General features: G+C 70.7%; 50 protein-coding genes (2 of these 50 only partly in view). 11 read left to right on the forward strand and 39 right to left on the reverse strand.

Features of this window, described 5'->3' with window-relative positions:
• A protein-coding gene (locus ACZ4VK_RS26625) for a hypothetical protein (RefSeq protein WP_468356901.1) crosses the window boundary here: on the forward strand, positions 1-134 show its 3' portion. Its footprint begins 376 nt before the window's first position; 134 of the gene's 510 nt are visible here — the last part of the coding sequence; the start codon falls outside the window, past its left edge; it ends in the stop codon at positions 132-134.
• Positions 135-218: 84 nt separating this feature from the next.
• Here ACZ4VK_RS26625 and ACZ4VK_RS26630 read toward each other — a convergent pair whose 3' ends face one another.
• Positions 219-1,568 (reverse strand): hypothetical protein, encoded by a 1,350-nt coding sequence (locus tag ACZ4VK_RS26630; RefSeq protein WP_468356904.1) that lies wholly within the window; start codon positions 1,566-1,568, stop codon positions 219-221.
• 556 nt (positions 1,569-2,124) lie between these two features.
• Between ACZ4VK_RS26630 and ACZ4VK_RS26635 the strand changes: the two genes are divergently transcribed.
• Entirely contained in the window at positions 2,125-2,814 is a 690-nt protein-coding gene (locus ACZ4VK_RS26635; RefSeq protein WP_468356907.1) for a hypothetical protein, read from the forward strand.
• Between the two features lie 302 nt (positions 2,815-3,116).
• On the opposite strand, the gene ACZ4VK_RS26640 is transcribed toward ACZ4VK_RS26635, so the two are convergent.
• The 3 genes from ACZ4VK_RS26640 to ACZ4VK_RS26650 form a co-directional block, all read right to left on the reverse strand.
• On the reverse strand, positions 3,117-3,737 hold the full coding sequence (locus ACZ4VK_RS26640; RefSeq protein WP_468356910.1) for a hypothetical protein: 621 nt from the start codon (positions 3,735-3,737) through the stop codon (positions 3,117-3,119).
• A gap of 11 nt (positions 3,738-3,748) precedes the next feature.
• Complete coding sequence (locus ACZ4VK_RS26645) at positions 3,749-5,968, reverse strand: type II toxin-antitoxin system prevent-host-death family antitoxin (RefSeq protein ID WP_468356913.1); 2,220 nt, start codon at positions 5,966-5,968, stop codon at positions 3,749-3,751.
• A 545-nt stretch (positions 5,969-6,513) separates the two neighbouring features.
• Positions 6,514-9,840: a hypothetical protein gene (locus tag ACZ4VK_RS26650; protein ID WP_468356916.1), complete on the reverse strand. Its 3,327-nt coding sequence runs from the start codon at positions 9,838-9,840 to the stop codon at positions 6,514-6,516.
• Positions 9,841-10,285: 445 nt separating this feature from the next.
• Between ACZ4VK_RS26650 and ACZ4VK_RS26655 the strand changes: the two genes are divergently transcribed.
• From ACZ4VK_RS26655 to ACZ4VK_RS26670, 4 genes are all read left to right on the forward strand, one after another.
• Positions 10,286-10,564 (forward strand): hypothetical protein, encoded by a 279-nt coding sequence (locus ACZ4VK_RS26655; protein ID WP_468356919.1) that lies wholly within the window; start codon positions 10,286-10,288, stop codon positions 10,562-10,564.
• Positions 10,561-12,234 carry a DnaB-like helicase N-terminal domain-containing protein gene (locus ACZ4VK_RS26660; protein ID WP_468356922.1) on the forward strand — a complete coding sequence of 558 codons (1,674 nt, stop codon included), beginning with the start codon at positions 10,561-10,563 and terminating at the stop codon, positions 12,232-12,234. Before ACZ4VK_RS26655 ends, ACZ4VK_RS26660 begins: the two co-directional genes overlap by 4 nt.
• 255 nt (positions 12,235-12,489) lie before the next feature.
• On the forward strand, positions 12,490-13,326 hold the full coding sequence (locus ACZ4VK_RS26665; RefSeq protein WP_468356924.1) for an SDR family oxidoreductase: 837 nt from the start codon (positions 12,490-12,492) through the stop codon (positions 13,324-13,326).
• Positions 13,327-14,335: 1,009 nt separating this feature from the next.
• Positions 14,336-14,905, forward strand: coding sequence for a hypothetical protein (locus tag ACZ4VK_RS26670; RefSeq protein WP_468356927.1), 570 nt, complete (start codon positions 14,336-14,338; stop codon positions 14,903-14,905).
• An 85-nt stretch (positions 14,906-14,990) separates the two neighbouring features.
• On the opposite strand, the gene ACZ4VK_RS26675 is transcribed toward ACZ4VK_RS26670, so the two are convergent.
• The 18 genes from ACZ4VK_RS26675 to ACZ4VK_RS26760 form a co-directional block, all read right to left on the reverse strand.
• A complete protein-coding gene (locus ACZ4VK_RS26675) occupies positions 14,991-15,734 on the reverse strand; it encodes a phosphotransferase family protein (protein ID WP_468356930.1) in 744 nt (247 codons plus the stop codon).
• A 23-nt stretch (positions 15,735-15,757) separates the two neighbouring features.
• Entirely contained in the window at positions 15,758-16,333 is a 576-nt protein-coding gene (locus ACZ4VK_RS26680) for a phosphotransferase family protein (protein WP_468356933.1), read from the reverse strand.
• A 28-nt stretch (positions 16,334-16,361) separates the two neighbouring features.
• Positions 16,362-16,946, reverse strand: coding sequence for a GNAT family N-acetyltransferase (locus ACZ4VK_RS26685; RefSeq protein ID WP_468357272.1), 585 nt, complete (start codon positions 16,944-16,946; stop codon positions 16,362-16,364).
• Positions 16,947-17,249: 303 nt separating this feature from the next.
• Positions 17,250-17,789: a D-glycero-alpha-D-manno-heptose-1,7-bisphosphate 7-phosphatase gene (locus ACZ4VK_RS26690; RefSeq protein ID WP_468356936.1), complete on the reverse strand. Its 540-nt coding sequence runs from the start codon at positions 17,787-17,789 to the stop codon at positions 17,250-17,252.
• A 52-nt stretch (positions 17,790-17,841) separates the two neighbouring features.
• Positions 17,842-18,822 carry an NAD-dependent epimerase/dehydratase family protein gene (locus ACZ4VK_RS26695; protein WP_468356938.1) on the reverse strand — a complete coding sequence of 327 codons (981 nt, stop codon included), beginning with the start codon at positions 18,820-18,822 and terminating at the stop codon, positions 17,842-17,844.
• On the reverse strand, positions 18,819-20,792 hold the full coding sequence (rfaE2, locus tag ACZ4VK_RS26700; RefSeq protein WP_468356941.1) for a D-glycero-beta-D-manno-heptose 1-phosphate adenylyltransferase: 1,974 nt from the start codon (positions 20,790-20,792) through the stop codon (positions 18,819-18,821). The genes ACZ4VK_RS26695 and rfaE2 overlap by 4 nt, the downstream gene beginning before the upstream one ends.
• A gap of 100 nt (positions 20,793-20,892) precedes the next feature.
• The gene (locus ACZ4VK_RS26705; RefSeq protein ID WP_468356944.1) at positions 20,893-22,263 is read right to left on the reverse strand and encodes a GDSL-type esterase/lipase family protein; all 1,371 of its coding nucleotides are present in this window, start codon (positions 22,261-22,263) and stop codon (positions 20,893-20,895) included.
• 91 nt (positions 22,264-22,354) lie between these two features.
• Positions 22,355-24,085, reverse strand: a complete 1,731-nt coding sequence (locus ACZ4VK_RS26710) for a carbamoyltransferase family protein (RefSeq protein ID WP_468356947.1) — start codon at positions 24,083-24,085, stop codon at positions 22,355-22,357.
• A 56-nt stretch (positions 24,086-24,141) separates the two neighbouring features.
• Positions 24,142-25,311 carry a glycosyltransferase family 9 protein gene (locus ACZ4VK_RS26715; RefSeq protein WP_468356950.1) on the reverse strand — a complete coding sequence of 390 codons (1,170 nt, stop codon included), beginning with the start codon at positions 25,309-25,311 and terminating at the stop codon, positions 24,142-24,144.
• Positions 25,308-26,594, reverse strand: a complete 1,287-nt coding sequence (locus tag ACZ4VK_RS26720; RefSeq protein ID WP_468356954.1) for a PLP-dependent aminotransferase family protein — start codon at positions 26,592-26,594, stop codon at positions 25,308-25,310. Before ACZ4VK_RS26720 ends, ACZ4VK_RS26715 begins: the two co-directional genes overlap by 4 nt.
• Positions 26,591-27,781 (reverse strand): cytochrome P450, encoded by a 1,191-nt coding sequence (locus ACZ4VK_RS26725; RefSeq protein ID WP_468356957.1) that lies wholly within the window; start codon positions 27,779-27,781, stop codon positions 26,591-26,593. The genes ACZ4VK_RS26720 and ACZ4VK_RS26725 overlap by 4 nt, the downstream gene beginning before the upstream one ends.
• Positions 27,782-27,899: 118 nt before the next feature.
• The gene (locus ACZ4VK_RS26730) at positions 27,900-29,015 is read right to left on the reverse strand and encodes an archaeosine biosynthesis radical SAM protein RaSEA (protein ID WP_468356960.1); all 1,116 of its coding nucleotides are present in this window, start codon (positions 29,013-29,015) and stop codon (positions 27,900-27,902) included.
• A 228-nt stretch (positions 29,016-29,243) separates the two neighbouring features.
• Positions 29,244-30,497, reverse strand: coding sequence for a helix-turn-helix domain-containing protein (locus ACZ4VK_RS26735; protein WP_468356963.1), 1,254 nt, complete (start codon positions 30,495-30,497; stop codon positions 29,244-29,246).
• Between the two features lie 83 nt (positions 30,498-30,580).
• Positions 30,581-31,741, reverse strand: a complete 1,161-nt coding sequence (locus ACZ4VK_RS26740; protein WP_468356966.1) for a helix-turn-helix domain-containing protein — start codon at positions 31,739-31,741, stop codon at positions 30,581-30,583.
• Positions 31,742-32,324: 583 nt separating this feature from the next.
• Positions 32,325-32,996, reverse strand: a complete 672-nt coding sequence (locus ACZ4VK_RS26745) for a dTMP kinase (protein ID WP_468356969.1) — start codon at positions 32,994-32,996, stop codon at positions 32,325-32,327.
• Between the two features lie 3 nt (positions 32,997-32,999).
• A complete protein-coding gene (locus ACZ4VK_RS26750) occupies positions 33,000-33,749 on the reverse strand; it encodes a hypothetical protein (RefSeq protein ID WP_468356972.1) in 750 nt (249 codons plus the stop codon).
• 125 nt (positions 33,750-33,874) lie between these two features.
• The gene (locus tag ACZ4VK_RS26755; RefSeq protein ID WP_468356975.1) at positions 33,875-34,318 is read right to left on the reverse strand and encodes a GFA family protein; all 444 of its coding nucleotides are present in this window, start codon (positions 34,316-34,318) and stop codon (positions 33,875-33,877) included.
• A gap of 150 nt (positions 34,319-34,468) precedes the next feature.
• Positions 34,469-34,591, reverse strand: a complete 123-nt coding sequence (locus tag ACZ4VK_RS26760) for a hypothetical protein (protein ID WP_468356978.1) — start codon at positions 34,589-34,591, stop codon at positions 34,469-34,471.
• Positions 34,592-34,880: 289 nt separating this feature from the next.
• Between ACZ4VK_RS26760 and hisH the strand changes: the two genes are divergently transcribed.
• Together hisH and hisF are read left to right on the forward strand one after the other, a co-directional pair.
• Complete coding sequence (hisH, locus tag ACZ4VK_RS26765; RefSeq protein WP_468356981.1) at positions 34,881-35,525, forward strand: imidazole glycerol phosphate synthase subunit HisH; 645 nt, start codon at positions 34,881-34,883, stop codon at positions 35,523-35,525.
• Positions 35,513-36,328 carry an imidazole glycerol phosphate synthase subunit HisF gene (gene hisF, locus ACZ4VK_RS26770; RefSeq protein ID WP_468356984.1) on the forward strand — a complete coding sequence of 272 codons (816 nt, stop codon included), beginning with the start codon at positions 35,513-35,515 and terminating at the stop codon, positions 36,326-36,328. The genes hisH and hisF overlap by 13 nt, the downstream gene beginning before the upstream one ends.
• 100 nt (positions 36,329-36,428) lie before the next feature.
• Here the strand turns inward: hisF and ACZ4VK_RS26775 are convergent, their stop codons facing one another.
• Genes ACZ4VK_RS26775 through ACZ4VK_RS26810 form a run of 8 tightly spaced genes read right to left on the reverse strand, consistent with a single transcriptional unit; the run spans position 36,429 to position 46,375 of the window.
• A complete protein-coding gene (locus ACZ4VK_RS26775; protein WP_468356987.1) occupies positions 36,429-37,202 on the reverse strand; it encodes a class I SAM-dependent methyltransferase in 774 nt (257 codons plus the stop codon).
• Positions 37,199-37,990: a HisA/HisF-related TIM barrel protein gene (locus ACZ4VK_RS26780; protein ID WP_468356990.1), complete on the reverse strand. Its 792-nt coding sequence runs from the start codon at positions 37,988-37,990 to the stop codon at positions 37,199-37,201. Before ACZ4VK_RS26780 ends, ACZ4VK_RS26775 begins: the two co-directional genes overlap by 4 nt.
• A 16-nt stretch (positions 37,991-38,006) precedes the next feature.
• The gene (locus tag ACZ4VK_RS26785) at positions 38,007-39,335 is read right to left on the reverse strand and encodes a phosphoribosyltransferase (protein WP_468356993.1); all 1,329 of its coding nucleotides are present in this window, start codon (positions 39,333-39,335) and stop codon (positions 38,007-38,009) included.
• Positions 39,332-40,114 carry an HAD family hydrolase gene (locus tag ACZ4VK_RS26790; RefSeq protein WP_468356996.1) on the reverse strand — a complete coding sequence of 261 codons (783 nt, stop codon included), beginning with the start codon at positions 40,112-40,114 and terminating at the stop codon, positions 39,332-39,334. The genes ACZ4VK_RS26785 and ACZ4VK_RS26790 overlap by 4 nt, the downstream gene beginning before the upstream one ends.
• Positions 40,111-43,083 carry a methyltransferase domain-containing protein gene (locus ACZ4VK_RS26795; protein WP_468356999.1) on the reverse strand — a complete coding sequence of 991 codons (2,973 nt, stop codon included), beginning with the start codon at positions 43,081-43,083 and terminating at the stop codon, positions 40,111-40,113. The genes ACZ4VK_RS26790 and ACZ4VK_RS26795 overlap by 4 nt, the downstream gene beginning before the upstream one ends.
• Positions 42,992-43,720: a phosphoribosyltransferase family protein gene (locus tag ACZ4VK_RS26800; protein ID WP_468357002.1), complete on the reverse strand. Its 729-nt coding sequence runs from the start codon at positions 43,718-43,720 to the stop codon at positions 42,992-42,994. Before ACZ4VK_RS26800 ends, ACZ4VK_RS26795 begins: the two co-directional genes overlap by 92 nt.
• Entirely contained in the window at positions 43,713-45,170 is a 1,458-nt protein-coding gene (locus ACZ4VK_RS26805; protein WP_468357005.1) for a hypothetical protein, read from the reverse strand. Before ACZ4VK_RS26805 ends, ACZ4VK_RS26800 begins: the two co-directional genes overlap by 8 nt.
• Positions 45,167-46,375, reverse strand: coding sequence for a DegT/DnrJ/EryC1/StrS family aminotransferase (locus ACZ4VK_RS26810; protein ID WP_468357008.1), 1,209 nt, complete (start codon positions 46,373-46,375; stop codon positions 45,167-45,169). Before ACZ4VK_RS26810 ends, ACZ4VK_RS26805 begins: the two co-directional genes overlap by 4 nt.
• 252 nt (positions 46,376-46,627) lie before the next feature.
• On the opposite strand from ACZ4VK_RS26810, the gene ACZ4VK_RS26815 reads away from it, so the two are divergent.
• On the forward strand, positions 46,628-48,067 hold the full coding sequence (locus ACZ4VK_RS26815) for a hypothetical protein (RefSeq protein ID WP_468357275.1): 1,440 nt from the start codon (positions 46,628-46,630) through the stop codon (positions 48,065-48,067).
• Positions 48,064-48,585: a GNAT family N-acetyltransferase gene (locus tag ACZ4VK_RS26820; protein WP_468357011.1), complete on the forward strand. Its 522-nt coding sequence runs from the start codon at positions 48,064-48,066 to the stop codon at positions 48,583-48,585. The genes ACZ4VK_RS26815 and ACZ4VK_RS26820 overlap by 4 nt, the downstream gene beginning before the upstream one ends.
• Here ACZ4VK_RS26820 and ACZ4VK_RS26825 read toward each other — a convergent pair.
• The 8 genes from ACZ4VK_RS26825 to ACZ4VK_RS26860 all read right to left on the reverse strand — a co-directional run bounded on the left by ACZ4VK_RS26825 (position 48,574) and on the right by ACZ4VK_RS26860 (position 56,710).
• On the reverse strand, positions 48,574-49,350 hold the full coding sequence (locus ACZ4VK_RS26825) for a PIG-L deacetylase family protein (protein ID WP_468357014.1): 777 nt from the start codon (positions 49,348-49,350) through the stop codon (positions 48,574-48,576). The two genes, ACZ4VK_RS26820 and ACZ4VK_RS26825, sit on opposite strands and share 12 nt — an antisense overlap.
• Positions 49,351-49,558: 208 nt before the next feature.
• Positions 49,559-50,224, reverse strand: coding sequence for a 3'-5' exonuclease (locus ACZ4VK_RS26830; RefSeq protein ID WP_468357017.1), 666 nt, complete (start codon positions 50,222-50,224; stop codon positions 49,559-49,561).
• Positions 50,221-50,781 (reverse strand): HIT family protein, encoded by a 561-nt coding sequence (locus ACZ4VK_RS26835; RefSeq protein ID WP_468357020.1) that lies wholly within the window; start codon positions 50,779-50,781, stop codon positions 50,221-50,223. Before ACZ4VK_RS26835 ends, ACZ4VK_RS26830 begins: the two co-directional genes overlap by 4 nt.
• 328 nt (positions 50,782-51,109) lie before the next feature.
• A complete protein-coding gene (locus tag ACZ4VK_RS26840) occupies positions 51,110-52,366 on the reverse strand; it encodes a methyltransferase domain-containing protein (protein WP_468357023.1) in 1,257 nt (418 codons plus the stop codon).
• A gap of 62 nt (positions 52,367-52,428) precedes the next feature.
• Entirely contained in the window at positions 52,429-53,802 is a 1,374-nt protein-coding gene (locus ACZ4VK_RS26845) for an MFS transporter (RefSeq protein WP_468357026.1), read from the reverse strand.
• A gap of 102 nt (positions 53,803-53,904) precedes the next feature.
• Positions 53,905-54,534: an NUDIX domain-containing protein gene (locus ACZ4VK_RS26850; protein ID WP_468357029.1), complete on the reverse strand. Its 630-nt coding sequence runs from the start codon at positions 54,532-54,534 to the stop codon at positions 53,905-53,907.
• A gap of 227 nt (positions 54,535-54,761) precedes the next feature.
• Positions 54,762-55,613 carry an endonuclease/exonuclease/phosphatase family protein gene (locus ACZ4VK_RS26855; protein ID WP_468357032.1) on the reverse strand — a complete coding sequence of 284 codons (852 nt, stop codon included), beginning with the start codon at positions 55,611-55,613 and terminating at the stop codon, positions 54,762-54,764.
• Positions 55,610-56,710: an aldo/keto reductase gene (locus tag ACZ4VK_RS26860; RefSeq protein ID WP_468357035.1), complete on the reverse strand. Its 1,101-nt coding sequence runs from the start codon at positions 56,708-56,710 to the stop codon at positions 55,610-55,612. Before ACZ4VK_RS26860 ends, ACZ4VK_RS26855 begins: the two co-directional genes overlap by 4 nt.
• 74 nt (positions 56,711-56,784) lie before the next feature.
• Between ACZ4VK_RS26860 and ACZ4VK_RS26865 the strand changes: the two genes are divergently transcribed.
• Positions 56,785-57,408 (forward strand): hypothetical protein, encoded by a 624-nt coding sequence (locus ACZ4VK_RS26865; RefSeq protein WP_468357038.1) that lies wholly within the window; start codon positions 56,785-56,787, stop codon positions 57,406-57,408.
• A gap of 62 nt (positions 57,409-57,470) precedes the next feature.
• On the opposite strand, the gene ACZ4VK_RS26870 is transcribed toward ACZ4VK_RS26865, so the two are convergent.
• Positions 57,471-57,671: the end of a B12-binding domain-containing radical SAM protein gene (locus tag ACZ4VK_RS26870; protein ID WP_468357041.1), read on the reverse strand. 1,965 nt of this gene lie beyond the right edge of the window; the window shows 201 of its 2,166 coding nt (coding positions 1,966-2,166); the start codon falls outside the window, past its right edge; its stop codon occupies positions 57,471-57,473.

Raw genomic sequence — 57,671 nt, forward strand, 5'->3', positions numbered from 1 at the left:
AGGAGCTCCTCGACAGGCACTGGCCGCTGCTGCTGGTCTGCGCGGATCTTCTCGACCGGCGCGGCCATCTCTACGGTTCCCACCTTCGCAGAGCACTCCGCGAAGGGGCGGAGGGAGCCGTTAAGCCAACGTGAACACACCGGTCCTCGGGCATCACGGGCTCACGGCCCCTCGACCGACTCCGATGACTCCACGTGGTCGACGAGACCTGAAGCGAACTACCGCATGCGGCGAAGGCAGACCTGCACCTGGCCCGCCTCATCACGACGGACGAGCAACCCGCTGTCTCCTGCGTGGGAGATCGGAACCTCGGTGCCCGCCTTGAGCACAGAGGAGGCACCGGTCTTCAGTACGACCTCGGCGACAACAGGTCCAGACGAACCCGAAGCATCCGCTGCCTCGACGGCGCCGTAGGCCACGCCGGCGTCACTGATCGTAGCCACATTGATCGTCTTTCGGTTGCCGTCGCCCTGTAGGCACACGCCCTCCTTCGACTCCAAGTCGAAGGCGACCGGACCGGCCGCCAGATAGCGCCCGTTGGGAGACGACACCACTGCGTAGGAGTTCCCAGCAGAACCCGATGACTCCTTCGCCGCGCATGCCATCTGCGCCTCGATCCGTCCGCTCTCCGTGTCATGCACCGCCCATACCGGGGTCCCGTCCCCGTACTCGCCGGTGCGCCATGAGGCAAGGAGGTTGGTACCGGAAACACCGTATGCCCGGCCATTCAAAGCTCCCAGGAAGCCCGACTTGGCGGAGACTCCATCCGGCTTCACACTGCTGCTCAGCCATCCGCCAGGGACCCCGAACCCCCCGCTGCCCATCGAGACCACCGGACCCTGCGAGGTCGCCGACATGACCATGCTGCCGGAGCAGCCGGTGGTGTCAGCGCACTGCGGGAGCAGCGCGTCGGCCTTCCCGAAGGCCGTAACCGTCCCAGTGGAGAGGTTCACTGTGGCAGCCGAGGTCCCGTAGAGGCCGTCGCCTCCCCAGGAGACGAGGAGAGACCCATCCGCTCCGCTCACATGCACCTGCCCAGGATCGGCGCTGACGGGAACGAAAATCTCGCGCGCCGGCGCAACCTCCTGGCCCCTGCTGTCTGCCGGGTACGCCACCAAGGCGACGACCTCACGGCCGTTATGCAGCTGGTCCTTGCCCTGCATACCGTGCGCCCACGCCACGAGGTACTCGCGGCCTCCAGCCGTCACGGCGATCACATCCGGGATCTCGGCAGGCTCACTGCCGTCCCCTTCCGCCCCAGAGACCTCGGCAGGCGGAGTCCAGGGCTTGCCGGACCAGCGGACGGCGCCGGTGGCAACCTCGTGCACGCGGACCGAGTACCCACCGGAGGCCGCCTGCAGAAGTCCCACGCCACCAGACTTGACGGGAGTGACCGGAATCGAGCCCACCTTCGGCGGAAGCCAGGCGAGTTCTGCGTCCCATCCGCGGCTGGCGTCGTAGCCCGACGGAAGAGCCAGCTTGGCCAAAGCGGACTGCTTGGACCGTTCCGGCGGCTCCGGATGCCCGCTCGACTTCCCGGCATCACTGCACGCGGACAGCAGGCTCACGGCCAGCACCGATCCGATCGCGGCCTCCGTCAGGCCATGCCTACGCCCTATCATCTGCTCCCCCTGTCGACCCGCACGTCCCTGTGATCTCCAGCGCCCTGGAGACTAACAGCAGCCCCTGTCGTGCCCATGCCCCGCCAGCACCAACGTCGGCCGCACTGCTGCAATTTGACCGCCGTCGCGACGTATTTCAGACGTCGGGATGAGTTCGGCTGCCGCCTCCGCGCTCAACGGCCTGCCGCAGGCGGGCTGGCTGCCAAGAGGGGCCCGGCTGTCGGCATGAACTCCTCTGGGGACGTCGCCGAGCGGGGGGCGGCGGAGCGCCTGGGTCGTCATGTAGGTGCGTGATCCAATTTGGCTGGTCGAGACCGTTGCTGGGGGCTGTGAGGGCGCCAGGGTGGTGCGCCAGAACCTGCGACGAGGAGTTCCCATCGCCATGTCGGGGGCAAGGCTTCCTGGTCCTCGTGCGTGTTGGATTGTCGCAGTCCGCGATGCGCGGGTGACTGCGGTGAGTAGCATCCCGGATCAACACCACTCGGACGAACGGAGACAACAGGTGTCTGATCCCGCGGAGAGCGCCACCCTCTTCACCCAGTACACGTCCAAGGTCGACGAAGACCTAGCGGCTCGCGAGAAGGAGCGCGCGGATCTGGTGGCGCGCCTGGCGGTGGTGGAGCGCGACCTCGAACTGCTGAAGAAGGTGAAGGCCGCGATCTCTTCGGACGAGGAGGAGGCGTCGTCTCATTCCGGTGAGGTCACGGCGGTCATGGCCAGTGAGCCTGGAGATGAGTCCACTGCCCCTGTTGGCGAGCAAGGCGCTCTCCGAGCGCCCGCCCAGGAGTCCACGGCCAGGAAGACGTCAGCGAAGAAGACGGCGGCCAAGAAGACGGCGGCCAAGAAGACGGCGGCCAAGAAGTCCACGGCGAAGAAGACGGCGGCCAAGAAGGCCACTGCGAAGCGAGCCGAGCCGGCCGAGGCGGGGACGAGCCGGCGACAGCTGATCCTGGGCTACATCGAGGAGGTCGGCCAGCCGCGCTCCAGCGCAGAGGTCGCGAAGGAACTCACCCATCGTCACGCCGAGTTCACCTCAAGTCCGGCGGCCACCCGCGAAGCGCTCGAAGCGCTCGTCGCGCGGGGCAAGCTGGAGCGCACGACTCAGGGGCGAAGCGTCTACTACGGCCCTGTCACTCCGACCAGGGAAGGTTCAGAAGACACAGCTGAGGAGAGCGCGCAGCTGGTTTCGTGAATTCCATTGATTGGTACTGCGGGAGCAACCCTGCACCACTCGCCCGCTCCGTCCGCGCTATGGGATCGCAGGGGCTCGCCGTAGAACGGGTCGTCGCGGCAGCCTTGGGCCAGTGACGATGCTGGTGCGGCGCGACGGGGGGCGCGCCGCACCAGGTCTCTAACGGTAGCGAGCCCGACGCTGGCGTGGGGTGGAAGTCGAGAATCAGCCGCAGCCTTACCCGATTTTGGCCCAGCGGCTGGGCCAAGCAAACTATTTCCGGATGCTCGGTGCGACGGCAGAATGCCGTCGGAGGATTTGAATCAGGCACCGATGAGGCCGACGTGGGACACAAAGGTATACGCCGCCCAGTCGGAGTCGATGTCCCGGATGAAGGCTTCCCAGCGTGCTTCGAGCGCAGCCTTGTTGCCGTTCTGGAACGCGTCGATGAAGGCCGGCCACTCTCGGCGGGCCCTCTTGGTACGGACGTTGAGGTCGCGGCGGTACTTGCCCCGCACCGTGGCCTGATCAACTGGGTAGATCTCCAGGGTGATCCCTCGCCCCTTGTTGTCCAAGTGCCTCTTCAGCCAGCCCAGGTTCCGCAGCATGTTGTGGGCACGCAGCGTCCAGTAGGCCGTGTCCACGAGCTCCCGGTTGGCCGATCCCGGCCGCTGACTGCGGTTGAACCAGCGGCGAATGGTGCCGTCCGTCACGGCCACGCCTGCTTGACGCAACGCTGCCATCCCACCTTCGTGTGTTGCCAGGTACTTGAGACGGCCGTGGAGTCCTCTCGTTGAGGTGACGGGGGATTTGATACCTCCCTCGCGTAGGAACCGCTGGACCAGCTCTTCCAGGGAGCGGGCGAGAGCGAGGCCTCCGTGCACGTTCTGCGGCATGCCGTCGGCTCCGTAGAGCCCGAAGCGCTGCCATCCAGTGTCTGCCATCGGTCTGCTCCCTAGTTGAGGTACAAAGCCTTGTCGGCGTCGAAGACATAGCCCTCCTCGGGCTTGTCCTTCATCTCGTTGAGCTTGCGACCATGGGTGATGATGTCGCGCCAGTCGCGGTTCCCGGCGACGTGGATCTCGTCGGTGCCCATCATCTGCACCAGCGTGAGGCCGCCTTCGTGGAGCTTGTATCCACGCAGCCAGAGCGCAGCGAACGCCTGGGATCGGACGGTGTGCATCCAGTCCGGGCGGAACAGTTCACGGTTGTAGCGTGAGTTTCCCATGGTCGAGGCGAACTTGGCGTACATGTCCTTGAGGTAGGCGGTGATGAGCGGCTGCTCCAGTTCGTAGGCTGCAAGACGGAGGGCGTCCAGGGACCGGCGCAGTTTGGCCAGGAGGTACTCCGTTGCTCCAGAGGTCCACGACTCGGTGATCCGCGGCGCTTCGCAGAGCTTCTTCTCATGGCAGTTGATGAGCAGCTTCACGGTGGCGGTGTTCAGGAGCAGCGGCCCCGGCTCTTCCCGATGGCCGATGGGGCTAGGGAGGTCCGGGTGGTGCCACTCCGGCTGCTCCACCCGATAGATCCCAGCCCTGCGCTTCTGGAACCCGCCGTCGCGGTCGTGCTCCAGCTTGCCGGTCGGAAGCCAAGTGTTGAATGCGTTGAGATAGGCCGCGTTCATGTCCAGAACTGTGACGGGCAGGCCGGAAATCGCACCCGACCGGACCCCTTCAAGCAGCTGCGCGTTGACCCACTTGTGACGGCCCTCCCAGGTGTCGTCCGGCTCCTTCGGGCCCTTGGCCTTCAAGAACGGCGGAGTCGGGGGCATCGCCGTGTGCTCATAGCGCGCGCTGACGCGGGAGCGGTTGAACAGATCGACAACGTCTTCAATGGCGTGGTCCGCCAGCACCTTGGGCAGCGCCTCCAGGTCGCCGCCGGCCTCGGCGAATCGCTCCTCGGTCCGCAGGGTGAACGCCTTGAGAAGGTCGACGTCCTCCGGCTTGCACAGTTCCCGTGCTTTGGTAAGGAGTGCGGCGAGTTTCGAATCGTCTGGGTAGCCGGATACCGAGGGCTGGACGGCCGGTGCGGGCCCGCGGGAGGCGCGGGGGCTTGACGTCGGCTGCGGGGTATCCCGCTCAGCAGTTGAAGGGGCAGGGAGTGCAGCGGGCGGTGCACTGGATGCGTCACTGCTCTCGGTGCCAGGGTCGAGGAAGCGTGCATTGCCCAGATCCGGGGTCAGAGTGACCGTGCCGAGCTGTCCGAGGTCGCGGTCGACTACGTCGACACGGGCGTTTTCGCCGCTCCGGCTGACAATCAGTGTCAGCCCGGGATCGAGGGCACGGATGACTGCACTGTCATCGGTGTCCAGTGTCGCGATCACCGGCACCTGCAGGGCAGCCGCGAGGCCCGACAGGGCGTGCGCCTGGCTCTCCAAACTGGCCCCGGACAGGGGCACGCCGACCTTTGCCGCGTGCTGCAGCCGGTCGACGACCACCAGGCCGATGCCCTTGAGCGAGGCAGCCATGAGGCGAATGTCCTCGGCGGACAGGCCGGGGCGGTCGAAGATCGACAGCCGTGCGGCGGCGAGCCTCTCGGTCGCGTCCTGAACGAGAGCTTGTTGCGAGGAGGACAGCTGTCCGGCCCGCAAGCGCTGGTAGGGGACGCCCGCCTCGCCCGCGATGAGGCGAGGGGTGATCTCCGCGCGAGTCAGCCCCGACGCGGCGTACAGCACAGTACGCCCCGAGGCCATGGCGGTGGCTCGGGCTGCGGCCATGGGAAGCAGCGTGCCGCCGACGTGTGGAGCCGCAGCGACAACGATGAGCTGAGCGCCCAGGAGGCCTTCGGTGGCGGAGTCCAAGGACGGCAGACCGAACGAAATCGGGAGAGGGCTCGCTGCAGCCAGCGCATCGCTGATCGAGACCAACTCCGAGGGGGAGACCGGGGCGACGGACGCGTGTGCGATCAGGATCGCCACGGGGGAGCCGTGTCGGGTGAGCACCTGTGGTGTTCCGGCGCTGGCCTTACGGACGAGATCACCGAAATCAGCTCGCGCCTGGGTAATGGGCGTCCGAGCCAGCGCGGGCAGAGCGTGCTCGAGATCGGGTCCGAGTCCCTTGAGAGAAGAGAGCACGGCGGCGTCACCGATCACTGTGGGGGTGCCCGCGATCGCGCGGTCAACCACGTCTTTGAACGAGGCCCGTACCGCGTCCACTCCCATGCGCTGCGGATCCATGCCCGCCTCCCGAACTGTATGAAATACTTACGTTTTCCCTTACAGGAATCCTTACAGAATGCGGTCCGACATTCAAGCCCGCCCTACGCGACGGCGCGCTTCGCATGCGCTGACAGCGAGTGTCAGCGCAGACGCTGCGGATCCTCCGGCCAGCACGACGAGCACAACGCGCCACCCACCCGGACGGAACGCCAGGCGATGGCAGCCTCACCGTCACGTCCAACGACGGGACCTGGTTACCGCGACGAGAGCGCCAGCCGCCCAGGAAAGAGAAGTGCCGCTGTCAGGGGCAGCACGTACTGTCGGAGCATGGGTGGGGGGAGTGGGACTGAGCTGTGTGCACGAGTGGCCAATGCGCTGCAGCAGGACCCGAACTGGGCACGGTGCATCGATTGTCGGGAGTCACTGCACGTCGAGGTGAAGGAAGACACCGCCTCCGGCAGTGCTCACCGGCTTCCCGACCTCATCGTCCGGCTCTGGTGCCCTTCTTGCTGCCCTACTGCCACCCCACCCGCGGCCCCGTCAGCCGCATGGTCTCATGGGTCTCAGGCGGAGCTGTCCTCGTCCTCCCCGGAAGTCGGCAACGCCCCCGGCGACGCGGCCCCTAGCGGGAGGCGATCGCCAATGAAGCCAGCCGCCTGCTGCCGACACAGAGCCGAAAGATGACCCCGGGCTTCACGAACAGACTGCCGCAGATCCGCTACGACCTGTTGGGGGTAGCCCTCATCGACGTACAGCGTCAGCAAGGCTGCGGCTTGGGCAAGGTTCTCGGCAGCCTGAAAGGCGCGCTCGGCTTCCCGGGGTGTCCGCCTCTGCACTTCGATGGCCCGCGCCAGCGTCCGGGAGGGCATCGCAGACAGATCCGTCAGGTCTGTGGCGCCTTGCCCGAATCGCGAAGCTGCTCGATAGGCTGCACCGAGAGCCGGCGCCCCCGAGTGCTGTGCGATGAATCCGATCCGCCGCGCGGTGACCAAGAAGCCGTCGTGCCGGTCGGAGTCCTCGGTCCCTGGAGCGATCGTGTCGGCCGGCAGCAGTCTGTCCAGGTAGGCGCGGGAGGGGCCCACCGCTTCGTCCCACGTCGACGCGGCCGCAGTCAGGATGAGCCAGCCGCTGCGGCTCTCCGCAGCTGAGGACTTGAGTTGCAGCCGAGCAACAGTAGCGACGACCGTCTGCGCCGCCGCTTTGGCCCTCTCTCCCGGGAGTCCGAGGCTTACGAGCTCATCAGCAACTCTCTCGGGCATCGGTGCGCCGAACACCAAGCCCCACGCCCACCCAGCCCGCATCCAGGCGATCGAGTCGTTCCCGTCCAGCGCGCGGAGCGCAGTCGATCGCGCCTGGCGGTTGACCCATGACGCCAGCGCCGCCGCCACCTGAGAGCCAGGGGCACCGGTAACCTGCTGGCCGTGGTCTATGAGATCGGCCATCGGAACGTCGGGCAGGTGCAGGACGCGGCGGCCAGGAACGGCAATCTCGCCCGTCACGATGATGAAGCGCTCGTCAGGGCGGTCCCGCTGGGCCCAAGCACTGACTGCTCCAGCGAGATTGAGGTGGACCTCTCCTGGACCGGAGGGGTCTGCGGATGAGCTGACCTCGTACCAGCGGTCCACGACACCACGCCCGTCGGATTGCGTCACCCGCGAAACCAAATGGACCAACTGGTTCCATGCCTGCTCTGCCGCTTCGGTGTACTGAGCCAGGGTGGCCTGGCCACTCAAGTACTCCTCCTCGATGTCGCGCAGGTAGGCAACCCACGGAGCCTGCTCCGCCCGCCCCGCCCGAAACGCAAACGCTGCGGTCTCGTCGGCCACGACCTGCCGCTCCGCCTGGGCCCGCTGAGCGTCAGGACTTGCGGACACCTGCTCCACCAACCCAACGAAGAGCCTGGACGTGTCCACACTGGTGCTGTCCGCGAGGATCACGCCTTCACCGGAGGGTCGGATCGCAGCGACGACGGTGCGCCCGCTCTCACGCAGGGCGGCGTGAAGGTAGCAGGCATCGCCAGCCTGCGAGGACTCCAACAAAACTGTCTGGGACACCCCGGAAGACCGGTCGGGGGAAGACGCTGTCCCACCAGCCGAAAACGTGGATCCAGCAACACGGGGCATGGCCCCTTCACCGTCGTCTGAGAGAGCAGCGCCCTGCTGGAGGGCGGCCACATCCTCCGCCTTGCCATGGCCAAGAGCCCGAACCCGGGTGAGGACGGACGCCCGCGGCGGGGAATCAGACAGCGCTTCAGCCCATCGCCGGCCCATCCGATGCCAGTCTCGTCCGCTCCCGGAAGCCTTACCCTCACCCAGGAGCCAGACAGCGAGCGCGACGTCCAACTCGGCGCGCTCCTGGGTACTCAACGCCGCGTAGCGAATACGCCGCAGGAGCAAGCGGATGGTCAGCGCCTGCCACTGGCCGAGGGCGTCCGAGCACGACAACGTGACGCGGCTGCCAGGCCGATCTCTGCGAAGCCACCAGAGGGCGGCTGCCAAGGGCTCACTGGTCACGCCGTCCTCCGGCTCACCGCGATTCACGACGAGGCGGTACACCCTCGGAATGGACGGTTGCGACTTTCCCCAGCCGAGGCCCGGCGAGGCCGACTCGGCCGGATCCCCCGGGAGCAGACTGCGCAAGGCCGCTGACGCCAGCTGAAGGGCCCTCCATTCGCTGGCAAATTCAGCGAACCCTTCCTCACCTGACTCCAGAGCCGCATCCAGCCGCCTCAGGACGCGTTCGAGATCAGCGGCTGCATGCTCCACGGATGGGTAGGCCGTGACGGTCAGCCGGTCTGCTTCCCTACGGTGCCGCAGCCACTTGTCTCGGCCCGGGCTGCTACGCACCGGATCGGGGGCAGTCAGTTCGGTCTCGTGCTCAGCGAGGTACGCCCACAACGCACGTCGGGCCTCGCGTTGCATTTCTGCACTTTCTCGCTCCACTTGCCACGCGGCCTGGCGTTCGCTGCCCACGGGATCGCCAGGGCCGTGCTGCGCGGACCAAGTGTCAAGCAGACGCCGTTCCTCCCGCGCGCTTGGGTGCTGGGCCTGCCACTTCGCTGCCCGGGCCTTGTCGGCCACGCTCAACTGTCGACTGGCCCGCCACCGAGCCGCACGTGCCTGTACTGCCGCCGCCGCCTCCGCATCTTCACCGAATCGGTCCTGAGCCCAGGCATACATGTCCTCGCTCGCAGCCCCCACGAAGCCGGCGACCTCCGCCGCTTCCTGACTGCTGCGTACTGCCTGCAACAGGTAGAACTCAGCGGCCTGCCGCAGCTCAGGGACCGTGTAGCTCGCTGCGTGGAGACGCCGAAATCCGCGGACGTAGTAAGGAAGCAGCTGCACCCCACCCGCCACGGTGAGGCCGGCCGACGAGTCGAATGCGTCCATGTGCCGCAGCAGGCCGATGAGTTCCGCTCCCTCGCTGCAGAACCTTTCCCAGCCAGCGTCATGGGTGAGCCCCGCGAGAGTCCTTACCTCAGCGGACGGCAGGTTCGGGAAGTAGGCGGCCCACTTCGCCGCAGCTATGTCCCACGAGACAGGGGGAGCTTCCAGGGCCGACGCTGCCGTTGTACCCAACACACATGCCAGCCATTTCCCCGCCTCCGCATAGGGATCCGGTGCATCCGTTGGCCCCTGATGAGGGCCGTCACTAGGCCGCCCCGCCAACGCTCGCGCCGCGACCATGCGAGGTTCAAGGGGCACGGCGCCATCCTCGTCCAGCTCAAGAACGAGTCCTCGAAGGCCGGCACGTTCACAGTTCAGCACCTGTGCCAGTGCGTCCGCGGCATCCGCTGTTACCCACTGCGCCTCCACATCGTTGGTGGGAGAGAGCCCCAGTACCGCGTAGTCCGGCGACGGGGAGACGGGGACGGCATCGGGCTGGCTCATCAGGTCGGTACTCCTTGGGACATCGCACGGTGCGCACCGATCACACGGCGCGTCTCCACCCAGCCTGAGAACCTCACGCCGAGTTGTCGCCCCTACCTGGCGAAAAGGTCCGCGCCTCCCGTCAGGCGCAACATCGTCAAGCAGGCCTGCCCGCCACACGGGAAGCACTTCCCAGACCGCCCAAAATAGAAGGTGGTCGGGAGCGGCGGCCGCATCGGCGCCCCGGAAGGCTCCGGGTGCCCGCTCCACGGGAACGACGGCAAGACCCGGCCCGTCTCACGGGAAGCGATGACCCTCAATCCAGATACCCCTTGTACCCGTGCCCCCTACTCGCACAGCGTGGCTCCTGGCCACTCCGCGATCACCAGGGGGCATGGTGTCCGACCACACTGCGAATCCGCCAACACCTGCACGGCGTCTCCAAGCAGCCGCCCTGGAGCGCATCGTGGCTGCACCCATCCCCGACGTGGCCATGCAGGAGCTGCTCGAGAAGGACAGGGCTCACGCCCTGGCGGACTTCACCGGCGCCCCTGTCCGGTACGCGGACCGCTGGTGGCGGCCCGACGAGGGGCAGTGGTACGCCCTGGACGAGGCTGGCAGCGCACTCATCGACGCCCAGGCCGACCGATGGCGCGCCGCGCACGCCGCTGCGGTGCCGACGATCCACAGCGAACCCAGCGCGGCCCAGAACGCAGCGTCGGACCACGCAGCCGGCGCGTCGTGATGAACGCCCCAGAGGTATCACGGCATGAAGCTCTCGTCGTCAACGCGCTTATGCAGGATCCCAGCTTCGTGCACTGGGGATTGACCAACCCGGCGACTCCGGGCGAACCGTGGCTCCAGCCGACGGACTTCCGCACCCCCTTGCTCGGGGACATGTACGAGGTCCTGCGCAACGCAGCACTACAATCGCCCAACGGATATTTTGCCAAGCCTCCGGCAGTAGAGCTCTACCACGGACTCTGGAACCTGTACCAGGCGCGGGCAGCGCAAGGCGACCAAGCCGCCCAAAGGCTCATCGCAGACCGGAACGCCTGGGAAGGGCGAGGTGGGCTGTGGGAGTACATCAACCACCTCCAATCACCACAGCACGGCCACCCCTCCACCGCCTACGAGCACGCCGTGCAGGTCTGGAACGCGAGTCCTCGCCAGGAGCCGCTGACACAGGCCCCGCCCTCCCCAGGAGATGCCCAGGCCGACATCCAGGCATGGGGTGCCCTGTCGATCGTGGGCGCTGTACTCCACAACCCGCGCAACGCCGAAGCCTTCCGCTACCAGCCCCAGGACCCGACAGCCTCCCCGTACTGGCTTCAGGGCGAGGACTTCGATGACGAGTTCCTCAACGTAGCCTGGCAGGCCCTCGTCACCGGCCCCGGCGCAGTCATTCACTCCGAAGCCGCACGCGATCCGTACCTCGTCGGCGACGAAAGGGTCATCACTCTCACCCGCTTGACGGTCGACAACATGCAGGCCATCCTCGCGCAGCGGGCACCCACTGACCCCGCCGCAGCCCAGGCCCTGAACGACCCCACGTTCCGGGGGCGCGCCGAACTTCTCCTCCAGCAGGATCAGAACGCCTCCCTGACACACCTCCCTCCCGACCAGATCGGCCGGCACGCCCGGGAACTTGTACTTGATCCGCACATCCGAAACTACGTCGCCCAGCTCGGTGAACAGACCAACGCCGAAATTCGCGCCGCGGGCCCAGTAGGCCAAGGCCTCCTCGCCACCCTGGCCCGTTCCGTGGCAGCACTTCAGCGACTACGGGAGCGCGTCAATAGCGCCGCCGCACCAACTTCCGTCCAGACCCAGCGGGTGCGAGTCACCCAGCCGGAGACGGCATATGCCACCCCGGCACGCGAGCGCGCGATCATCGACGCGGCGCTCCAGAGCCCTGACTTCATGCGCACTGAGCAATACCGAGCGCTGCGAGGTGAAGACTTCACCGTCCCAGAACACAAGGCCCTCTTCGAGGCCATGCAGCGTCACCCCACCCCCTGGCACCCGCTCCTTCTGGTTCAGGAAGCGCACCTGACGAGCAGCACCTCGCAAGACCTGAATGGCGACCTGATGGTCCAGATCGCCTCCGCTGCCTACGCTGACGCGCCGCGCACCGCCCCACAGATGGATGGGAGCCCGCAGGACCCCCGGGTCATGGCACAGCAACTGGTCACGGTCACTCTGCGACGATCGACGGAGCAGGCCAACACCGTGGTCACCAAGGCGGCCCACACCCCGCAGATGTCGACTGACGCCATGCTCGGCATCGCAGCACAGCAGTACTCGCAGGCGGCCCAGTCGGCACTCCGCTACAACCCGACTCCCGGCCACGGACCTCGTCAACCACAGCAACCTCAGACCTCACAGTCGAACGGCCACTATGCCGGCGTGTGAAGCCCACCCCGCATCAGCTCAGGCAGGAGCCCCCGTATGACGACTTTGCTCTCGCTCATCGTCCCAGCGCTCGTGCTTGCAGGCGCCTCGGCAGTGAACTGGGCCGCGCGACCACTGGACTCGAGCGAGACCATTCCTCCAGCGATGCCAGCATCCCCGCATCACTGAATTCAGCACTGACGGTTGGACTCCAACCACGATCATTTCAGACGGTTTCGCCGCAGGACGGACCTTGCTGCCCTAGCGTGGGAAGGCATGACGGTATTGATTGTGGGCGGCAGCGGATTCCTGGGCGCTGAGCTGGTCCGCCAGGGACGGTCGGGGGGCTTGGCGACGGCCGCCACCTTCCACTCGAGCCCCGGCGAGAGCACTGGTGTGTCGTGGCACCGCCTCGACCTGCGCAACCCTGCGAACCTCAAGGAGGCCCTGGATGCCATCAGCCCAAGGGCGGTCATCAACGCGAGCAGCGGCGGAGCCGAGTGGGCAGTCACGGCCGAGGGCGGGATGCGCCTGGCCCAAGCTGCGGCGCAACGGGGCATCAAGCTGGTCCACGTCTCGAGTGACGCAGTTTTCTCCGGCCGCGACGACCTGTACGACGAGACGTTTCTACCCGACCCGGTAACACCGTACGGAGCGGCGAAGGCGGCGGCCGAGACAGCCGTGCGGCTCCTGGGTGCGGGTGCCGTCGTCGCTCGGACCTCTCTGATCATCGGCGATGGCCGGTCCGAGCACGAACGCCTGGTGCACGCCCTGGCCGCTGGCACGCGTGATGGTGCCCTGTTCACAGACGACGTCCGATGCCCAGTCCACGTCGGCGACCTGGCCGCCGCACTGTGGGAGCTCACCTTGTCCGATACGGCTGGCGTCTTTCACCTCGCCGGCCCCGATGCCGTCACCCGCCACGAACTCGGCACCCTCATCGCGCAGCGGGACGGCCTTGACGCATTGCTGTTGCCGACCGGCCGCCGCTCCGACAGCGGCCTCCCCGGCGGACTCCGGGTCCACCTCGACAGCCGCGTCTCCCAGAAGTACCTCGCCACCCGCCTTCGCGGAGCCCGGGAGTTCCTTCGGCGCCCAAATCCCGACCGCTGACTCCCGAGGGCGCAGGGCCAGCGGTCCGGACCGAGCGTGCTGGGCGGTAGTTGGACGACCTTGCGCGCAGCAGGAAACCCGGCTGAGGTGGGGGCGTTGGTTGGGGGCCGCTAGGGGTTCGAGCTGTCGGAGACGTTCGAGGAGGTATCGGCCGCCGCCGGTCATTCTTCCGCCCACCGCGTGAGCACGACGGGCCGGCTCAGGCCAGCGCGTCCTCGAACACCGACCGGTTCGCGGCGGTGAACGCGAATTCCGCACGGCTCCACTCGATCCGCGAGGCCAGCACCTCGGGTTCGGCGGGGCAGCCTCGGGAAAGGCCATGAGCTCGACCCAGAACCGCGCATTGCGCGCCTGCCGCTCAAGGATGGCGTCGACCACGGCACCACGCTCCGGCCCCTGGAAGCCGTAGGTGTCTGTGAGGATCTTCACCGTGGTGGCACACCACCGGCGAGCGGCCGACCAGCTTGCTGCCTCGCGTCGTGCATGGCCCGCAACAGCGCGACCGGCCGCCGTCACCTGATCGTCCTCCCACACCTGGAAACGCGCCGGAACCTCACCCGGGAGAAAGCTGAGAATATCCATTCCGTCAGCCTGCCCGAGGTACTTCGGGGCGCCCTTGAATGCCTGCTGCTCGAAAATCTTCAGCAGAGCAGCGACGAAACCAGAGGACTCCGTCACCGGCCTGAGCACGGAATCACCGACTCGGACGACACCGTCGGTCATCCGCCCACCGGAAAGCATGATCGCACCACTAAGCGCATCAGGCATTGCAGCCACCCTCGTACCTGGATCCCAAATCGGCCCATGGCTCCACCAGTGCGGTCCACGCTAGGACACCAGCTCACCTCGGCGCAGCAGCTACCACGAGTCGCCACACGCCGACCCAAAGTGACCCCGGGTGAGCAGGACGTGACGAGGCGCGTGATCTCCCCGACGAAGAGCCCGCCCGGTGCACCGGGCTGAAGGGGACGGCGACGGCGTATCTCCGAAGCCCCGATATTGTGGGGGGATGGGACGTCAGAGGGCCAACAAGCAACGTCGGGTGCGCCCGCAGCAGATGAATCCCGATCGCGCGACTGCGTACGAGGACCGCAATCGAAGGGCGCTGTGCCGGATCTGTGGCGATGACCTGACCCGCTTGAAGAACCTCCACCAGAGCGCTGCTACGGAGACGGTGATCAAGCACCGTCACGCCGACCGCGACGAGGACCATGCGCCCGATCTCGTGTGGGTGTGGGACGAGGTCCAGTGCGACTTCTGCGGCGGCCAGGGAGTCGTATGGTCCTATCAAGTGGCCCCGCTCGCAGCGGCACGCCCCGTCTTGGTCTCCCCAGACCGCAAGCACATGCTCGACACTGACGGCGCTATGAACGAAACGCCCTGGACCGCCTGTGGCGGATGCGCCGAACTCATCGAGGTCGAGAAGTGGGATGACCTGGTGCAGGCTTTCGTCACCCGGCACCACGAGGAGACCGGCGAGGCCATCGGTTCCGCCGGCGCGGCGTCGATCAGGGCCACACAGCAGCAGTTCGCGAAGATGCGTACCGGCGCTCGAATGCCGCACAATCCGCGCGCGTAAGGCGTGCGGAAGAGTCTTCGTACGGAACGCGCGTCAGTGATCGTCTGTCACCTCGGCAGACCCACCAGTTCTCTCTTCGGGTCCGTCACTTGAGGGCGTCCTCGAACACTTCGCGGTAGTCGGCAGTGTGCTCGTGCTCGCGCCGGGACCAGGCGATGCGATCCGAGATCTGCTGGTCAGTGGCCTCGACGGCCATGAAGCCGGCCTGCACCTCTGCCCAGAAACGGGCATTGCGGACCTGCCGTTCCAGCATCGCGTCGACGAGCACAGTCCGCTCGGGACCAGCCAGGCCATAAGCGTCGGCCAGCACACGCACCTGAGTGGCCTGAACGTGCACTGGCGGAGCCCCTGCCTTCGAGGACACACACCACAGCCAGGACATATAACCGACATCCTCCAGCGGACTCCCTGGCGCTGCCATGTCGAAGTCGATGAAGGCGACCGGCACCTCGTTCTGGAAGACGGCGTTGTTGGGCCCCAGATCGTGGTGGCACACGACCTGATGGCGACCTGCAAGATCGCTGCCCCGGGTGGCCTCGTGCATGGCGCGGGCGAGGGTGCCGGCCGCAGCAACCTGGGCGTCGGTCCACGGCCGGAACTTCGGCGGGACCCAGCCAGGCACGAAGCTGAAGGTGTCCCGGCCTGCCTGATCCCGGCCAAGGTATCGCGGGGCACCCGTGAATCCTCGGGTCTCCAAAAGATCAAGCACGGAGGCGACGAATGGCGAGGCAGCCGAGGTCGGCCTCCGGACCGTGTCACCAACGCGTACGACGTCCTCGGTGATACGGCCACTCCGCAGAGGGACCTCTTCGTCAGCAATCTCGGACATGCCACTGGTTCCTTTCTGCTGTCTCACGCGGCTGCAGAGACCTGATGTTGCTCGAAACCTCGCGAGCGCCCCTGCCTCCCAGGCCCAGCGGTTGACCCGTGATCGACACCATGTCTCATGAGACATGCGGAGCGCGAAGAACACGTCCACGCGGCGTACCCGAGGTCCTCCAAGGGCGAGCCGGGCGCCGCAGTGTCGAAGTCGATCCACGCGGTGGGCAGGCCGTCGACGAAGACGGCGTTGTTCGGGCCGACATCGTGGTGGCACACCACCGGTGAGCGGCCGGCCAGCTTGCTGCCTCGCGTCGCGTCGTGCATAGCCCGCAGCAGCGCGCCGGCAGCCGCCACCTGATCGTCCTCCCACACCTGGAAACGCGCCGGAACCTCACCCGGGAGAAAGCTGAGAATATCCATTCCAGCAGCCTGCCCGAGATATTTCGGGGCGCCATCGAATGCCTGCTGCTCGAAAGCCTTCAGCAGGGCAGCGACGAAACCAGAGGACTCTGTCACCGGCCTGAGCGCGGAATCAGCAACCCGGACGACGCCTTTGGTCATCCGCCCACCGGAAAGCATGATCACACCACTGGGTGCATCAGGCATGACAGCCACCCTCCCCCATAGACTTGGCTCACGGGGACGTGCCCACCGTAGGGGTAATAGCCGAAGTCCCGGTGAACTCCGTGGCCAGAGAGTCCATCACGATCTCGTCGCACACCTGGCCGAGCCAGTACCCGGCCTGCCGGATCGGTCCAACGTGTTGGAAGCCGGCCTTCTCGTACGCGCGGATCGCACCCGCGTTCGGCGCGAGGACCTTCAGCCAGACCATCCGCAGATTCGTGACGTGGAACGCATAGTCGAGCGTCAGCCGGGTCGCGGCGGCGCCCAAGCCCCGGCCGCGGACCTCCGGACCCAGCATGATCACGAACTCGGCCGTGCGGACGCTGTGATCGGGCAGCAGGGTCGCGACCCCGGCCGGGACGGGCTCGGCCCCGGAGAGGTCGTAGATGGTGAAGCGGATGTTCTCGCCGCGGAGCTGGTGGGCCATGCCCTCGGTGCGGGCCTCCAGGGACTCGGGGACCTGGCGCCCGTACCCAACCAGGAGCGCGGGGTCCTGCTCCCAGCGCCAGTACGTCTCGACGAGGTCGGCGCGGTAGGGCCCGAGCCCGCAGGTCTCGGTGCGCAGCCAGATGATCGGGTCAGCGGGGCTGGTGATGGCGGTCTCCGATGGTGAGCACGGGGGTGCAGGCGCGGGTCAAGGAGGCTCGGCAACGTCGCCGTCCATAGTCTGTATCTGTACCCAGGCGTGGAGCCGGATCGGGTCGGACGCATTTCGTGGCACCAACGAACATTGAGGTGCCGAGTACCCAGCAGCAGGACGGCGGCGGATTCCTCCAGGCACGCGGTGCGGCCGGGGGAGTACCAGCTGGCGCGCGGTACCGCGTAACACCGAGCGGGTAGCTTCCTGGGGGTCGCGGGCCGGACGGTCCGGGCGTGGGTGGGCGGGACTCCCGCCCACCTACTTCGCCTTCTCGTGTGTTTCCAGCACGACGTGGAGTGCCTCGGCCGTCGTCTCGCAATGAATGTCCGGGGGCTCATCACCGTACGGGCGTCTGCCGACGAGTGCGGTACGCGTTCCGGCCGCTCGGCCGGCGGCGATGTCGCAGGGCGAGTCGCCGACAGTCCACGATCGGGTGAGGTCGAGGTGGAGGTCGTGGTCGGCTTGGTAGAGCATGCCGGGCGCAGGCTTTCGGCAAGGGCAGGGGCTGCGGTAGCCGGGCACCGTGCCGTCTGGGTGGTGGGGGCAGTCGTAGATCCCGTCGAGGCGAACGCCATAGGGGTCGAGGAGCGCCCTGAGCCGTTCGTGCATGGCGTTCAGAGCGCTCGTGGTGAAGAAGCCGCGGGCTATCCCGCTCTGGTTGGTGACGACGACGAGGGCCCAGCCCGCGTGGTGGAGGGCGCGCAGCGGTGGACCGATGTCCGGTTGGAGAACCAGGTCGTCGGGGCGGGAAGGGTAGTGGCGGGGTTCGGTCAGGGTGCCGTCGCGGTCGAGGAACACGACCTTTCGGCGCCGACAGCGGCCCGCCTGGGACGTGGGAGGGCCCGCGGGATTATCGGGTCGCATGGTCGCGGAACGTCGCGAACAGCTCGGCGGCGCGCGCTTCGACGGAATCAGCCGACTCGGTCGGTCTGTGGGGCAGGGCCTTGTCGAGCGCGGTCATGTCCGGGCAGGTGAAGTACTGGTAGGCGCCGGGCTCGGGGTTCGGGACAAGTTCGACGCGCAGGGGCTGCCCGGTGGCCTCGCGGTGCAGCCGGGCGCACCACTGGGCGATGTCGGCGAAGGAGATGGCGCAGCCAGCGCCGAGGTTGTAGACCGCGGCAGGCACCGGGAGTCGAGTCGTTGCGAGACGGACGATGGTGGTGGTCACGGTCTCGACGCGGATGTAGTCGCGGGCGGCGGTGAGGGAGTCGTCGAAGACGCGGATGCGTCCTGTGCTGGCGGCCTGGTGCAGGAGCTGGGACAGGATCGAGGCCATGGGGCCCTTGTCGGACTCGTCGGGGCCGAAGACGTTGGTGTAGCGCAGCGCGATCCAGTCGAAGGCGTCGGAATGGCGGGCGCGCATCTGCTGGTCGAGCGAGAGCTTGGAGGCTGCGTAGGGGTTCAGGGGGCCGGAGCAGCGGGCGGGGTCGGTGTCGGCGTCCTCGGCGATGGGCGTTCGGAGGTGGAGGGTGCCGTAGACGGAGTGGGAGGAGGCGTAGATCAGGCGTGTCCTGCCGGTGCGGCAGGCGTCGGCCAGGCGGAGAGGCCCATGGGTGTTGGTCTCGTCCAGCTTGGGTCCGGCCGGGGCGCGGGTGGAGCTGTTGCCTGCCTGGTGGACAACCGTGGTGAAGCGGCCGGCCGCGATCTCGGCGAGGAGCTGCGCGTCGGCGAAGTCGCCGCGACGCCAGCGGGCCGCGTCAGCGAGGTGGGCGGGGGCGGGGCGCAGGTCGACGGCGGTGACGTGGTGGCCGGTCCGGTGGAAGGCGGTCACGGTGTGGCGGCCGATGAACCCGGCTGCTCCGGTGACCAGGACGTGGCTGTCGAAGGTCATCGGGTGGCTCCTGCCTGCTGGACGAACTGGCGGATCCGGGTGGTAGTGGAGTGGCCTTCCAGGAAGGGCACGGTGACGACTTCGCCGCCCCAGCTCTCGACGAGGTCGGCCTCTTCGATCCTCCGGCCCGCGTAGTCGCCGCCCTTGACCCAGATGTCGGGCCGCAGTTCGGCCAACACCTTCTGCGGGGTGTCCTCGGCGAAGATGATGACGCCGTCGACGCAGTCCAGCGCGGTGAGCAGCGCGGCGCGCTCGCGTTCGCCGACGACCGGCCGGTCCTCGCCCTTGAGGCGGCGTACGGAGGCGTCGGAGTTGATGCACACGATCAGGGCGTCGCCCAGGCGGCGGGCCTGGTTCAGCAGCGAGAGGTGTCCGGCGTGCAGGAGGTCGAAGCAGCCGCCGGCACCGACGACCTTTCCGCCGCGTGCCCGTACGCGGGCAGCCAGCTCCAGCGGGTCCGCGCCCTCGGGGTTTCTGCGGGCGGGTGGGGTGGCCAGGGAGGTGGGGCCGCCGGACGCGACGTAGCTGGTGGCGGCTTCGACGGCCGTGGCCATGGCGTGGGAGGGCAGGCGTCCGGCGGCGAGCGTCATGGCCGCGGTGACCGCCAGCTGGTCGCCGGCTCCGCAGGTGTCCCCGGCGGCAGACCGGGCCGGGACGGCCAGGGGGTGGCCGTCGGCGTTCGCGACCAGGACCGCGCCGTCGCGGCCCCGGGTGATGGCCACCTGCTTGACGGGCCACGCGGCCAGCAGCTGGACGGCGCGGGCGGTGTCGCCCGCGAGGTCGCGCGGCCCGGGGTGCCCGGAGAAGTGGTGTGCTTCGTCGGTGTTCGGGACGGCCAGGGCCGTGCCCGGGACCGGGGCGGTGCCCTTGGGGTGCGGGTCCCAGACCAGCGGGTGGTCGGCGGCCGCGGCTGTGAGGGCTTGGCGCAGGTCGTTGTGGGAGGTGATGCCGCGCCCGTAGTCGCAGACCAGGACGGCTGCGGCCTCGGCGAGTCGGGTGCGGACCGACTCGGGTAGCGGCCCGAGCGACAGCGGGTCGGTGTCCGTGTCGAAGCGGAGCAGGGTGCGGTCGGTTGCGCGGACGCGGGTCTTGACCGGGGTGGTGCCGCTGGTGGCCAGGTCGATGACCTCGATGTCGGCGTCCTCCAGGAAGGCGCGGAGGTGCGCCCCGGGCTGGTCCTGTCCGATGCCGCAGACGAGGGTGACGCTCCAGCCGGGGGTGCGGGCGGCGAGAAGGGCGGCGAGCCCGGCGCCGCCGGGCCGGTCAGTACTCCGGGCTCCGGTGAGGACGGGGACGGGTGCTTCCGGGGAGAGCCGGTCGGCGGTGCCGGCGATGTCGCGGTCCAGGAGGACGTCGCCGACCACCACGAGCCGCCGCGTGTCGGCCGGCTCGACGCCGGTCGCGGGGGCCGGTGCGGTGAGGTGGGTGTCGACGGCCGCGCACAGCAGGTGCACGGCGACCAGGTGGCATTCCTGGACGGTGGCGACCTGGGCCGCGTCCATGCACACCGCCTGGTCGCTCACGTCGGCGAGAGGGTTGGGGGCCGGGCCGGTCAGCGCCCAGACGGTGAGGCCGAGTTCCCGGCCGGCTTGCGCGGCGGTGAGCACGTTGGGGCTGGTGCCGGAAGTGGACAGCAGCAGGAGGACGTCGCCGGGGCGGCCGTGTGCGCGGACTTGCCGGGCGAAGACCTGTTCGGGTCCGTAGTCGTTGGTGATGGCGGTGAGGGAGGAGGTGTCGGCGTGTAGCGCGATCGCGGACAGCGGGGCCCGCTCTGTGCGGTAGCGGCCGACGAGCTCGGAGGTCAGGTGCTGCGCTTCGGCCGCCGAGCCGCCGTTGCCCGCGACCAGCAGCCGCCCGCCGGCGGGGAGTCGCTCGGCCAGCACGCGGCCCCAGGTCTTCAGGCGGGCGGTGTCGAGCAGGGGTAACGCGGCGGTGAGCGCCTGTATGTGCGCGCGGCCCGGCAGGGTCACTGGTCAGCTCCCTCGAAGATCACGAACGACGTGGGTGGGGCGGGGGGAGGGGCCGGGACGTCCGGCGGTGGCCGACCAGCGCCGGACGTCCCGGGGCTTTTCAGGCTCCGGCCGGCCGGTACGGCGCGAACATGGGCCCGTACGTGGTCAGCGCGGCGTCGCGCTCAAGGAGCGGGTAGTCCACGAGCTTCTCGGCGATGCGGTGCTCGGCAAGGAGCCGTTCGGTTTGTTGGAGCAGGACGGTGTCCCCGAGCTCGGTCAGGTGCACTCCGTCGCTCCACAGGGCCGCCAGGTCGCCCGACAGGTGCCGGGCGGCGGTGGTGAACGGGCCCCACACATCCAGGAACAGCGCGCCGTGCGCGGCGGCGGCCTGGGCTGCGGCCGCGTTGTAGCAGGCGAGCTCCGCGTTCATCGCGGTGACGGTGGCGGGGTCCTCGATCGGGCCGAACGGGGTCTCGGAGACGACGACGATCTGGCGGGCGTAGCCGGTGAGCTGGCCGATCATCCCGGTCAGGTGCCGGGTGTATTCCTCGAGGTCGACCGCCTCGGACATGCGGCCCTGGAAGCGCCTCCACACGTCGTTGATGCCGCAGCCGACGAACACCAGGTCGTAGTCGGTACCCGTGGTAGCCCGGTCGGCTTCGACGATTTTGGCGACGTCGCGGCTGGTGGCACCGCCCTCCCCGTGGTTACGGACGTCGAAGGCGACGTGCGGCCAGGCGACGCGCAGGGACAGGGCCAGGCGGTGAACCCAACCGCGCTGGGACCAGCCCTCGACGGTGACCTTGGAGCCGACCTCTGGCAGATCGGCCTGGGTGGTCATCTGCGCGTTGATGGCCTCCAGGTGCTCCATGATCGAGGTCCCGAAGAAGCCGACGGTCAGGGTGCGCGGGTCCTCGCGCGGCACCGGCACGCCGTCGAAGGTACGGCGGCCAGTGGCCGGGACGCCCGAGGCGATGGTGTCGGGGGCGATGCTGTGGGACACCACCGCGTTCGCGCCGACCAAGGCGTTCGCCCCGATCCGGACGCCTGCGGTGACGGTGACCTTGTTGGACACGATCGCACCGGCCTCGATGACGATCGGGGCGGCCTCGAACCCGGACGCCCAGGGCACCAACTGTCCGGTGGGCACGTATTCGGTGGTGCGGGCACGGTGGTTGTGGTCGTGCAGGTCGACCATGTTGGAGAGCGCCGCGCCGGCGCCGATACGGATACCGGTCATGGCGGAGATGAAGGTGTGCTCTCCGATGGCGACATCGTCGCCGATGGCGACGGTGGCGCCGCGGTGGACCTGGATGGTGGAGCCGCGGCGGATCGAGACCCGGTTACCCAGGGACAGGTGGGCGCCGGGGTCGATCTCGATCACGAGATCGTCGGGCAGGTCACAGTCGTCGCCGAGGGCGAGCGCCGGGCCGTGCTCGGTGCGCAGCCGCTCGGCGGCGGACTGACGGGGCGCAGGCGTACTGGTCATCGCGGGAATCGGTCCTTCGCTTGGCGGTAGAGGCCGGGGCCGGGCCGGGGCTCAACGTACCGGCTGTGAGCAGGCAGTGTCGGACAGTCAGTTACCGGCGCTCCTTGCGGACGAGGAACGGTCCGATCGCGAGGGCGTCGAGCGGGCCGGCGGCAAAGGTCGCGACGGCGTCGCGGGGGGTGCACACGATCGGCTCGGCCTCGTGGTTGAAGGAGGTGTTCAGCAGCGCGGGCGGCCGTCCGGTCTGCTCAGCGTACGAGGCGAGCAGCGCCGCGTAGGGGTCGGTGTCGTCGCGGGCGACGGTCTGCGGGCGCAGCGTTCCGTCGGTGTGCACGGCGGCCGGAATGGCCGTGCGGGCGGCATCGGTGGCCTGCCGGGCGACGATCATGAACGGGTGCGGGGTGCTCGTGCCGATCAGGTCGGGCGCCGCCTCGGCCAGGAGGACCGGGGCCAGGGGGCGCCACGGCTCCCGGTGCTTGACGTGGTCGTTGATGTGGTCGCGCGTATGGGGGTGGCGGGGGTCGGCGAGGATGCTGCGGCGACCGAGCGCGCGGGGCCCGGCTTCCATCCGGCCCTGGAACCAGCCGACGGTGCGGCCGAGCGCAATCTGTCCTGCGGCCACGGTCGGCAGGTCGGCGCCGTGGTCCAGGTAGGGCAGGCCGTAGTCGTCCAGGAGGGCGCGGATTGTGCCCGGGGCGAAGGCGGGGCCGAGGGCGGCACTGGTCATCGCCGGTCCCGGGAGGGTGAGGTCGCCGCGGCGCACCGCGACCTCGAGCGCCGCGCCGATGGCACATCCGGCATCACCGGCGGCTGGCTGGACGAACAGCTCCTGCACGCCGCGCAGCCCGGCGAGGCGGCCGTTGGCGGAGCAGTTCAGGCCGACGCCGCCCGCGATGCACAGCCGGGTGGCGCCGGTGGCGGCGAGGGCTTCGCGGCCCAGCTCGGTCAGGCACTGCTCCAGCAGGCGCTGTGCGGAGGCGGCGAGGTCGGCGTGCTCGGCCCGGTAGGCGGTGTCCGGGATGACCCGGCCGCCGGTGTAGGTGCGGGCGCGGCGGTGGGGCGGGATGCCGAGGTCGGTGTACGCGGTCGCGTACGCGGTCTTGAGACGGCGGTAGTAGCGCAGGTCGGTGTACTGGTCCTCGACGCTCTCGTCGGGGCGAATGCCGTAGCGGGACAGGTCCAGATGGTAGCCCCCGGAGCGCGGGGTGAGGAAGTCCAGCTGGTAGCGGTCGGGGTTGCCGTACCCGGCGAGGCCCATGAGCTTGCCGGAGCTCGTCCAGTCGCCGAGACCGAGGTGTTCGGCGACGGTCTCGTAGAACCAGCCCAGGCTCTGGCTGAACGGGAACTGGCGCAGAATCTTCAATCCGTCGGTGGTGCCGTGGGCGAGAGTGGCGGAGACGCCGTCGCCCGAGCCGTCGACCACCAGGACGGCGGCCTCGTCGAAGCCGGAGGGGTGGAAGGCGGAGGCGGCGTGCGCGAGGTGGTGCTCGACCACGGTGACCTGCTGGGGCCGGTGGTGACCGAACAGGGCGGGGTCGAGGAGTTCGGCGATCAGCTCGGCGTCCGTGCACGTATCGCTCGGGGTGGGCCAGGCCGGGTTGAAGGCGATCGCGATCTCGTCGACCTGGTCCAGGGTGATGCCGGCCTCGGACAGGCAGTAGGCCGCGGCCGCCGCGCAGGAGCGGGAGTCCTTGTGGTGCTTGTGGCGGGAGAACCGCTCCTCCTCGGCGAAGGAGACTACCTTCCCGTCGATGACCAGGCAGGCGGAGGCGTCGTGGTAGTACGGGCCGCCCAGCCCCAGCACGATGGCCAACAGGATCACGTCCTTCTCTTCGGGTTCGGGCCGCCGCCCCGGCTTCGGGGCGGCGGTGCGGGTGGTCAGGTCAGGTGGTCGAGGGTCGCCTTGAGGACGGCCGGCGGGTCGATGGTGTCCATGCAGCCGCCGACTCCGCCGCAGGCGACCTGGTGGGCGCACGGTGCGCACGGCAGCGTCGAGCGCAGCGCGGTGACGTTGGTGGCGTGCTTGGGGATGACCTCGGCGCCGTTGGACGGGCCGAGCAGCAGCACGGTGGGCCGGTTGTGGGCGAGCGCGAGGTGGAAGCCGAAGGAGTCGCCGCTGACGACGGCGTCGACGAGGCCCGGCAGGGCGGACGCTTCTTCCAGGGTGAGCGGCGCGTACGCGACCCGGGTCTCGTCGGCGCCGCACATCCGCAGGTGCCGCACCAGCGTCTCGCAGGCCGCCTGGTCGGTCGGCCCGCCCAGGAGTGCCAGCTGCGCCCCGTGGTCCAGGAGCGCGTCGGCGAGGTCGGCCCAGTGCCGCTCGGGCCACAGCTTCGTGGACAGCGACCCGCCCAAGTTCAGGCACACCCGCGGTCCGGTGCGCTGCCCGAGCAGCCCGGCCGCCCGCCGCCGCGCCTCCTCCGGCACCTTCAGGACGTACGGCTCGCCCGCGTATTCGTATCCGGCGACGGCGAAGTACAGCTCCGTCCACGTCTGCGTGTTGGTGAGGGTGCGGTAGTCGTTCCAGGTGTTCTGCCGGAAGAACTGCTGCGCGGCCTCACCCATTGGGTACAGGCTGTGGTGGGGTCCGCCGAAGGCGAGCCCGGCCTTGTGCCCGGCCTGGATCCGGTCGACCAGGGCTGCGGCCGACGGGGTCCGCTCGAAGGAGTACACGGCGTCGAAGCGGCGCGAGGGCAGCTGGGCGGCGGCCTCCCAGTCGTGGATGAGGACCTCGTCGACGTACGGGTTCATCCGCAGGATCGGCGAGTTCGCCTCGTCGACGAGCCAGGTGACGTGCGCGTGCGGGTGCTCGTCGCGGATCCGCTGGGGCAGCGGGGAGGCGATGAGCATGTCGCCCAGCAGTCCGAGCATCACGATCAGCACCCGGTGATCGACCGGGTCGTGGTGCGGGCAGCCGTGGCACGGCCGCCAGAACCGGCAGGGCCTCCCGCCGGCGAAGTGCCGGCAGTCCGGCCGGATCTCGAACGTCCCGGTGGTGTGGATCGGGCCGAGGAAGGCGCCCTTGTCGGGGATCTGCTCGGGGATCACGCGGCACCGCCGATCCCGGCCGCGGCGAGCGCCACGCGCAGTACCTGCGCGTCCCCGCCGGCGTCCGGCTCCAGCGATTCGGCCAGGGCCCGGGTGCGGGGCGCGAGGGAGGCCGGGTCCTGGCCGTCGCGCAGCACGGCGGTGAACACCTCGGCCAGCTCGTCGATGCCGTCCTCGCGCACCCCGGCCCAGGTGAGCTCCTGTACGCCCAGGCGCAGCCCGGCCGGTGCGGTGATGTGCGGCAGCGGGATCGCGTTGACGACGATCCCGGCCTCGAACAGGCGGCGGGACGCCTCCTCGGCGTCCATCAGCGGGGCGATGTCGATCCACAGCTGGTGGCAGTCGGTGAACCCGGCCTTCTCCCCGCACACCGTGAGCCCGCGCCCGGCTAGCGCCGCGCCCAGTCGGCGGGCGTTCGCGACGGTGGCGTGCGCGTACTGCTGGCCGTGGGTGTCCATCTCGGCGGCGGCCACGGCCAGGGCGACGACGTCGGCCGGGTGGTGGTGGGAGACGAAGTGCGAGGCGTGCTCGTCCAGAAGGCCTGCGAGCCCGGCGTCGTTGGTGGCCAGCAGGCCCTTGTGCGGGCCGGGGTAAGTCTTGTGGGTGGAGCCGCCCATGGTGTCGGCGCCCTCGGCGAGCGGGTTCTGCCAGGCACCGCCGGCGATCAGGCCCAGGGTGTGGGAGGCGTCGTAGTGGATCACCGTCTCCGGTCCGACGACCTCCCGCAGGCCCGGCAGGTCCACGGGGAACAGGCACATGAACGCGTCCAGGTACACCAGCGCCGGGCGCGGCCCGGTGCTCAGGCGGCGGGCGAGTGCGTCGAGGTCGAGGGTGCAGGTGGCCGGGTCGACGGGGAGGTCCTTCATCTGCAGGCCCAGGCGGTTGCCGATGAAACGGGTCGAGCCGTGTCCGCCGTCGCGCTCCGCCAGGTTGTAGGCGACCGCCCATGGCTTCGCGAGCGCTGAGAGCGCCGCGGTCAGTGCGGACACCCCGGAGACCGGCTTGAGGTTCACGAACTCGGCGCCCAGCTGTGCGCCGAGCCGGACGGCCGCAGTCTGTTCGACGTCGACGAGGTCTTGGCGGCCCGGCCACGCCCAGTTCTCGCTTCCGTTGTTGGGTCCGGGGAAGGCGTAGCGGACGGCGGCGTCCATCAGGTGTGGGAGGCGGGCGGCCAGCGACAGCCGGTTCTCGCTGGGCACCAGGTGCAGCCGGTTCCGGCCGGCCGTGTGGTGGGCGGCGGCCTGCTGGAGGGCGGCCAGTGCGTCGGGGGGAGTGCGGGTCATGAAGCGGGCTCCTGGTCCAGGGCGAACGGCAGCGGGTCGAGGGGGGCCTTGGCGGGGCGGAAGGTGATCCGGGTCGGCGGTCCGGCGGGCAGGCGCGGGAGCCCTTGCTGAAGGGCACAGGCCATGACGGTGAGGGCCATCAGCTCGGCGAGCGGACGGCCCAGGCATGCGTGCGCGCCCCCGCCGAACGCCCACAGCCGCGAGCGGCTTGCCTGCCCGGCCAGGAACCGGCCGGGCAGGAATGCCCGGGGGCGCGGGAAGGTCTCGGGATCGAAGTGTCCGGCCGATGGGGAGTACGCCACCCGTGTGCCCGCCTCGATCCGGTGGCCGCCCAGCGTCACGGGGCAGACCGCTTCCCGCATCGACAGCAGGTTCGGTGAGTGCAGGCGCAAGCTCTCGGCGAGCACCGACCGGAGCACCGGCAGTCCGTCGCGCGCCACCAGCCGGTCCCGATCGGCCGACACGGCGCGGGCCTCGGCCGCCGCGAGCTCGGCGTGCTCGCGGTTGCCGGCCAGCTCCACCAGGCACCAGGTGAGCAGACTCGCCGTCGTTTCCCGCGCGGCGATCAGCAGCGCCAGCAGATGGTCCGCCAGCGGCCCCACCCCGGCAGGGGCGTCCGCGAACGCCGCCACCAGGCCAGCAAGCGCCGACCCGCCGGGTCCGGCCCGGTTCACGTCTGCGGCCTGGGTGGCCCGCCGGGCGAACAGGGCGTGCAGCTCCCGGCGCGCCGATCGGCCGGCCCAGTACCGGCGGTCCGTGTACCGGGCCGGTCCCGGCGGCGCGCCGGTCGCCGCCACGAACTCCTCGAAGGCGGCGGCGAACGTGGCCGCGTCCGCATCCCCTGGGGTGATGCCGAGCAGGACGCGGGAGCTCATCGCCCCGGTGAGCTCCCGCACCTGCCCGTGCAGATCCTCGGTGCCGTGCAGTGCCCACCGGCCGGTGGTCGGGCCGATGACCTCCAGCAGGGACGGCACGTAGCCGGGCAGCGCCCGCCCGGACAGGACGGGGCGCAGTCTGCGGCGGGCCTCGCCGTGGTGGTCCGCGGTGAGGTTGAACAGGGCGCGACCGAACAGGTCGTGAACCAGTGGGGTGTTAAGCACGTCCAGGCGGCCGCGTTCAGCCGCGAACAGCTCGCCCAGCCCCGCCCAGGTGCCGACCAGCACGGTCTCCACGCCGTCGACGGCCATGCGGAAGACCGGGCCGTGCCGGCGATGCCCCTCTTCCAGCACTCGGAGTGGATCGTCGGCGAAGCCGTCTGCCGGATGCCGCGGAAGTGTGGCTGCGGGAGGCGGCGCGGCGTGCTGGTCAGACACCGGCGCGGTCCAGGACGTTGAGCTGCTGCGCCGCGCGGGCTGTGATGGCGGCGTGGTCGAGGGCGGTCACCTTCAGCGGCGGCCGGCAGGAGCAGTCCGCGGGCAGATCGCTGGCGTCGCCGCTCTCCCCGAACTGCATCAGCGCGTCGACCACCTTGTCGGCGCAGTCCGGGCAGGCGTCGGGGAAGACCGATTCGAAGTCGGTGCCGCGCAGGTTCACGCACGCCACCCGCACCGCGAGCCTCTCGTGGACGCGGCGCACGGACTCCACCACCGTCCACAGGTTCGGCGGCGTGTACTGGCCGGCCAGCCACAGCTCCCAGGCCACCGTGTGGCGCGAGACCCTGGTCGGGCACAGCGTCATCCCGCGCACGCCGAGCCCGGTCAGGTAGTCCACCGACTTCACGACGTCGGTCACCGCCTCGCCCTCGCTCAGGAACGGCGGCTTGATCAGCAGGTAGATCTTCGGATCGACCCCGTGGCCGGCCATCACCGACAGGGCCCGCTCGAAGGACTTCTGGGAGATGCGGGTGTTCACCAGCGTCTCGCGCACCAGCTCGTCGGCGGACTGCAGGCCGATCCCGATCTCCAGCCGCACCCCGGCCAGTGCCTTCACGAACGGAGCCAGCACCGGCTCGGTGACGAACTGCGGTAATGACTCGACCACCAGGTGCTTGACCCCGGCCGCCGCGACCAGCCGGGCGATCTCCACCTGGACATCCCGGGGGATCTCCCTCGGCGCGAAGAAGCTCCCGTCGTTGTAGAGGGAGAGCACCTCGTACGCGGGCTCGCCCTCCGTACGCGTCAGGGTGCGCCGCACCTGGTCCAGCAGGCTCTCCCGCGAGGATCCGCCGTCGAGTCCGTAGTTGTTGAAGTTGGTGAAGGGGCACATCGTGCACGTCGGCACACTGCAGCCGCCCGACATGACGATGACCTTCTTGCGGCCCGCCAGCTCCCCACCGGGAAGCCTGATCTTGTCGTAGTCGGTGAACCGCGGCTCGGCCGGTTTGATCTGGGTGCCGGCGGTACGCAGCCGCAGGGACAGGTCACCGATCCGCCGACGCAGATCGCGCACCTGTACCGCCGCATCAGACGCGTGCTCGGGCATGAGAGGTCCCCTCGCTCCCCGGTCGGCCAGCCAGGCATGCGCGCGGACCGGAGGCGCGGCGCAGCCGTCACGAACCCGTCAAGGAGACCGGGAGATGCCGGGCAGCGGAAGACCGCCTCGCGTCTGTCCGGCCCCGTCAGGGCGGACACCGAAAGTAGCCGGGCGTTCACCCGCAGGGTTCACCGTGGTGAACCCTCGCTCCTCCGCTCCTCGTCGGGGCGGCGCGGTTCACGACAGGACGCCGACCCGGTGGGCCAGGCCCCGCAGGTCGCGACGGGTGTGTGGGGGCGTCGGCCGACCGAGGAGGTAGATGACGCAGTCCCGCACGTACGGGTCCACCCGCAGCCGCTGCGGCGCGATGGTCTCGGCCAGTAGCAGTTCGCGGGTGGCGTCGCCTGCCCGGCCGCGCAGATGGGCCAGGGATCTGCCGAGGTCGGCGTGGTAGGCCATGCGGCGGCCCGGGGCGGTGATCGACTCAGGGTCCAGCGCGCCGCCCGCGTCCACGGCGGCGCCGTGCCGGCCCAGGGTGGCGTTGAGGCTCACGTGGTGGATGCCGACGTTGGTGAGACCGAAGTTGAGGTGCCAGTCGCGGGTCTCGCCGGTGTACTGGGCCAGGCGCCGGGCCTCGGCGAGGTGGGTCTCGGCTCCGAGGCGGCGCGCCTCGCCAGCGCGGGTCTTGTCCCGGGTGGCGGCCGTGGCCGCGATCAGGTGCAGTTCGCCCAGCAGCGCCTGGGGGGCACGGCCGCCTCCCCGCTGCCGCTCCAGCGCGGAGATCGCGGTCCCGGCGTGCGCGAGGGCCTGGCCGGGGCTGCCGACAGCCAGCAGCACGTGCGCGGTGAAGAAGTCCGACAGGGCCGTGTACTGCGGGTCCTCGAGTTCGGCGATCACCTCGGCAGCGCGAGTGACCGCGACGTAGGCCAGGTCGGGGTAGCCGAGGTACTTCAGCAGCATCACGCACGCGGGGTGGTAGGCGCCGGCCAGCAGTTGCAGCAGTCGACGGCGCACGTAGCCGTGCCGGGCGTCGGCCGCCTCCCGCAAGTCCGAGAGGAGTCCGGGGAGTTCGGCGGCGAGCGTGTCGTACTGGCTCGCGTGGTAGAGGGCGTTGGCCCGTGTGACCCGAGCCGTCAGGAGCTGGAGAGGATCCTCCGGGAGGCGCCCGCCGGGAACTGACGCGGGGACGGACAGGCCCATGAGGGAGAGGCGGAGAGCGGGAATCATGGCGTGTGCCCCGCCGGTACTCGGGTCCGTCGGTGCGACCGGCTGTCCGGTCAGCTCGGCGGGAGAGATCCGTAAGGCCTCGGCGATGGAGTCGAGGAACACCGTGCTCGTCAGCAGCCGCTTGCCGTTCTCGACCATGCTTAGGTAGCTCTTCGAGATCCCGGTCTGTTCCGCCAAGTTCGCCAGGCTCACCCCGCGTTGGCGCCGCAAGGCGCGCAGGCCGGCTCCGATCGTCTCGGCCCGGTACGACTGCTGCTCGTCCATCAACGCCCGCCCCACATACAGAAGATCCACAGGCTAGACCGGGGCGGCCCGGCCCAGACGGGCATTCCCCCAATGCGCCCGGTTCACTTCATCCCAAATCTGCCCGCCATCCGAGCAAGTACCCGAGCATCGGCTGCGTCCCGGTCTCGGGCCCGCAGAGCACGGAGGAGCTCACGGGCCAGCGGATCCAGCCTGATGTAGAGCGCGGCCGCCTCCTCGGCCGCCGCCAGACGCTCCACGGCCCGGCCGATCTCCCCAAGCCTGGCCCAAGACCCCGCGGCGAGCAGCAGCATGTCGGCCCGGCGGCCCGGCGGCATGGAGGCAACCGCCCCCTGCGTTTCCAGGACCTGCTCCCAGGCCCCGAACTGCATCGCGCTGCCCGCCCTGGCCGCCGCCACCTCCGCCGTATCCGCCTCACCCGCGATACGACCGTCCGCCTCGTCCAGCCGTTGTTCCGCGTACAGACGCTGACCGGCGGTCGCGTGGGCGAACGCGGCCGCGCACAGCAGACCGACCGACCGCTCCGCCGCGAGATGCCGCTCGGCGCGGTCGGCAGCCTCACCGGGCATGCCCATGCTCGTCAGCAGCCGTACCTCCTCGGTCTCGACAACCTGACCATCGGCGGCGGCCGGACGGGCTCGATGAAGCAGGCTCCAGGCCAGATCCCGGTAGCCCAGGCGGCGCAGCAGACCGGCCCCGCTGGCGTAGGCGAGATTCCGCGCCGACACGATCTCCCGATGGTCCCCGCCGCTGGAGCTGACCGCGTGGTCGGCAACCTCAAGCAATTCAGGCAGCACCAGCGCGAGGGCGTATTCGTCTCCGGCAGCCTGAGCGTCCCGGACTTCCTCGCCCGCAGACCGCAGACGGGTTGGCTCCCACTTCCGGTCGGCCGAGGTGTGGGGGCCGGAACGGAGCGCGTGGCGACGCAGATGCCAGGCGGCGGCCCGGACGGTCGCGTGGTGCTCGCCGTGCGGCGCGTACGGTTGGCCGGTCAGGTCGAGAGGGTCGAGATGCAGGCCGTCGGCCAGGGAGCACAGGACGCGATGGTGGTCGACCCAGTCGCGTCCGGCCTCGACGCCGACGATCAGGTGCTCGGTGAGCCCAGAGTGCCGCGCGAGGTCGGTCACCTCGATCCCGCGGCGTTCTCGCCACTGGGCAAGTCGGTGCCCTATCGGGACGTCACCCTCACGGTCGGTCTCCAGCGTCACCGGGGTGCTCGCATGGCCATCGGGCTCCGTGCTCATCCGTGGGCGGCAATATGCGCCGGTCGCGGTCTGGCCCCTGGCAGGGCCACAAGGGCTTCGCGGAATACCGTATCCACAAGGATTGAGCCGAAGCGAATATGCCAGGTCGACGCAGTGCGCCGATCTCTCATGCGGCGAGTGCCCGTACCGCCTGCCCCGGCGGGATCAGCACTTCTCCTTGGGCTTCCGCTGGGGCCGAACCCTCTTACCCTCGGGGCGCACCAAGGGTTTCGCCATCCTGGTCTACGCGGCCGCCGAGGCTTGGAGGATGGTGGTGAGCTTGGCCTTCAGCGCTCGGGCTCTCAGGGGCAATCGCGTCGGCCGACACGTACTGAGTGACGCCGCGCTTCGCGGACATTGTGCTGTGGCCCCCAGGACGACGTCGGCGAGGTCGCGGGGTTCAGGACGTTCTCATCCGGCAGGCCGAGCATGATGGAGACCTCCAGCGCGGACACCCATACGCGTCGAACCGGCCTCGAAAGGGGCCTTCGCGGCCATGGCGTTGGCGGCGCTGACCGCACGGACGGGTCTGCCGGTCACCTGGGCGCGGACAGGGAGCGGGGTATCTGAGCGGGTGCGGTACTCACGAGATCTCCGTCAGGGGAAGGGCGGGCAGGAGCCGGTGTTCGCGCAGGGCGGCCCAGGCTGCCGACAGGACGGTGGGGCGGTCACCGGAGGCGTCGATCTGCACGATCGGCCCGAGGAGGCCGAAGTCCAGCGGGCGGGCGGTGATCTCCTGGTGCACGGTACGGACGCGTTCCTGGACCGGCACCACGTCCCAGTCGGTCCGGGCGGAGTCGTCGGCGCGCGATGCCACCCGGGCGACCGCGTCCGTGGCGCTGACCTCGAGCAGCAGAGTGATGTCCGCCCGTACGCCGATCGCGTCCTTCAGGGCGGCGTAGGTGGTCTCCGAAGGAAGAGCGTGCTTGACCGCGCAGAACGCCAGCTCGGAGATGACCCACCGGTCCGCGATCACCGGCCGGAACGGCAGAGCGGGACGGATCAGCCGGCTCACCGTGGCCCGCTTGTCGGCGCACAGCGCCTTCAGGTAGGCGTCGCGGTTGGCGGCGCTGGGCCGGTACTTGCCCTCTTCGAGGTCGGCGGCCACGGTCTCGTCGAGCCAGTTCGTGGTCAGCACCGAGAGTGGGGTGACGCCGTACAGGCCCTGGATGAGCCGGAACAGGCCCTTGCGCAGTGTGGTCTTGCCGGTGCCGTCCAGGCCCTCGATGACGATCAGCGGGAAGTTGGTGTCCATCGGCTACTCCACCTGTCCGGAGCCCAGGCCGCTGCGGTAGGCGGTGTGGCGGCCGCGCCACGGCAGGGCGTTGACGAGGAGGTCGGCCAGGCGCAGTTCGCCCAGCTCTTCGACGAGGCCGGGGATGTCCGGCTCGGCGACGATGACCTCGGTGACCGCCCGGCAGAACGCGGTGCGGGCCTCTTCGTCGGCGTCGCCCGTCTGCTGCAGGTGGCGGCGCAGGACGCGGGTGGCCGATCCCAGGGCAACGAGCCGGGTGGTCTCGGTCAGCGCATCGAGCGACAGCGGCGCGGTGACGTCCTCAAGGCTGCGATGGTGTCCGCCGGTGTAGCGGATGGAGGCGAACGCGCCGGTCCACCAGGCCGCGGCCGCGCAGACCGCCCTCACCGCCTGCGCCAGCACGTCATCGCTTCGGCTTCCTGTCGTGATGGCTACGGTGTCCGCAGTCACCTGTGCGAGGGGGCTCGCTGGCGCCGTGTCGGCGTGGCCCAGGTGCTGTGGGAGCGTCACCCAGGCGCGCAGGCCGATCGCTTGGACGAGCGGCAGCGTTGCCTCGGGAGCCGGAAGGGGGCGGGCCAGGAGGGCCGCGGGCGAGGCTCCCTCGGGGAGTAGGCATTCTCCGGGCGAAAGGACGGAGGCTGTCCGGATGTCCTGCTGGTGCAGATAGATCCGCTGGATGAGCAGACCGTCGTTCAGCATCTCCCAGGCATCACCGACCGGGGGCGGGAAGGCAACCGGATGATCGAGGGGCATGGGGGTCCTCTCGTAGCGAGTTCGAGGAGGATCTCTGCACATCGAACCCATAAGACTTCGATACGGAACGATGCGCTCCCCTCGGCGGCCGGATCGCCTGGGGCTTCCGACCAGTGGACGGGCGGTCAGCCGACCGTGTTGTGCTCGGTCTCCGGTACCGGGGGCAGCCAGTGCACGGCGTTGTCGCGGAAGGATGCCTGGATGGGGACGAGGTCCGGGCTGCTGGTGTCGTCGAGGGCGGTGACGTTGATGCCGATCTCTGGGATGTCGCTGTCGATCGCCGCGAGGCGGCTGCCGCAGGTCGGGCAGAAGCCGCGCTTCGCCTCGCCTTCAAAGGTCTCGTACCAGGTCGGCTCGCTCTCGCCGGTCCAGGTGACCGTCTCGAATCCCACCCACCACATCACTGGCGTGCCGCCGAGCTTCTGGCAATGCCCACAGGCGCAGGTGTGGGCAAAAACTGCCGGGCCGCGGGTGGCGAAGCGGATGCGCCCACACAGGCAGCCGCCCGTACGTTCCCCCGCTGTTTCGGCTCCCTGGGCGGCGCCGGTGGGGGTGGGGGTGGCGTTCATAACTTGATCTCCCGGGCTCAATGGGCAAGTTGAGCCCATCAGTGTGCCATCGCTTCCATGATCGTCAGGACGCTGTTGGCGGCTCTGACGTGGCCCCGGCCGCGCGCCGATAACGGAGGCGTCACGGGCGCCGGGCGACGAACCCGCGACTCAGGGGCGTCCGAGGGCGCGGACGGTCCATCCGGCGTCACGCCAGGTGGCGCGGCCGTGGATGGCGCGCGGGCTGGCGGCGCCGGGCGGCGAGGCGGCGGGGACGGAGGTGCCGATGCACACGTCTTTCCTCGGCAATGGCGTGCACTGGATACCCCCGGTACCGGAGACGGAGCACAGCACAGCCGGTTGACTGGTCATCCACTGGTCGGCAATGTCGCCTGCTCCCTCGATAGCCCCAGCCAGCGTGGTGAAGAGAGCAGTTTTCGCCCTGACCCGCAGAGCCTGGGCGGAACAAGCCGCATCGGCTGGTGGCCGCCGATAGACTCACAGTGACCTTTGCCGCCTGTCTGTGGCGGCGGCCAGCTACTTCAACCGGGGCGCCTTCGGCGGCCCTTAGATTGAGGCGTTCATGCAGGACGACCGACCCGTGGTCGGCGTGATCGACTACCGCACCGGAAACAGCCAGAGCGTGGTTCACGCGCTGAACTTCCTTGGTGTGCCGAACCGTCTGCTCACCTCGCCCACGGAATTGGATGGCATCGACCGGATCATCCTTCCGGGTGTCGGATCAGCCGGGACCACGATGACCTACCTGTCCGAAGCCGGATGGCCCCAGGCGCTGCACGCCCGGGTCATCGAAGGCCGCACCCCGTTCCTGGGCATCTGTGTGGGACTCCAGGTCCTCTTCGAGACCAGCGAGGAGCAGGGTGCGACGTGCCTGGGCTGGCTGCCCGGGACCGTGCGGGCCTTCAGCGGCGCTGACGTGCGGGTGCCACAGATGGGGTGGAACCAGGTGCACCGCACCTCGACCCATCCCTTCCTGGCCGGCCTGCCGGAAGCGGGCCACTTCTACTTCGTGAACAGCTACTACGCCGACCCCGCAGACGCCGGGGACATCGCGGCGACCACGGAGTACGGCCTGCCGTTCACCTCTGCCGTCGCGCGCGGCAACATCATGGCCACGCAGTTCCACACCGAGAAGTCTGGCCCGCTGGGGCTGGATCTCCTCGAGCGGTTCGCCAAGACCCCACAGGAGGAGCTGTGCCCGGCCTGAGTACGACGACAGGGCTGACCACCCGCCTGATCGCCTGCTTCGACATCATCGACGGCAGGGTCACCAAGGCCCGCCGCTTCGAGGACAACATCGACGTCGGTGACGCCGCAGAGGTCGCCGCGTCGGTGTACGCGGACGGCATTGACGAGATCATCTTCTACGACATCCTCGCCAGCGCGCAGCGCCGCCAGGCTGACCTGGCCACGATCCGCAAGGTCGCCGAGACGGTGTTCGTGCCGCTGACGGTGGGCGGCGGGATCCGGTCGCTGGAGGACATGCACGCGGTGCTGGCCGCCGGCGCGGAGAAGATCAGTCTGGACTCGATGGCGGTGCGCAATCCCTCGATCATCACCGAGGGGTCGGCCGAGTTCGGCCGCCAGTGCATCGTGCAGTCCATGCAGGTCAAGCGCGTCCCAGTCACGGCCGAGATTCCCAGCGGGTACGAGGTGTTCATCGACGGGGCCCGGCAAGCCACCGGCATGGACGCCATAGTGTGGGCGCGCCGGGGCGAGGAGTTGGGGGCGGGGGAGATCTGCGTCAATTCCATCGACCAGGACGGCACGCACGAGGGCTACGACCTGGAGATCACCCGCCGGATCGCCGAGGCGGTCAATTTGCCGGTGATCGCCTCAGGCGGCGCCGGTTCAGCCGAGCACGCGGCGGCGGCGTTCACCGAAGCGGGCGCGTCAGCGGCGATCGTCAGTTCGCTGCTGTACTCGCCGCGTATGGAGCGCACTGTCCCGGTCGGGGAGATCAAGGCCGAGCTCGCCAAGCGGTACGGGCTCCCGGTCCGCCTCGTCTGAGCACGCTTCCTCCGGAAACGAAGCCGGGCCCGGCCGCTGAACGCGGTCGGGCCCGGCCTTGATTTCCGGGGTCGCACGGCCGTCCCGGGCGTACGGCGGGTCAGGGGCGGTGCGCGGTGACCAGGTGGCGGCTGCTGTCGGCGGTGAGGGGGCGGGCGTCGTAGCCGCCGAACTGCTCGTCGACGACGAAGCCGGCGGCGTGCAGCAGTTCGGACAGTTCGGCGGGGGTGTAGAGGCGGACCGAGCTGTGGCTGGTGTCGGTGGTGCCGTCGTCGTAGGCGGTGGTGGTGTGCCGTTTGAGTCTGCGCGTGGCGGGGTTCCAGGTGACCTGCTGGGCGGTTTCGGCGTGGTCGCCGCGGACGGTGCGGGTGCCTATGCCGATGGTGTCGGGGTGCGGGGTGAAGTGGTCCATGGCCATGCGGCCGCCGGGGCGCAGGACGCGGAAGGCTTCGCGGAGGACGCCGAGGTCCTCGTCGGTGGTGTCGAGGAAGCCGAAGGAGTTGAACAGGAGCAGGACGGCGTCGGCGCAGCCGTCGTCCAGGGGAAGGTCGCGGACGTCGGCGTGCAGCAGGTTGAGCCGCTCGCCGTCCGCTGCGGCGGTGGCGGCGGCGTGGTCGAGGAGGTCCTGGGACAGGTCGACGCCGGTGGTGTGGGTGTAGCCGCGGCGGGTCAGCTCGGCCGTGTGCCGGGCGAAGGCGCAGCACAGGTCGAGGATCACGTGGTCGGTCTGCAGGGCGAGGCGGGCGGTGAGGAAGGCGATGTCGCGTCGGGTGGTGGCGCCGTCGTGGCTGCCGTAGCGCTCCAGGTAGCCGGTGCCGCGGTAGTTGCTGATCCACCACGGCTCACGGTCGGGCGCGGGGGTGGGCTGGGTCATGTCGGGTTCTCCGTGGGCGGGGTGCGGTGGAGGCGGCCGTCGGCGTCGGGCAGGCCACGGGGGGCGGTGAGGTAGGCGCGGCCGACGACGGCGCCCCAGCCGGCGTGCCACAGGCGCGTCAGGTCGGCCCACCCGGACAGGCCGCCGGCGTACCACAGGTGGGCGCGCGGATGGCGGCCCGCGATGCGGTCGAGGATGTGCCAGGGGGGCGGGGTGCGGTGGGTGGCCGCGCGGGCGTCGGTGATGAGGACGGGCTGGGTGTTGACGGTGGCGTCGAGGAGGGCGTCCAGGGCGTCGGTGAGCGCCACGCTGGTGGTGCGGGTGAAGCCGTCGGTGACGATCCGTCCGTCCACGGCGTCGAGGGACAGCATCAGTTGTCCGGCGTCGGCGAGGGTGGTGAAGTCCGGCCAGGTGTGCGGGTCGAGGCGCCCTTCGGGGAGAAGGCCGGTGGAGCCGAGCAGGACACCGGCGGCGCCGGCGTCCAGGAGGCGGCGGACGGCCGGGTCGCCCGGGGCCAGGCGACCGCCGGCCCACAGCCTGCCGGGGTGATGGCGCACGGCCGTCTCCAGCAGCGCGGTGCTGGAGCTGGTGCCGGTGGAGCGGTCGAGGTCGATGACGGCGGTGGGCACGTCGTCATCGAGGAGGTCGGCGAGCAGCCGTCCCGGCGGCAGGCCGGGGAGGGAGGTGACCGTGCCATGGCGGACGTCGACGTTCACCCGCCACGGGCCGCTCGGCCCGGCGGGGGCGGGGGCGGCCGTGGTGGTCGCTGGGGTGGAGGTGGTGGGCATGTGGGCGCCTCCGGGTTCAGGCGGCAGCGAGCGCGGCCGGGCGGGAAACGGGCGGTTCGCTCCAGGACGCGGCGTGGGCGAGTTCGGCCCGCATGGCGGCCAGTTGACCAGCGGTCCAGGTACCGGTGCTCACCGCGAGGTCGAAGCTGGCGGCCATCTGCCGGTGCAGCGTGCCCGCCGCACGGTGGGCTCCGTCACGCAGATAGGCGCCGGTGTCGCCGCGCAACAGGTGTCCGGTCAGGCGGGTCTGGATGCTGTGGTGCAGGTTGGGGCGCAGGCTCGGCAGGTCGGCGGCGTCGGCGATGTCGTGCCGGCCGGAGCGGTGGTAGAGAGTCCAGGCGGATTCGACGCTGCGGGTGACGGCCCGCCCGCCGAGCTGTTCGACCAGGGCGCGCGCAGCACGCAGCGTGCTGCCGTAGCCGACGTTGTCGTCGATGACCAGCACGGTCGCATCCCGGGCCGCCGCGCTCAGGCGGTCGCGGTAGGTACGAGGCGCGGTAGCGCGGTGGCGGACGGTGCCACCGGCGCCGAGGTAGTCGACGTGTCCCTGGTCGTGGAACCCGAGGCGGACCAGGTGCACGTCGATCGGCCGGCCGAGCAGGGCGGGAAGGACGGTCCGGGCGGACAGCGCGAGAGACAGCGACCCGTACAGCGGGGCGAGGACGGCGGTGATGTCGGGCCGGGGTGCCAGTACGTGCTCGGCGAGGAAGCGCAGCTCGTTGCTGATCTTGACCGGGTTGTCGAGCTCCCGGAAGGTCCGCCAGCCCGCCTCGTGGGCCTGCAGCAGCGCGAGGTCGCCGAGGTGCGGGGCGAGCGGACCGGTAGCGGGCTGGCCGTGCAGCGCGGCGGCGGTGGTGGTGGCGGTCTCCAGCAGGCGTTCCAGCGCGGCCGGGCGCGGGTCGTCGGTGAGGCTGGGGTGGTCGGTGAGGCTGTGCCAGAGGGTGTAGGCGCTGGCGGCGGCGAGGTTGTGGAGGTTGTCGAGCAGCGCGTGCCGCAGCACCGGGGCCTGCCCCGGAGCCCGGTGGTCCAGGCGGCCGAGGGCTTCGCCCAGCGCCGCCCAGGACGGCAGCGCCGTACGGGGCTGGTAGTAGGCCGGGCCCCGGCCGAGCCGGATGGTGCGCGCGCCCGCTGCGGGGCGGGGTTCTTCGGCGGCCGGGAGGAAGGTGTCCAGCAGGGCGGGGTCCAGGCCGGAGCGGACCGCGAGGTGCAGCTCGGAGGCGGGGATGCGCACCACACCCAGCAGATCGCAGGCGACGGCGCTCCCGGAGGGCGGTGGGGTGGGGCCGGAGGGGTGGGCCGTGTTCGCCCGGGGCGGGAGCAGGAGGGTGGTCGCCGTGGTGGTCACGTGGGCTCCGTTTCGCGGGTCGGCCGGCGCGCGGCGTGGTCGCACAGCACGGTCAGGCAGGAGGCGAGGCTGGTGAAGCGGGCGGTCGGCGCCGACCCGGGCGGGGGCTGGCCGGTGGGGGTGATCCAGACCGGGTGCAGTCCGGCGGCGCGGGCGCCGACGATGTCGGTGTCCCACTCGTCGCCGACGTACAGGCACTGCTCGGGCCGGACTGCCAGGTCGTCACAGGCCTGGTGGAACGGCGCGGGATGCGGCTTGCGGTGGCCGTTGCCCAGTGCGCACACCACGGTCTCGAAGTACGGGTCGAGGCCGGCCTGTTCGAGCTTGGCGTGCTGCTGGTCGGCGTCGCCGTTGGTGACGACGCCGAGCTGGTAGACCTCCGCGAGGCGCCGGAAGGCGTCGACGGTGGCGGGGACAGGGCGGATCGCGCGCATCTGCCGGTGAGCGAAGTCCTCAACGTGGGCGTTCAGCTGCCGTTCGCTCAGTTCGAGCCCGGCCTCGCTCAGGGCGGTTTCCCATACGTGGCGGCGGGCGGCGGTGTGCGAGCCGAGCGGGGCCAGGGCGCGGTCGTAGTCGCTCCACAGCCGGTCGGAGGTGTGCAGGTAGGTGGAGGCGATGACGGGCGCGCTCACACCGGGGTGAGTGTCGGCGAGGCGGGCAGCGACGGTGTCCAGTGCGCTCTGCCAGATCGCGCGGGTGGGGATCAGGGTGTTGTCGATGTCGAACAGGACGGTGGTGACCGCGGGCAGTGGCGGCGGCTGGTGGGGGTGGGGGTTCACTGGGCTGCTCCGTGTCCTGTCATCCGAGCGGCCAGCGCGAGGGCGGCCAGGCCCTCGGCGGCGGCGGGGGCGTTCTCGTCGCGGGTGAGGCGGAAGTACAAGTCCGGCATGAGCAGGCCGAGGATTCGGGCCCGGTCCAGGGGCAGGCCGTCGAACCGGTCCAGCAGCCAGGTCGTGCCGAGGAGCTGTCCGCCCAGCGGATCGTCCAGCGGACAGGTGACCTCCAGGACGCCGCGGTGTTCGCGGACCGCGGCGTCGGCGAGCAGGCCGGTGTGTTTCAGGCAGGATCCGGCCAGCTTGGCCAGCGTCTGGTCGAGGTCGTGCATGCCGGCGAACTCGGCGTCGATCACCCACCAGCGCGGCTCGGTCGGGTGGACGAGGACGTTGCCCAGGTGGAGGTCGCCGGTGGCGTGGACCAGCCAGCCGCCCGGGGCGGCCGGGGTGAGGGAGCGGCGCGCGAGGTGGAGGAGCGAGCGGCAGCTGAGCTGCGTCGGTGCGCCGTTGAGGTGCAGCGTGTGATCCGCCCAGGGACGCAGCCGGCGGGCGAGGTCCTCCACCCAGCCGGACAGCACCGCGGGCGTCTGGAGCGAGTGGTCGACGTCGTCCTCCCGGCGGGGGGTCAGCGTCGCGGTGGCGCCGTGGACCAGCCGGGCGGCCACCTCGCCCAGCACCGACAGGAACCGCCCCGGGTCGGTGGCGGCCAGGTCGCGCAGGGGGACGCCGTCCAGAGCCTGGGAGACCAGCGTCGCGTCCTCACCGCGGTAATGCAGCGCGGTGGCGGGCACGGGCAGATGCCGCGCGAGGGCCTGAAGCCCGGTGTGCTCCCGTTCGGCGAAGGCCCGGCCGCGACCGGGCTTGATGATGACCGCACCCGCGGTCGTGCGGGCGGCGAACACCGGCGTACTGCTCGGCCGCAGCTGGGTGAGCGCCCCGTCGGGCGAGGCGTAGGCAGGAGCGGGGGCGTGGCAGTCCTCCGGGCTGTCCCAGTACGGGGCGGGGACATCGTCACGGACGCGGTCGACGGCCGCGGCGATCTCGTCGGTCAGCGGCAGCGGGGAGGGGCGCTCGGCCAGAAGCGCGGCGTCCAGCAGTCCGGCGTCCAGCACCGTCCAGCGCGCCTGGTCGTCCTCGCCCGCGTACAGCAGCCTGATCCGGCCGCCTCCCTCGGGCAGCAGCGCGGGGTAGAAGGCGTAGCGGGAGTCCGGGCTGCCGGGGCCGCCGCGGTGCAGGACGGTGCCCAGCGGTCGCCAGGTCAGGCCGTCGCGGGAATACGCGGCGGCCAAGGAGCGGGAGGTCCCGGCGCCGTAGACCATCAGCAGGCTCCCGTCAGGGGTGGGGGCGACGGCGGGGCAGTCGGCGGCGTACGCGTCCGGGGCCCCGGCCGGGCCGGTGGTGACGACGACGCCGTGGCGCTGCCAGGTGAGGCCGTCGGTGGAGGTGGCCAGGTGGATGCGCCGGTGGTGGCCGTCGCGTCCGGCGTACCACATCCACCAGGCGCCACCGCGGTGCAGCACGGCCGGCAGCAGCACGTGCTCGCCGTCGGTCGCCTCCTCCTCGGAGGCGGGGGCGAGGGCGAGATGAGGGCGGGCCCAGGTGGTGCCGCCGTCGCGGCTGACGGTGCGGTAGATCGACCAGGCCCCGCCGTCGGGCCGCGCGCTGAAGTAGGCGTGCAGCGCCTCCTGATGGGAGGCCAGACTCACGCCGGTGACGTCGTCGCAGCCGTCCGGAACCGGCAGCGGCCAGGCGCCCTCCAGGGACACCGGGCCGCCCCCGGGCCCGGATACGGCGGTGAGGATGATGCGGTTGCGGCCGCCGGTGTACCAGGGCTCCGGGGCGCGGCCGGGCAGCTGCCGGGGCATGTACGTACGGGCGTCGGCCGGGCCGGTGGCCACGGCCAACAGGTGACGGCCGCGGTGGCGGGTGAGGGCCGGGGCGAAGGCGATCCGGCCGTCGGCACCGGCCAGCACGCCGCGGTGGCGCCCGACGAGGTCCGCGCGTCCCACCGGGCGGGGCCGGGTGCGCGGGCGCGGCAGTCCGGCCGGTACGGCGGACAGCAGGAAGTGATCGCCTGCTTCGAGGAGTTCACCCGCCTGGGTGGTCTCCCGCACCGCGCGGCTCAGCGCGGTGAACGCCGCCTCGTCGGCAGCAGCCTCGTCGACGTAGGGGCGCATCCACGCCGCGACGCCCTCCAGCGAGTACCGGTCGGTGACTTCCAGGCCGGCCTCGGCCAGCAGTCCCTCAGCCTCGGTGAGGCGGTGGGTGCGGGTGGGCGGCATGTAGTCGTCGGCCGACACCGCAGCCAGCGGTTCGTAGCGGCCGTGGTCGAGGTATCCGCCGCCGGTCAGGGCGGACATCTCCGCGTACCGGCCACGCTTGAGCAGGTCCCGCAGCACCGAGGTGCGGGTCAGGAAGATCGCGTGGAGCCGGCCGCCCGGCGCCAGCGCGGTCGCGGCCCGGCGCACCGCCTCGACGGCGTCACCGTCATCCAGCAGGTGGTAGAGCGGGCCGAACATCAGCACCGCGTCGAACTGGCCCGGCGGCGGCGTCAGGTGCTGCGCCGGACCGTGCTGCGTGCCCAGCAGATGCCCTTCCAGACCGGCCTTGCGGAAGCGGGCGCGGGCGCTGTCCAAGCTGTTCGCAGACAGGTCGGACAGGGCGACCAGATGCCCGCGGCGCGCGAGTTCCAGGGCGTGGACGCCCGGGCCCGAGCCGATGTCCAGGATGCGGCTTCCCGGGCGCAGCCCGGCCAGGACCTGCCAGTGGATGACCTCCGTCTCCAGCCGGTGGTAGGGGCCGGAACTGGTGCGCCGCCACTCCCGCTCGGGGTCCGCGTCGTAGAACGCGGTCACCCGCTCGATGCCGCTGACGATCGTGGGATCAGGGAGTGCCGGGCCCACCGTGAAGGCGCCAGAGGTGCCCGTCGCGGTGGAGCCGGTCGCGGGCGGCGAGATGATGGAGGTGGAACTCAAGGAGGTCGGGGTCGATGTCATGGCCGAGGTCACGCAGCCTTTCGTCGAACTGGGCGGTGGTCAGGGGGCCGGCGGCCAGCAGGCACCCGGCGGTCTGGTCGGCGTCGCGCAAGACCCGCCAGGGCAGGACCAGCGCGGGCAGGTCGGACATGGACCAGGCGGCGAAGTGCGGCGCCGGGTCCGCGGTGTCCGAGGCCGCCAGGCACGCCAACTGCGGTTCGTACGGGGCGAGGCGGTCGAGGAAGAAACGAGCGGTGCGGCCGGAATCGACGACCTCGTCCACCACGATCAGCGGCTGCCCCGGCGGCGGCGCCCCGGTGGAAAGAAGCCCGTCGGCCGCAGCGAGCAGCTCCAGGCCGTCGGTGCGCTCGCCGCGGCGGCGGGCGGCGGCGGCCAGCACCGTCGAGCCGGGCAGGAGATCGGCCAGGGACTGGGCAGTGATCCACCCGCCCTGCAAGATCCCCACCAGCGTCACCGCACCGGGGTGAGCGCGGCGGATCTGCCCGGCCACGTCGGCGGCCATCTGCTGGTAGGCCAGCCAGGACACCATGCGGGCCCGGCGGCCGGCCACCGCGGTGAACACCAACTCCTCTACCGGCACTTCGGCTGACGTGGCCAGGCTCGGGCGGTCAGGCATCGAGGACCTCCGGGGCGTAGCGGTCCCACAGCAGCGCCAGCAGCCGGTCCGAGCCGCCCGCCACCCGCGCGAACGCCTCCTCCTGCGGACCCACCGGACCGCTGTCGGCGCCGAAGGGAGGGGCGGGAGCCTTGCGGCGTGCCCACAGGCTCGGCGCGGGCGGCAGCGCCCCGCCCACGGCGCGCACGGCAGTCTCCAGGCCGGCCAGGTGCTCAGCCACCCCGCGGCCGAGCACGGTGATCTCCTCCGGATGGTTGAAGGGCGTGCCCACATCCAGCGTCAGCGGCACCAGGTACACCGCGGCCGGCATGCCGGTCAGGGCCCGGCGCAGTCCGGCGTGGGTGCGGCCGGTGAACACGCTGTCGTCCAGGTGCACCACCACCTGCCCGTCCGCCTCCAGACTTCCGGTGCGCCACGCGGTGCCCGAGACCCGGGCCATCTCCTCCTCGTGGACCGAACCTCGGGCGAGCGCCAGGCGGACCCGTCCGCGCTGACCGGCCGACAGCATCCCGGCGAGCACCGGACCGACGGCCATCGCGCCGAACGCCTCGCTGACCAGCAGCACCGGCGCGCCCGGCTGCGCTGCGGCCAGCGCCGGCCAGCGGGTCTGGGCAACCGCGGCAATCTGCCACAGCACGTCACCCTCACGTACGGCGCGTACCGCGTCCGCCGCGACCTCGGACCCCTGAAGCGCCCGTGCCACCTCGCTCAGGACCTCCGGGATCCGGGCGTCGGCGGTCAACGCGGTCGCTCGCTTCGCCCACGTGGCCGGATCGCACGGGCCGGCCGGGTGTCCGTCCGGCTGCCACCGGTTCCAGGCCGCCTCGGCCAGCAGTGCGCCGAGCCCCTCCAGCACCTCGTCCAGCACCCCGGCCGCCCGGTCGTGGCCGAGGACCGCGGCGCTCCACCGCGCGGTGCACACGTCCTGCACTGCCGATTCCAGGAACGCCAGCCAGGCCAGCCACGCGTACCACCCGGCTGGCTCCCGCGCCGCAGGTTCCGCCAGCGGGCGGGCGAACTCCGCGTACCGGGGCCACCGCCGCTGAATGGCGGCGAACCGCCGTCCGGGCGCGGGAGTGCGGCCGGGCAGGTACATCTGGGCGTCGGCCGCGTAGTAGCCGAAGCCCCGCAGATACACCCAGCCCTCGCGCACCACACGGTCGTCGAAGAAGACGCGGGCCACCTGCGGGAGGTGGTCCTCCAGCCCGGCCGGAATGCGGAAACCGCCGCCATCCGCCAGGTGCTGCGCCACCGGGTACTCCGGCGGGGGCAGGCTGATCCCGCCCCCGGCCTGGAGCGCCGCCGTCCAACCGCGCTCCAGCTGTCGGCGCTGCGCGGCCATCTCCCGCGACCAGCCGAACAGCCGCTGCCGAGCCGACTGCGTGACGCCCGCTCGCCCAGTCCCGCCGGTTTCGACCGGCTGCGCGACGGCGGCTGCGCGGGTGATCATGCCGCCACCGGCCGGGCCAGGGCCTGCGACGCCTCCGCGAAGGCGGTGGCGTAGGCGTCGATCGTCTCTTCGGTGTCCTCGCCGGTGACGCTCACGCTGATCCGGCCCGCGTTGTAGGCGCTCTCGCCGTGGAAAGGCCCGAGCAGCCGTGGCTGCCAGGTCTCAGCCGCCGCACGCAGCGGGACCGGACGCGTGAACAGCGGCATCCCGGAAAGCGAGCCGACCGACGGGTAGTGCGCCGGAACCCCGGCGTCCTGCAACCACCGCAGGTAGCCGTCGACGTCCACTCCCGGCTTCAGCTCACCGGGCTGGATCTGCGGCCGGTAGGAGAACCAGCCACCCATGCCGACGCCGGGCCGCACCACCGGTGCCCGCACCCCCGACAGGCCCTGAAGGCCCCGGCTCAGCCGCTCCAGCAGAGCGCGGCGGACCGCCAGGCGTTCCACCAGGCCCTCGGCGTTGGCCAGACCCACCACCGCGGCCAGCGGATGCATCCGCATCTTCAGCCCCAGTCCGGTCTCCCCGAACGCCGTCAGATCCGGGTCCTCCAGCAGCAGGGCCCGGCCGCGGTAGTGGCCGGCCAGCAGCGCCCGCTCGCGCCACTGCGGACGCGCGGCGCTGAACAGGCCGCCTTCACCGGCGGGCCAGGACTTCCTGTCCTGCATGCTGCCGACGCAGATGTCGCCGAACGTCCCCACTCGCTGTCCGTTCAGCGTCGACAGGTAGGAGTGGCTGATGTCCTCGATCAGGTGAAGGTCCCGTTCGCGGCAGATCCGGGTGATCTCCTCCATCGCGGCGGGATGCCCCAGGTAGTGCGTCACCGTCACGCACCGGGTCAGCGGGGTGATTGCCGCCTCCAGCGCCGCCGGGCACAGATTCCCGGTGTCCGGCTCGACATCGACCAGCACCACGTTGAGCCCGGCGTGCAACGCAGGGCTCAACGAGGCGTGGAACGTGGTGACCGGCCCGATCACCTCCGAGCCGGGCGGCATGTCCAACGCGAGGTAGGCCGCGTGCAACCCGGCGGTGCCCGAGGAGAACGACAACGGGTCCGGCAGGCCCAGAACCCTCTCGATCCGCTGCTCCAGCTCCCCGATCACCCCGGAGCCGTCCGCCACCGACAGTGGCCCTCCCTCACGAACGTAGTCCGCGAGCGCTGTCGCGATCCGCTCGCGCGGCGGACCCGGCTCGAAACGGTGCGGCATGGCGTCCTCCAACTCCCGCGCACCGGCGGCCGGTGGGCGGCCGTACGCGCTGTGACAGGTGACGGCGACGGCCCAGATGTTGGCCGGCCAAGCCGTCGGCGCGGTCGGCCGGCGGCGGGCTCACCAGCACACAGCGTCTGAAGAGGCCACAGCAGAGGGGACCGGAGAGAACGTTGAGAATTTCGCGGCGAGAGCGAGAAAAGCCGAGAATTCGCGCCTCACACAACAGATCTGACGTAGCGTCCGGGCGTGATGACCCTCCGCGACGCGACGTCGGTGGACGCCGGGTCGGCGTCCGCGCCCCCCTCGAACCAGGCCCTTGAAGCCGCCCTCCGGGCAGCCCGGTGGACACCCCGTGACCTCGTCCGGGCCCTTAACCCCCGCCTGGAAGCCTCCGGCCAGCCCACCTTGCACCTGACCGCCGGCCGAGCCTGGCTCAACGGCACCAGGCCCCGCTCCGCTACCGTTCGCCGACTCGCGGCCACCGTCCTCACCGAGGCCACCGGTACCCCCTCCACCGCCGCGGACCTCTGGGGAGAGCCCGCTGCGGGCGGCGCGACGGCCGAGAAGACCGCCACCGACGATCTCGTCGGCCGCCGCTCTGTCGCCGACGTCCTCGCCACCGCCACCGCGTGGACCGCCACCGACCCGCGAGAACAGGCCATCCTCCACCCGGCAGGCGACAGCCAACTCCTGAGCGCCGTATGGGACGCCACACGACAGAGCCCGCTGCGCACCGCTCTACCGGGCACCCAGGAGCAGGTCCCGCCCGAGTTCGTCGACGTCCTCGAAGGTCACCTCAGCCGCCTGCGGCGGCTGGACGACACTGCCGGAGGCGGAGCCCTGCCCCAGCGGTACGTGCGCTTCGAACTCGCGGGCGTCCTCGATGTGGTCCGCAGCAGCAGCTACACCACCGACGTCGGTACCCGCCTCCTCGCCACCGCCAGCGGCATGGCCCAGCTCAGCGGGTGGATGGCCTTCGACGCCGACCTCCACGCGGCCGCCCAGCGCTACCAGCTCCTCGCCATCCGCCTTGCCCGAGCCGCCGGCGACACCACCACGGTCGCCAACGTCCTAGGCATGCTGGCCTACCAGCACGCCGCGACCGGCAAGCCCGCCGCCGCCCTGCGCTACGCCGAAGCCGCCGTCGAGCACACTGCCCGCAGCAGCCCCCTCGCCCGCGCTCGCGCCTGGGGCCGCATGGCCACCGCCCACGCCGCCGCCGGCGACATCGACGCTTTCCGGGACGCCACCGAACGCTGCCGGAACCTCCTGGAACACCGCCGCGACGACGACCCTCCCTCCCTGTACTACTTCACCCCCGAACAGGTCTCCGCCGAGGCCGGCCATGCCCTCGTCGAACTCGCCGCCACCAACCCCGCCCACACCAGGCGCCTGCTCGCCGAGGCGACCACACTCCTGTCCCCCCTCACCGACCACGGCCCCACCAGCGGATTCCCCCGCTCCGCCCTCCTGCACGGCATCCACCTCGCGCACGCCCACCTCCTCGCCCGCGACCCCGAAGCCACCGCAGCCACCCTCCTGCAACTCGCCGACCGGGTACCCGACGTGCAATCCATCCGCTGCCGCAACCTCCTGCGCCGGATCCGCCGTTCAGCAGGCACCCGTATGCGCGCCCCGGACGCCGCCCGTGCGCTCACCGCCGTCGACAGGGCACTATCGGCTTCATGACCTCCGTGCCCACCGCCTCCGACGCCCCGGCCGCGATACGCCTGACGCCTTCCGTGACCGCCGCACCCTACGACCACCCGGACGCCCGCCGCCTGACCCAGGCCCTCCGCGCCGAACAGCACGCGTTGTACGGCTTCGCCGATGACCCGGACGCCACCCCCGAAACGGACTTCGACCCGCCCGCCGGCCTGTTCCTCATCGCCCACGTCGGCGGAGAGGCGGTTGGGTGCGGAGGAGTACGCCTCCTCGGCGAGCACACCGCGGAGATCAAACGCATGTACGTCTCCGACGGCGCCCGCGGTCACGGAATCGGCCGGTACCTCCTCCAACGTCTCGAACGGCATGCCGCCAGCCGCGGGGCCACGCGCATCATGCTCGAGACCGGACGGCTCAACACCGCCGCCCTCGCTCTCTACCAACGGGCCGGATACCTGCCCTGCCCCTCCTACGTCGCCGGACGCGACCCCCGAGTCAACCGGGCCATGACCAAGCTCCTCGGCAGCAGCTCACCGCGATAGCCGGAGGACCACCCCGTCCGGTGCCGGCCTCCTGCCGAGGAGGGTGAAGTACTCCGTCGCGATGATCGACTGGCGCTCCGCTGCGGGAAGCCGGGAGAGGATTCCGGGAAGGGGCCGCTCCCGCGCTGCTTCGCTGCGGTGCGCCAAGATCGAGGCCATCTTCCGGTCCGTGCAGTCGCTCACGTCGACCGTCTCGGTGACGTGCTCGTCCGGCACGCTGAGCACCTTCTTCCCGACCTGCGTCAACAGCGCGCCCAGTTCGCCAACCCCCGAATCCGGGTGCGTCGCGGCGTACAACGCATCGGGCTGCCACGGTTCCCCGGCCTGCGGGTAGCGGTGCTCCAGGCCTGCGGCGTGAAACGCCAAAAGGGTCGCCTCGTGTGTGCGGAGGTGGTCCGGATGGCCGGTCAGCTGGCCGTAGGCGTCGTGGGTCACGACGACCTGTGGCCGTACGGCGCGAATGTGTTTGACGATCAGCCCCGCCACCTCCTCCAGCGGGGCGTCGCAGAGCCGTGGCCGGCCGGGCGCCGAGTCGGGGATGCGGGCATCGGCGAAGCCCAGCATCCGCGGCTCCCCGGCCCCCAGGATGGCCAGGGCGTCGGCGAGTTCACCGGCCCGGTGGCTGTCGGGCGCCCAGGTAGCGGTGACCACGGCCGTCGCGGCTCCCGCGGCGGCGTGCTGCGCGAGGACACCGCCGGCCAGGAGGGACTCGTCGTCCGGATGGCCGAACACCCCCAGCAGCGAGGGCACGGGCAGGCTGTTCATGACGAAGGGTCTCCTCGAAGTGGCGGGCGCAAGGTTCAGATGACCGGCGACCGTCCGGCGGCGGTGAGCCGGTACACGGTGCGCCAGCTCATCGGGCACCGCGGGGCTGCATAGGGCGGGTCGTCCACCCTTCACGCATGCCGCGCAGGGTCTCGCCCAGCCCGCCGCCGCGCGAGCCGCTCCGCGGTCTCCGCAGTAGGAAGTCGGGTCAGAACAGAGCACTCTGCTCTGCCTCCGTGCCCGAGGGTGGCCGTTTGGGCTGCAGTCCGGCGGCCGCGTCCAGTTCGAGAAGCGTGCGCCACCGGCCACCGGCACACCCTTCCTCCAGCAGTCGGGCCATCACCTGGGCGGTGACCTCGACGTCCGGCATCGCACGGTGCCGTCCGGCCGGCTTGGCGATGCCGTAGTAGCCGAGCAAGCTGTCCAGCCCGTAGGAACCAAGCCCGGGCACCACGGCCTTGGCCAGACGCAACGTGTCCAGCAACGGTGTGGCCGCGAGCACGGGACAGTGCTCTGCCTGGCGGGCGATGATCCCGGCTTCCGTGGAGACGTGATGGGCAACCAGCCGGTACGGCGGCGCGGTCAGGCGCGCCTCAAGCCGCGCCATCACCTCGGCTGCTGGCGCTGCCGAGGACAGCATCGGCTGGGTGATGCCCTTGAGCTGGACGTCCATCGCGGTCACGGGCACGTCAGCCGGCGGACGCATCAGCTCCTCGAAGCGACCGACTTCAACCAGCCGCCCGCCCATGGGGCGCAGCGCCAGCACGGCGACCTCGACAGGCTCGGCGGGCCGCCCCGCCGGGGTAAGGCCCTCGAAGTCGATCACCAGGAGCGTTGTCCCGGCGAAGCGTGGATCGTTCATCAGTTCCTTCACGGCGCCCCCTCCTGCCAAGCCGCCGCTGGCTTCTCCAGCAGTTCCCGCAGCGCAGCGGCGTCGGCCTGCAGCTGTGCCTCGTCCTGGCGCCCGTTGTCGAGGACGTCCCAGGGCAGTGGCCCGCCCGGCGCCGGGTCGGTGTCACCGGGGTACCGGGGGCAGATGTGGCTGTGCAGATGGGGTACGACGTTGCCGAGCGTGGAGAAGTTCAGCTTGATCGGTTCGTAGAAGGCCGTCAGAGCTCTGCCGAGCGCGAGGGTGTCGCGCCAGTAGGCGGCGGCGTCGGCTTCGGACAGGTCGGTGGGCTCGGCCACGTGCGGGGCACCGCGGTGGATGAGCACGCAGTAGCCGCGCAGGCGTCCGCTTCGCCACAGGTAGGCGTTGGCCACTTCACCGCGGCGGAGCAGGAGGCCCCAGCCGATGTCGTCCGTGGCGTAGTCGTTCGCGCACATGGGACATCCGTCGCCGGCGCGGTGGCGGAGGAAGGTCTCGGGCCAGCCGACCGGCACGGCGGGGCTGACGGCTTGGGGGTGAAGAGGGCCTGGTGGCTGGGGCACCCGTAACTCCTTGTTGCTGTGCGGCTGGTGGGGTGGCGCGACGCAGGAGACCGGCGAGGTCGCACTCTGCCGCGTCGATCAGCTTCGTCTCGTCGATGTCCGCCCCGATGAGCACGGACCGTGCTGTGCTGGTGTGCTTTCTCCCGCGGCAGGCGCAGCGTCGTCTCCTCGACGGTGTCCGTGACGATCAGCGCGACCTGGGTGTCCATGGCAGGTCGGGCGGTGTCGACGAGGGTGATCTCGGGGCGGGGCCTGAGCAGGTTGCCCACCCCTGCCCGGTATATGGGGTCCGGGGCGTGCAGCATGACGGCGATCCGAGGAGGCGCGGTCATGGCGCCTGCCGGGGCACGGCGGCGAGCGGAGGAAGCGTCCAGGCCAGGGCCTTCGGCCCCGCGCCCGAGGTGACGTGCTGGGCCCCGGCGCTGTCGTGTAGGTCGACCCGGTACTGCTCGGGCCGTCCAGCCTGTTCCCAGCGAGCGTGGAGATCTTCGAGTTCGGCCCACACATCACGCGGCCCGTGGACTCGGACGGTGCCGTCTTCCGAGCCGGACACGGCCCAGGAGTCGTCCTCGGGCGCGACGATCGTCATCGTCTCGGCCTGGAAGTCCCGGACCAGACCGGGGGCGAGGTAGGCGGCGGCGAGCCAGAAGCCGTACGCCTCGTCCGGCGGCGGCGTGAGCCGCGTGGACCGTGCCGTGCCGGGGTTGTCCTTGATGCGGGCGCGGTGGTCCACGGCGTTGAGCCACCGGTAGCCGAGTAAGGGCCGGTACCCGCGCGGTCGGCCCCGCAGGACCGCGTCGACCGTGCCGGCCGTAGTGCGGGTGACGAGGAGTTGTCCGGGCCAGCTCGGTGTACGGGTCGCGAGTGTCGTCAGCAGCCGGCCGCCCGGCGCGAGCTGCTCCACCCACGGCTCCGGAACGGAGGGGACACCGATGCCGGAGTGGATCCGGTCGTACGGCGCCCTCGCCTCGTGCCCTTCGAGCGCGTCACCCTCGATCACCTCCGCGCCGACACCGAGCCGGTCCAGGTTCCGCTGGGCGAAGGCCGCCATGGGTCCGTCCCGCTCCACTCCGGTGGCGAGTCCGGGGCCGGTGATGGCGGCGGCGAGTGCGAGGGAGACGCCGGGGCCCGGCCCGAGCTCGAGATACCGCTGCCCGGAACCGAGTTCCATGGCTTGGAGGGTTTCGATGGTGGCGGGGGTGTAGGTGGACATGGATGTCATGTGTCCGCCGGTGACCGGCCCGCGGGGGAGGGCGTCGAGGGGTTCGCCGTCACGCTGGAGCAGGATCGACTCGTCGCTGTGGATCAGCTTGAGCCACTCCTGGCGGTCGTCGGGGTGGGAGCCGTCGAGGAGGCGCCAGTCGATCGGGTCCGCGCCAGGGCCGCTGACCCGGACGTACGCGTGCGGGAGCAGGATTTCGCGCGGCAGCGCGAGCAGAGCCTCTCGCACCGGTCCGGGGCCGAGCTTTCCGCTCTCCTCAAGCCGGGCGACCATCGCTGCCCGGTCCGCCACTGTTTCGGAGGTGTCGGCGGCGGACTGCGGCGGGAGGCGAGGCGCGGCGGGCACGGTGTTGTCGGTCAGCACGGTGCACTCCAGGGGATCGGGTGATGCGGCAGCGGGAGTCGCCGCCGAGTTCGGCACCTCGTTCACGAGGCATCGCCTCCGAGTGAGCGGTCGTGCCGCGCGTCGTCCGTGCACGTTGCAGTGGGCACGGTGGGAGGGGAGGTCCTGGCTGCGGGAGGCGATGGCAGGGTGGTGGCGGGCGGGTCCGGCATCTGCCGTAGGGCGCGGATCGGGGAGCGGGCGAGGACGACGAGCGGGACGAGCAGCAGAAGGGTTCCGGCGGTCAGGGCGGGCCGGACACCGATCCACGTGCCCAGGGCGCCGGCGAGGAGCGCGGCCACGGGGCGAGCGCCGGACGTCAGCCAGGTGCTCACCGCCTGCATCCGCGCCTGCATCCCGGCCGTGGTGACGATCTGCCGAATGGATCTTTGGGTAGAGCCCGCGGCACCGGCACAGGCGAGCTGCAGGAAGAGCGCCGCACCGATCGTGATCTGCCAGGCAAGGCCGGGGGAAGCGAGCAGCATCGGGAGCTGGGTGAGCGGGGTGATCGCGAGCGCGGCCAGCATCATCGGCCCCGGACCGAACCGGCGGCCTAACGCCGGGGCGGTGAGCGCCCCGGCGGCCGCGCCCAGCGCGCCGAGGCCCAGCACCACGCCGAACGCGGTCGCGCTCATCGACAAGGACCTCAACAGGTACAGCGCCCAGAGGGTGTTGAGCATCCCGAGGCCGAACGAGGTCGTCGCGTTGACCAGCGTCAGGGTCCACAGCCGGTCATCGCCGCGCACGTACCGCAGGCCCTCGCCGATCTCACCGCGCAACCGGCTGGTCCCCGGGCGGGCGCGGACGGGTTCAGCGGCCTGGATGCGGGCGGTGCACACGGCGCTGATCAGGTAGGAGGTGATGTCGCCGAGCAGGGCCCGGGCGGGGCCGAGCAGCGCGGTCAGCGCGGCGCCGAGGTGGCTTCCGGCACTCGCGGCGACCGCGAACAGCGCGCCGACCCGGCTGTTGCTCCGCTGGATCAAGGACCGGTCGACGAGGCTGGGCAGCAGGCTGATGGCCGCCGCGTCGTGGACCACGCTTGCCGCCCCCTGCACCACGGCGACGACCATGAGCTGCGTGAGGGTGAGGGTGCCCAGCGCGAACGCCAGCGGCACGGTGGCGAGTACCGCCGCGCTTACCAGGTCACCCAAGATCATCTGACGGCGCTTGGAGTGGCGGTCGGCGAGCGCGCCCGCGTGCAGGGCGAGCAGCGCGGGAGGGAGCTGTCCGAGGAACGCCAGCCAGGCGACCTGGGCGGTGGTCGCGTCCAGTTGGAGCACGGCCAGCACCGGCAGCGCCATCTGTGTGATCGAGCTGCCGGCCACGCTCGCCGTCTGGCCGGTCAGGTACCGGCGGAAGTCCCGGTGCCGCCACAGCGAAGTACCGGCGGCGGAGGGGGCGTCAGTGCAGGGCGGCACGGACTACCTCCCCCGGCTTCGCCACAGGCTGGGGCAGCGCGTGCGTGGGTTCGGTCCAGGCCCGCCGGCCGGGGCCGGGACCGGTGGGTGCGATCACCCTGGTCACCAGCCCATCTCGGAATAGGAGCGGCCTTCGGCGATCGCGGTGATGGCTGTGCGGGTGTAGGAGACGAGCCGGTCCGGGAGCTCATGCTGCGGCCACCACTGCCACGTCAAGCACTTGTCGGGCTCGCGGACCTCGGGGGTGCCCTCCCAGCGGCGGGCCCGGAAGACGAGCTGCATCAGCGGCATGCTGCCCGGGGCGTCGACGACGTGGACGACGTGGACGAGCTCCACGTCTGCGGGGTCGATGACCAGTCCTGCCTCTTCCCGGGCTTCGCGGACCAGGCACGCGAGGGCGGGCTCCTGCTCGCACCTCCCGGCCAGGTAGTGCCAGGTGTCGCCCGCGTACTTCGAAGCGGGGTGCCGAAGGCCGAGCAGCACTCGGCCTTCGGCGTCTTCGATGTGGAGGTGAACCCCGATGCCGTTCAGCACCACCTGGCTGCCCCCGTCCCACACCGGAGGAGCCGTGGCCGGCTCGCTGTCCGGGGGGGTCTCGGCCGAGTGCCGGCGAAGCAGGTCCCGGGGGGCGGGGCTGAGGCGCAGCCCCAGTTCGGCGTCCGAGATGCTGTCCGTGGCTTCGGCCTTCGGGCCGCTCGCGCTCTTGTCGCTGCCTGGTTCGACTGGCGTCAATGTGTTCCCCATCGTGGACGTGGTGGTGGCGTCGCTGTGTTCAACGACGCCGCATGATTTCGAGCACCTGTTCCTTTCGGACGCGTTGTGCGCCCTGCGATTCAGCGGTTTTCCGAAGGTGCCCTGTGCACCGACCCTTGCCGCGCAAGGGCGCGCTCCTCGGGGGTGGTTGGCCGAAACGCGGCCCTTTGGCCGTTGCTTCGTCGGCTGTCAGCCAGCGCACGTCGCTAGGGCTTCGCCTTGTTTGCCCGAGGGGACGGCAGGCCCAGGCGCAGTGTCATGACCGCGTGGTCGGTCAGCCCCGCTTCGCGGGCTTCCTGGTGGTAGTCGCAGGCCAGGACGCGGTCAGCGTGGGGTGTGGAGACGAAGAGGTGGTCGAAGCGGAAGCCGTTGCCCGTGAGCCCGAACCAGGAGTGGGCGACCTCGTCGGGGTGGAGGTGGCGGAAGACGTCGGTGAGGCCGGCGGCCTGGAACGAGTCGTAGAAGGCGTACTCCCAGTTGCCGAACACCTTGTGCGGGGGCTGGTGGCCGCGCTCGATGACGTTGAGGTCCCCGGCCACGATGACGGGCATGTCCGGGAAGGCGGCGAGCAGGTGCGGCAGGCTCTCGGTGACCGCCTCCTGGAAGGCGCGCTTGGCGACGTTGCGCTGCTCCTTCGGGCCGCGGGAGGGCACATAGAGGCCCAGCACTCCGATGTCGTGGCCGCCGACGGTGACGCGGGCCGCCGGGGCGCGATGGGGTGTGACGGTGACCGGGCTGGGGACCGGCCGGACGTGGCCGGTACGGCAGGCGATGACCGTGCGGTAGTCGGGCGTGGACGGCTGGGGAGCGATCACGGTGGCGTACCCGCGCTCGGTGAGCGCGGTGACGAGGGCGTCGCCGCCCTGGGTGGAGGACACCTCGGTGAGGACGGCGATATCGGCGTCCTCCTGGCCGGCGATCCATTCGGCCTGGCGGCGCGAGCGTTCAGGAGAGGCGTGCTGGGCGTTGAACAGGAGCAGCCGCACGGCATCGGTGGCCGGCTGGTGGGCGGGCTCGTCGGTGGCGAGCAGGGACAGCTGCTCCGCGGCGGAGTTCATCGGCCGGCTTCCTTCTCGTCGAGGAAGACCTCGCTGTGCGCGTCCAGGGTCTTTTGGAGGCGGCCGAGGGTGTCGCGGACGAAGGCGAGCTCGTCGCCGGTCAGCGGCGTGCCGACTGCCGTCAGGTTCTCGGTGACCTGCTCGGGGCGGGTGAAGCCGACGAGGACCGCAGCGTTCTCGGCCCTCTGGAGGCACGCCTGGAGCGCGACACGCGTCAGGGCGGCCGGGCTGTCGCCGAAGCGCTCCCGCAGCGTGCCGAGACCGTCCTGGATGATCCGCAGCGCCTGCGGGGTGAACCAGGCTTTGCGCAGCCGGTGGTCGCCGGGTGTGAAGACAGGCGGGTGCTCGGGGTCGTACTTGCCGGTGAGCAGGCCCTGGGCCAGCGGTTTGTTGATCAGCACGCTCGCGCCGAGTGAGGAGGCGAGGGCGAAGATGTCGGGCCGGCCGTCGGCGGGCGGCGGGGTCAGGGCGTTGTACCGGGCCGCGAGGTAGTCCGGGCGGATCTGCTCGGCGAGGTAGGCGAACCGGGCGTACTTGTCCTCGCGCTTCTCCTTGGCGACGGTTACCCGCTCGGTGGCGTGGCGGTGCGGGCCGCGCATCCCGACCGCGGTGACCAGGCCCTGGCGCTGGAAGTCGCGCATCTGGGCGACGGCCTCCTCCAGGTAGCGGTCGTCTGCGCCGAAGTCGGCGTTGTGGAAGAAGTAGATGTCGAGCCGGTCGGTGCGCAGGTTCTCCAGGCTCGTCTCGAACTGGCGGCGCATGGCCGAGGGGAGGTAGGCGTGCCGGGCGGTGCCCCGGTGGTAGCCGACCTTGGAGGACAGCACCACGGTGTCGCGGGGGACGGTGGCGACGAAGTCACCGATGATCCGCTCGGAGTGCCCGTGCCCGTACACGTCGGCGGTGTCGATGAGGTTGGCGCCGAGCTTGTAGGCCCTCTCCAGGCCGCGTCGCGAGGCGGTGTCGTCGGCCGTGCCCCAGCCCATGGGCAGCCCGAGGTTGTCGTCGGAGCCGCCCACGGCCCAGGCACCGATCCCGATCGGATGAACGGACAAGCCGCGGGCGAGCGTGCGGCGCGCGATGGAGGAAGGAACACTCACAGGAAGTACCTCTTAGCTCTCAATTAGTAGCAAACACTGATGAATTGCTTTGGGGAGTGAGTATGGTGCCTCGCGTGACGACACAACCTCCCTTCACCGAACTTGACTTGAACGCGATCGCCGAGCGGCGCTGGGTCGACCGCAGCGACTTCACCGACGCCGAGTTCGCCCGCGCCCGCGCCTTCTACGAGCAGATGCGCGTCCACGACGACCGCCTGGAGCAGGTGCGCGCCGACGCGGCCGCCATGATCAGCGAGTGGACCGGGCACAAGCCCCGCGATGTCGGTTCCTTCGGCACCCGCCTGAACCTGGAGACCTCGGACCTGGACCTGGGCATCGGCTACCCGGCCGAGGACCGCGACCGCCTGCGGGCGGCCCTCGCGCCGCACACGACGTTCCTGGGCGAGCGCAAGACCCGCTACTCCACCTCCCGGCTCGTCTTCTCCTTCACGCTGGACGGCATCGAGATCGACCTGAGCGCGCTCACGGTCGAGGACTTCGCCGTCGCCTGCCGGATGCTCGACCAGATCGACGTGACCATGACCTTGGACGAGCGCATCGCGCACACCTGGGTCAAGCACCTGCTGCGCAGCTCGGGCCGGACCGAGGAGTACGCGACCTGGAAGCTGACGACGTACGCCCGCTTCTGCCCGGAGTTCGCCTGGGTGCCGATCCCGGAGAAGACCGCCGGCGCGTGAGCGCGACGGCCTGGGGGCCCCGCCCGCGGCAGCGCGGCGGGGCACCCAGGCGCGGCGCCGGCTCAGTCCGCGCACGAGTCCCCTGCGTTGATCAGCTCCCAGCCGGCCGTCGCTTCCCACCGGCCGTACACCCGGGCCAGCGTGCCCGCGTGCTCTCCGGCGAGGTACGTGGTGACCTCACGCACCGTGGACGCCATCTGCCCGCGCAGGCTCCCGGCCCGCTCTTCCAGCGCCGCCTCGATCCGCGAGGCGAGCACCTGTTC

This window comes from Streptomyces sp. NPDC028711 (assembly GCF_055565415.1).

Coding starts and splice junctions, on each gene's coding strand:
- ACZ4VK_RS26640 (WP_468356910.1), bottom strand. CDS start 3,737: ATGGCAGACACTGGATGGCAGCGCTTCGGGCTCTACGGAGCCGACGGC.
- ACZ4VK_RS26645 (WP_468356913.1), bottom strand. CDS start 5,968: ATGGATCCGCAGCGCATGGGAGTGGACGCGGTACGGGCCTCGTTCAAA.
- ACZ4VK_RS26650 (WP_468356916.1), bottom strand. CDS start 9,840: ATGAGCCAGCCCGATGCCGTCCCCGTCTCCCCGTCGCCGGACTACGCG.
- ACZ4VK_RS26665 (WP_468356924.1), top strand. CDS start 12,490: ATGACGGTATTGATTGTGGGCGGCAGCGGATTCCTGGGCGCTGAGCTG.
- ACZ4VK_RS26670 (WP_468356927.1), top strand. CDS start 14,336: ATGGGACGTCAGAGGGCCAACAAGCAACGTCGGGTGCGCCCGCAGCAG.
- ACZ4VK_RS26675 (WP_468356930.1), bottom strand. CDS start 15,734: ATGTCCGAGATTGCTGACGAAGAGGTCCCTCTGCGGAGTGGCCGTATC.
- ACZ4VK_RS26680 (WP_468356933.1), bottom strand. CDS start 16,333: ATGCCTGATGCACCCAGTGGTGTGATCATGCTTTCCGGTGGGCGGATG.
- ACZ4VK_RS26695 (WP_468356938.1), bottom strand. CDS start 18,822: ATGACCTTCGACAGCCACGTCCTGGTCACCGGAGCAGCCGGGTTCATC.
- ACZ4VK_RS26705 (WP_468356944.1), bottom strand. CDS start 22,263: ATGACCAGTACGCCTGCGCCCCGTCAGTCCGCCGCCGAGCGGCTGCGC.
- ACZ4VK_RS26720 (WP_468356954.1), bottom strand. CDS start 26,594: ATGACCCGCACTCCCCCCGACGCACTGGCCGCCCTCCAGCAGGCCGCC.
- ACZ4VK_RS26725 (WP_468356957.1), bottom strand. CDS start 27,781: ATGGCCGTCGACGGCGTGGAGACCGTGCTGGTCGGCACCTGGGCGGGG.
- ACZ4VK_RS26730 (WP_468356960.1), bottom strand. CDS start 29,015: ATGCCCGAGCACGCGTCTGATGCGGCGGTACAGGTGCGCGATCTGCGT.
- ACZ4VK_RS26735 (WP_468356963.1), bottom strand. CDS start 30,497: ATGGACGAGCAGCAGTCGTACCGGGCCGAGACGATCGGAGCCGGCCTG.
- ACZ4VK_RS26740 (WP_468356966.1), bottom strand. CDS start 31,741: ATGAGCACGGAGCCCGATGGCCATGCGAGCACCCCGGTGACGCTGGAG.
- ACZ4VK_RS26745 (WP_468356969.1), bottom strand. CDS start 32,996: ATGGACACCAACTTCCCGCTGATCGTCATCGAGGGCCTGGACGGCACC.
- ACZ4VK_RS26750 (WP_468356972.1), bottom strand. CDS start 33,749: ATGCCCCTCGATCATCCGGTTGCCTTCCCGCCCCCGGTCGGTGATGCC.
- ACZ4VK_RS26755 (WP_468356975.1), bottom strand. CDS start 34,318: ATGAACGCCACCCCCACCCCCACCGGCGCCGCCCAGGGAGCCGAAACA.
- hisH (WP_468356981.1), top strand. CDS start 34,881: ATGCAGGACGACCGACCCGTGGTCGGCGTGATCGACTACCGCACCGGA.
- ACZ4VK_RS26775 (WP_468356987.1), bottom strand. CDS start 37,202: ATGACCCAGCCCACCCCCGCGCCCGACCGTGAGCCGTGGTGGATCAGC.
- ACZ4VK_RS26780 (WP_468356990.1), bottom strand. CDS start 37,990: ATGCCCACCACCTCCACCCCAGCGACCACCACGGCCGCCCCCGCCCCC.
- ACZ4VK_RS26800 (WP_468357002.1), bottom strand. CDS start 43,720: ATGCCTGACCGCCCGAGCCTGGCCACGTCAGCCGAAGTGCCGGTAGAG.
- ACZ4VK_RS26805 (WP_468357005.1), bottom strand. CDS start 45,170: ATGATCACCCGCGCAGCCGCCGTCGCGCAGCCGGTCGAAACCGGCGGG.
- ACZ4VK_RS26810 (WP_468357008.1), bottom strand. CDS start 46,375: ATGCCGCACCGTTTCGAGCCGGGTCCGCCGCGCGAGCGGATCGCGACA.
- ACZ4VK_RS26815 (WP_468357275.1), top strand. CDS start 46,628: ATGACCCTCCGCGACGCGACGTCGGTGGACGCCGGGTCGGCGTCCGCG.
- ACZ4VK_RS26820 (WP_468357011.1), top strand. CDS start 48,064: ATGACCTCCGTGCCCACCGCCTCCGACGCCCCGGCCGCGATACGCCTG.
- ACZ4VK_RS26825 (WP_468357014.1), bottom strand. CDS start 49,350: ATGAACAGCCTGCCCGTGCCCTCGCTGCTGGGGGTGTTCGGCCATCCG.
- ACZ4VK_RS26855 (WP_468357032.1), bottom strand. CDS start 55,613: ATGAACTCCGCCGCGGAGCAGCTGTCCCTGCTCGCCACCGACGAGCCC.